At 50.1% G+C, this 57,671-nt stretch carries 50 protein-coding genes and 2 pseudogenes (2 of these 52 only partly in view); 31 read left to right on the top strand and 21 right to left on the bottom strand.

Going from position 1 to position 57,671, the window contains the following annotated elements:
* Together CWM66_RS16960 and CWM66_RS16955 are read right to left on the bottom strand one after the other, a co-directional pair.
* On the bottom strand, positions 1-280 hold the beginning of the coding sequence (locus tag CWM66_RS16960; RefSeq protein ID WP_007372872.1) for a transporter substrate-binding domain-containing protein. Its footprint begins 557 nt before the window's first position; 280 of the gene's 837 nt are visible here — the first part of the coding sequence; it begins with the start codon at positions 278-280; its stop codon lies beyond the left edge, outside the window.
* A 199-nt stretch (positions 281-479) separates the two neighbouring features.
* Positions 480-872: a RidA family protein gene (locus CWM66_RS16955; RefSeq protein WP_007372873.1), complete on the bottom strand. Its 393-nt coding sequence runs from the start codon at positions 870-872 to the stop codon at positions 480-482.
* Between the two features lie 404 nt (positions 873-1,276).
* On the opposite strand from CWM66_RS16955, the gene CWM66_RS16950 reads away from it, so the two are divergent.
* From CWM66_RS16950 to CWM66_RS16900, 12 genes and pseudogenes are all read left to right on the top strand, one after another.
* Positions 1,277-2,029, top strand: coding sequence for an IclR family transcriptional regulator (locus CWM66_RS16950; RefSeq protein ID WP_007372875.1), 753 nt, complete (start codon positions 1,277-1,279; stop codon positions 2,027-2,029).
* 21 nt (positions 2,030-2,050) lie between these two features.
* Positions 2,051-2,229, top strand: a pseudogene (locus CWM66_RS29545) (IS110 family transposase); the annotation flags it as partial.
* Between the two features lie 386 nt (positions 2,230-2,615).
* Positions 2,616-4,580, top strand: a complete 1,965-nt coding sequence (locus CWM66_RS16945; RefSeq protein ID WP_233218396.1) for a transcription antiterminator — start codon at positions 2,616-2,618, stop codon at positions 4,578-4,580.
* A 105-nt stretch (positions 4,581-4,685) separates the two neighbouring features.
* Positions 4,686-5,009 carry a PTS lactose/cellobiose transporter subunit IIA gene (locus CWM66_RS16940; RefSeq protein WP_090398103.1) on the top strand — a complete coding sequence of 108 codons (324 nt, stop codon included), beginning with the start codon at positions 4,686-4,688 and terminating at the stop codon, positions 5,007-5,009.
* A 15-nt stretch (positions 5,010-5,024) separates the two neighbouring features.
* Entirely contained in the window at positions 5,025-5,330 is a 306-nt protein-coding gene (locus CWM66_RS16935; RefSeq protein WP_035889908.1) for a PTS sugar transporter subunit IIB, read from the top strand.
* 57 nt (positions 5,331-5,387) lie between these two features.
* Positions 5,388-6,665: a PTS sugar transporter subunit IIC gene (locus CWM66_RS16930; RefSeq protein ID WP_007372881.1), complete on the top strand. Its 1,278-nt coding sequence runs from the start codon at positions 5,388-5,390 to the stop codon at positions 6,663-6,665.
* 152 nt (positions 6,666-6,817) lie between these two features.
* Complete coding sequence (gene uidC, locus CWM66_RS16925) at positions 6,818-8,092, top strand: glucuronide uptake porin UidC (protein WP_007372882.1); 1,275 nt, start codon at positions 6,818-6,820, stop codon at positions 8,090-8,092.
* 47 nt (positions 8,093-8,139) lie between these two features.
* Positions 8,140-9,909 (top strand): beta-glucuronidase, encoded by a 1,770-nt coding sequence (gene uidA, locus CWM66_RS16920; protein WP_007372883.1) that lies wholly within the window; start codon positions 8,140-8,142, stop codon positions 9,907-9,909.
* Between the two features lie 292 nt (positions 9,910-10,201).
* Entirely contained in the window at positions 10,202-11,602 is a 1,401-nt protein-coding gene (gene mmuP, locus CWM66_RS16915; protein WP_007372884.1) for an S-methylmethionine permease, read from the top strand.
* Complete coding sequence (mmuM, locus tag CWM66_RS16910) at positions 11,589-12,521, top strand: homocysteine S-methyltransferase (protein ID WP_035889912.1); 933 nt, start codon at positions 11,589-11,591, stop codon at positions 12,519-12,521. The genes mmuP and mmuM overlap by 14 nt, the downstream gene beginning before the upstream one ends.
* A 223-nt stretch (positions 12,522-12,744) precedes the next feature.
* The gene (locus tag CWM66_RS16905) at positions 12,745-13,314 is read left to right on the top strand and encodes a TetR/AcrR family transcriptional regulator (protein ID WP_071920119.1); all 570 of its coding nucleotides are present in this window, start codon (positions 12,745-12,747) and stop codon (positions 13,312-13,314) included.
* Between the two features lie 58 nt (positions 13,315-13,372).
* Positions 13,373-13,849: a DUF1348 family protein gene (locus tag CWM66_RS16900; protein WP_007372887.1), complete on the top strand. Its 477-nt coding sequence runs from the start codon at positions 13,373-13,375 to the stop codon at positions 13,847-13,849.
* Between the two features lie 61 nt (positions 13,850-13,910).
* Here the strand turns inward: CWM66_RS16900 and CWM66_RS16895 are convergent, their stop codons facing one another.
* Complete coding sequence (locus tag CWM66_RS16895) at positions 13,911-14,855, bottom strand: AraC family transcriptional regulator (protein ID WP_035889916.1); 945 nt, start codon at positions 14,853-14,855, stop codon at positions 13,911-13,913.
* Between the two features lie 94 nt (positions 14,856-14,949).
* Here CWM66_RS16895 and CWM66_RS16890 point away from each other — a divergent pair, with 94 nt between their 5' ends.
* On the top strand, positions 14,950-15,720 hold the full coding sequence (locus CWM66_RS16890; RefSeq protein WP_107146946.1) for an SDR family oxidoreductase: 771 nt from the start codon (positions 14,950-14,952) through the stop codon (positions 15,718-15,720).
* 74 nt (positions 15,721-15,794) lie between these two features.
* On the opposite strand, the gene CWM66_RS16885 is transcribed toward CWM66_RS16890, so the two are convergent.
* The 3 genes from CWM66_RS16885 to CWM66_RS16875 are packed head-to-tail and all read right to left on the bottom strand — an operon-like array spanning position 15,795 to position 17,514.
* The gene (locus tag CWM66_RS16885; protein WP_107146945.1) at positions 15,795-16,625 is read right to left on the bottom strand and encodes an MBL fold metallo-hydrolase; all 831 of its coding nucleotides are present in this window, start codon (positions 16,623-16,625) and stop codon (positions 15,795-15,797) included.
* Positions 16,626-16,638: 13 nt separating this feature from the next.
* Entirely contained in the window at positions 16,639-16,965 is a 327-nt protein-coding gene (locus CWM66_RS16880) for a hypothetical protein (protein WP_007372891.1), read from the bottom strand.
* Between the two features lie 3 nt (positions 16,966-16,968).
* Positions 16,969-17,514, bottom strand: coding sequence for a sugar ABC transporter (locus tag CWM66_RS16875; protein ID WP_107146944.1), 546 nt, complete (start codon positions 17,512-17,514; stop codon positions 16,969-16,971).
* A 161-nt stretch (positions 17,515-17,675) separates the two neighbouring features.
* Between CWM66_RS16875 and CWM66_RS16870 the strand changes: the two genes are divergently transcribed.
* Positions 17,676-18,587 (top strand): LysR substrate-binding domain-containing protein, encoded by a 912-nt coding sequence (locus CWM66_RS16870; RefSeq protein ID WP_107146943.1) that lies wholly within the window; start codon positions 17,676-17,678, stop codon positions 18,585-18,587.
* A gap of 100 nt (positions 18,588-18,687) precedes the next feature.
* On the opposite strand, the gene CWM66_RS16865 is transcribed toward CWM66_RS16870, so the two are convergent.
* Genes CWM66_RS16865 through CWM66_RS16840 form a run of 6 tightly spaced genes read right to left on the bottom strand, consistent with a single transcriptional unit; the run spans position 18,688 to position 26,434 of the window.
* A complete protein-coding gene (locus CWM66_RS16865) occupies positions 18,688-19,869 on the bottom strand; it encodes a type III PLP-dependent enzyme (protein WP_007372895.1) in 1,182 nt (393 codons plus the stop codon).
* Complete coding sequence (locus CWM66_RS16860) at positions 19,866-21,623, bottom strand: IucA/IucC family siderophore biosynthesis protein (protein ID WP_107146942.1); 1,758 nt, start codon at positions 21,621-21,623, stop codon at positions 19,866-19,868. Before CWM66_RS16860 ends, CWM66_RS16865 begins: the two co-directional genes overlap by 4 nt.
* Complete coding sequence (locus CWM66_RS16855; protein ID WP_107146941.1) at positions 21,598-22,755, bottom strand: MFS transporter; 1,158 nt, start codon at positions 22,753-22,755, stop codon at positions 21,598-21,600. Before CWM66_RS16855 ends, CWM66_RS16860 begins: the two co-directional genes overlap by 26 nt.
* Positions 22,755-24,467, bottom strand: coding sequence for an IucA/IucC family protein (locus CWM66_RS16850; protein WP_107146940.1), 1,713 nt, complete (start codon positions 24,465-24,467; stop codon positions 22,755-22,757). Before CWM66_RS16850 ends, CWM66_RS16855 begins: the two co-directional genes overlap by 1 nt.
* Complete coding sequence (locus tag CWM66_RS16845) at positions 24,467-25,633, bottom strand: siderophore biosynthesis protein PvsA (RefSeq protein ID WP_107146939.1); 1,167 nt, start codon at positions 25,631-25,633, stop codon at positions 24,467-24,469. Before CWM66_RS16845 ends, CWM66_RS16850 begins: the two co-directional genes overlap by 1 nt.
* A 33-nt stretch (positions 25,634-25,666) precedes the next feature.
* Positions 25,667-26,434 (bottom strand): HpcH/HpaI aldolase/citrate lyase family protein, encoded by a 768-nt coding sequence (locus CWM66_RS16840; RefSeq protein ID WP_035889929.1) that lies wholly within the window; start codon positions 26,432-26,434, stop codon positions 25,667-25,669.
* A gap of 271 nt (positions 26,435-26,705) precedes the next feature.
* Between CWM66_RS16840 and CWM66_RS16835 the strand changes: the two genes are divergently transcribed.
* A complete protein-coding gene (locus tag CWM66_RS16835) occupies positions 26,706-27,824 on the top strand; it encodes an ABC transporter substrate-binding protein (RefSeq protein WP_369878906.1) in 1,119 nt (372 codons plus the stop codon).
* 40 nt (positions 27,825-27,864) lie between these two features.
* On the opposite strand, the gene CWM66_RS16830 is transcribed toward CWM66_RS16835, so the two are convergent.
* On the bottom strand, positions 27,865-29,931 hold the full coding sequence (locus CWM66_RS16830) for a TonB-dependent siderophore receptor (RefSeq protein ID WP_035889932.1): 2,067 nt from the start codon (positions 29,929-29,931) through the stop codon (positions 27,865-27,867).
* Between the two features lie 420 nt (positions 29,932-30,351).
* On the bottom strand, positions 30,352-31,242 hold the full coding sequence (locus CWM66_RS16825) for a LysR substrate-binding domain-containing protein (protein ID WP_107146937.1): 891 nt from the start codon (positions 31,240-31,242) through the stop codon (positions 30,352-30,354).
* 301 nt (positions 31,243-31,543) lie between these two features.
* Between CWM66_RS16825 and CWM66_RS16820 the strand changes: the two genes are divergently transcribed.
* Positions 31,544-32,149: a glutathione S-transferase family protein gene (locus CWM66_RS16820; RefSeq protein WP_007372905.1), complete on the top strand. Its 606-nt coding sequence runs from the start codon at positions 31,544-31,546 to the stop codon at positions 32,147-32,149.
* Positions 32,150-32,238: 89 nt separating this feature from the next.
* Here the strand turns inward: CWM66_RS16820 and CWM66_RS16815 are convergent, their stop codons facing one another.
* Both CWM66_RS16815 and CWM66_RS16810 read right to left on the bottom strand, forming a co-directional pair.
* Entirely contained in the window at positions 32,239-33,018 is a 780-nt protein-coding gene (locus tag CWM66_RS16815; protein WP_107146936.1) for an SDR family oxidoreductase, read from the bottom strand.
* Positions 33,018-33,344, bottom strand: a complete 327-nt coding sequence (locus tag CWM66_RS16810) for a nuclear transport factor 2 family protein (protein ID WP_035889937.1) — start codon at positions 33,342-33,344, stop codon at positions 33,018-33,020. Before CWM66_RS16810 ends, CWM66_RS16815 begins: the two co-directional genes overlap by 1 nt.
* 90 nt (positions 33,345-33,434) lie before the next feature.
* Here CWM66_RS16810 and CWM66_RS16805 point away from each other — a divergent pair, with 90 nt between their 5' ends.
* Both CWM66_RS16805 and CWM66_RS16800 read left to right on the top strand, forming a co-directional pair.
* Positions 33,435-33,761, top strand: coding sequence for a helix-turn-helix domain-containing protein (locus tag CWM66_RS16805; RefSeq protein ID WP_071921819.1), 327 nt, complete (start codon positions 33,435-33,437; stop codon positions 33,759-33,761).
* 557 nt (positions 33,762-34,318) lie between these two features.
* A complete protein-coding gene (locus CWM66_RS16800; RefSeq protein WP_107146935.1) occupies positions 34,319-36,232 on the top strand; it encodes a methyl-accepting chemotaxis protein in 1,914 nt (637 codons plus the stop codon).
* Positions 36,233-36,393: 161 nt separating this feature from the next.
* On the opposite strand, the gene CWM66_RS16795 is transcribed toward CWM66_RS16800, so the two are convergent.
* The 5 genes from CWM66_RS16795 to CWM66_RS16775 form a co-directional block, all read right to left on the bottom strand.
* Entirely contained in the window at positions 36,394-37,101 is a 708-nt protein-coding gene (locus CWM66_RS16795) for a molecular chaperone (RefSeq protein ID WP_072440713.1), read from the bottom strand.
* Complete coding sequence (locus CWM66_RS16790; protein ID WP_007372912.1) at positions 37,098-38,438, bottom strand: fimbrial protein; 1,341 nt, start codon at positions 38,436-38,438, stop codon at positions 37,098-37,100. Before CWM66_RS16790 ends, CWM66_RS16795 begins: the two co-directional genes overlap by 4 nt.
* A 14-nt stretch (positions 38,439-38,452) precedes the next feature.
* Positions 38,453-40,975: a fimbria/pilus outer membrane usher protein gene (locus tag CWM66_RS16785; protein WP_035889945.1), complete on the bottom strand. Its 2,523-nt coding sequence runs from the start codon at positions 40,973-40,975 to the stop codon at positions 38,453-38,455.
* A 48-nt stretch (positions 40,976-41,023) separates the two neighbouring features.
* Positions 41,024-41,737, bottom strand: a complete 714-nt coding sequence (locus tag CWM66_RS16780; protein WP_072440709.1) for a molecular chaperone — start codon at positions 41,735-41,737, stop codon at positions 41,024-41,026.
* Positions 41,738-41,820: 83 nt separating this feature from the next.
* Positions 41,821-42,387, bottom strand: coding sequence for a fimbrial protein (locus CWM66_RS16775; RefSeq protein WP_007372916.1), 567 nt, complete (start codon positions 42,385-42,387; stop codon positions 41,821-41,823).
* A gap of 855 nt (positions 42,388-43,242) precedes the next feature.
* Between CWM66_RS16775 and CWM66_RS16770 the strand changes: the two are divergent.
* The 13 genes and pseudogenes from CWM66_RS16770 to CWM66_RS16710 form a co-directional block, all read left to right on the top strand.
* Positions 43,243-45,885: pseudogene (locus CWM66_RS16770) on the top strand (filamentous hemagglutinin N-terminal domain-containing protein); the annotation flags it as partial.
* A 94-nt stretch (positions 45,886-45,979) separates the two neighbouring features.
* Positions 45,980-47,599, top strand: coding sequence for a ShlB/FhaC/HecB family hemolysin secretion/activation protein (locus tag CWM66_RS16765; RefSeq protein WP_035943089.1), 1,620 nt, complete (start codon positions 45,980-45,982; stop codon positions 47,597-47,599).
* 18 nt (positions 47,600-47,617) lie between these two features.
* Positions 47,618-47,986 carry a holo-ACP synthase gene (acpS, locus tag CWM66_RS16760; RefSeq protein ID WP_035886654.1) on the top strand — a complete coding sequence of 123 codons (369 nt, stop codon included), beginning with the start codon at positions 47,618-47,620 and terminating at the stop codon, positions 47,984-47,986.
* A gap of 14 nt (positions 47,987-48,000) precedes the next feature.
* Positions 48,001-48,762, top strand: coding sequence for an SDR family NAD(P)-dependent oxidoreductase (locus CWM66_RS16755; protein ID WP_146159935.1), 762 nt, complete (start codon positions 48,001-48,003; stop codon positions 48,760-48,762).
* Positions 48,763-48,765: 3 nt separating this feature from the next.
* Positions 48,766-49,314 (top strand): 3-hydroxyacyl-ACP dehydratase FabZ family protein, encoded by a 549-nt coding sequence (locus CWM66_RS16750; protein WP_072440701.1) that lies wholly within the window; start codon positions 48,766-48,768, stop codon positions 49,312-49,314.
* Positions 49,315-49,333: 19 nt separating this feature from the next.
* Positions 49,334-49,615 carry an acyl carrier protein gene (locus CWM66_RS16745; protein ID WP_007372925.1) on the top strand — a complete coding sequence of 94 codons (282 nt, stop codon included), beginning with the start codon at positions 49,334-49,336 and terminating at the stop codon, positions 49,613-49,615.
* Between the two features lie 35 nt (positions 49,616-49,650).
* Positions 49,651-50,811 (top strand): aminomethyltransferase family protein, encoded by a 1,161-nt coding sequence (locus CWM66_RS16740; protein ID WP_107146933.1) that lies wholly within the window; start codon positions 49,651-49,653, stop codon positions 50,809-50,811.
* Between the two features lie 99 nt (positions 50,812-50,910).
* Positions 50,911-53,469, top strand: coding sequence for a beta-ketoacyl-[acyl-carrier-protein] synthase family protein (locus CWM66_RS16735; protein ID WP_107146932.1), 2,559 nt, complete (start codon positions 50,911-50,913; stop codon positions 53,467-53,469).
* A gap of 4 nt (positions 53,470-53,473) precedes the next feature.
* Complete coding sequence (locus tag CWM66_RS16730; protein WP_035886650.1) at positions 53,474-54,688, top strand: beta-ketoacyl synthase; 1,215 nt, start codon at positions 53,474-53,476, stop codon at positions 54,686-54,688.
* A 21-nt stretch (positions 54,689-54,709) separates the two neighbouring features.
* A complete protein-coding gene (locus tag CWM66_RS16725) occupies positions 54,710-55,666 on the top strand; it encodes an ATP-binding protein (protein ID WP_187775370.1) in 957 nt (318 codons plus the stop codon).
* A 10-nt stretch (positions 55,667-55,676) separates the two neighbouring features.
* The gene (locus tag CWM66_RS16720) at positions 55,677-56,384 is read left to right on the top strand and encodes an ABC transporter ATP-binding protein (protein ID WP_107146930.1); all 708 of its coding nucleotides are present in this window, start codon (positions 55,677-55,679) and stop codon (positions 56,382-56,384) included.
* Positions 56,368-57,024, top strand: a complete 657-nt coding sequence (locus tag CWM66_RS16715; RefSeq protein WP_035886646.1) for a hypothetical protein — start codon at positions 56,368-56,370, stop codon at positions 57,022-57,024. Before CWM66_RS16720 ends, CWM66_RS16715 begins: the two co-directional genes overlap by 17 nt.
* Positions 57,025-57,671 carry the beginning of an ABC transporter permease gene (locus tag CWM66_RS16710; protein WP_035886645.1) on the top strand. It continues 658 nt past the right edge of the window, so the window shows 647 of its 1,305 coding nt (coding positions 1-647); the start codon lies at positions 57,025-57,027; its stop codon lies off the right edge, out of view. It begins immediately after the preceding gene.

The raw sequence follows: 57,671 nt of genomic DNA, 5'->3' as shown, positions 1-57,671 counted from the left end.
TGACCATTTCCAGTTTGACGCCCATCTCTTTCGCCAGCGCTTTAGCCAGATCGACATCATAACCATCCGGATTGCCGTCTTTATCGTAAAAACCAAACGGGGCAAAGCTCAGGCAGTCACCCACGCGCAGCGTGCCGCGCTGCAGCACGGTTTGCAGCGCAGACTGTGGCGCAGCACCCGCCTCTTTTTTCTCTTCGGTCGGCGTACAGCCCGCAACAGCCAGCAATACCAGCGCGCCCGCCAGTGCCTTGGCACTTAATTTCAGCGATGTTGCATTCATTTTTATGCTCTCTTTTAATGTTTAACGAGACGGTGTAATACCGTGTCATCCGTTATAAGTCAGACGATCACCGGCGCAGCGGCAGCGCTGATTATTTCGGGATATTTTAATGAACAAGCAAAAGCATCAATTAATAACAGGCTGTCCTGGTGTTGGCGAAGAAGAAATAGAAACGCTCAGCCTGTTTTAACGGTTTTAATTATTTGCGGTCGGCGCGGAAACATTTCATATCCACTTCCACTTTGCAGTCGACCACTAAATCCTGCACGCTACAAATACGCGCGGGCGGATTATCACTAAATATCTCTCTGAATACTTTATTAAATGAACTGAAATAGCGTGCGTCGGTTAATACCGCCGTCACGTGCACCACATCCTCCACGCGGTAACCTGCTTCCCGCATGATGGTCAGACAGTTGTCGAACGCCAGTTGCGTCTGTTCGATGATACCGCCTTCCACAACTTCGCCCTCACGCATCGGTGTCTGGCCCGAGATATAGAGCCAGCCATCGGCCTCAACGGCCCGCGCGAACGGCAGTTTCTGCCCACCTGTACCGGTGCCGCCTTCAATGCCATAACGCTTAATCGTCATGCAATGCTGCTCCTTTTTGTTCTGAGAATACCCGTTAGTACCGGGTGATAGTTGTCTGGTATATCGGACTGCTATCTGCAATACCGGATAGGGCAAGATTTGCACAGGTTTTTTATTTTTGCAATATATCGCGAGGAATTTAATTTCTCGTGATGTCGTTGCGATCGCAAAATAAAAAAGGAATGCCGAAATTTTCTGCCTGAAAATGTTATCGCTGTCGTGGTTTAAAAAAATAACCTGCATGCAATGCGCTAAAATGAGGCCCCAAAATAGAACAAAGAAATATAAACTCTGGCAATGAAATTTTAATTAACGGGGATGGGTTAACGGCGATGCTCGGTGTATGATGCTTTTCTTTTTTACTGTCTGGCGCGACCGCCCGACTGCATCAGGAGAATTTGCTTATGCCGGACGAGAAGCCATCGCGGGCGCGCGGTGTTGACCGTGTTATCGACATTTTTCGCCAGTTGCATATCGCTCGTCAGCCTATGGCGATGCGCGATTTGATCGACGCTACCGGTGCACCGCGTTCCAGCGTATATGAACTCGTTAACCTGCTGAGTGAGGCAGGGTTGCTTGAACTGGATGCCGACGGCGCGGTGTTTTTTGGCCGTGAAATGCACTATTACGGTGCGGACTACATGGCGCATAACGACCTTATCCGCCGCTCGCATCAGTTAATGGTTGAGATCGTGGCCCGTCATGGCGAGACGGTGCAGCTCTGTATGCTGGAAGGGAATAAGTACACCGTTGTGCTGTCGGAAAGTAATGCTCACCCGTTCAAAATCACTTCTGATATCGGGGTGCGGGTGCCGATTACCTGGACGGCCACTGGTCGTCTGCTGCTCAGTAATTGGTCGGACAGCGCCATTCTCGATCTTATCCCCGAAGAGGATTACCGACTGGCGAACGGGCAAGTCCTCGACAAGCAGGCATTCCTCGAAGATATTCATCGTGCCGGGCAGCAGGGATATTGCCTGACCGAAGGTTTGTCAGAGAGTTTTACCTGCTGTATGGCGGCGCCGATTCGTTCCCGTAGCGGGCAGGCAGTCGCCGCTATTTGCTTTATGGTAAGTCGCGATACGCCGGAGGAGCGCCGTCAGATGCTGCTGAAAGAGTTGATCGTTTCCGGGCAAAAATTATCTGACTTCACCTGAGCCTCTATTCCCTGTGATTGACAGGCATCTGAAATCTGGCTCACCGGGTTACACCAGCAGGTGAAAGGGCGTGTCGCTATCGCCGTTGAGCTGGAAAAGCCCGGTGAGGGACGCGAGCCAGAAGTCCCTATTTATCACCGTTTTTCCTGTGCATGCGTTGACTCGCTTTTTTGCCCGGTGGCGCAAAGGATGATCCGCAGAGAGTGAAGTCTTCAGGTGATTAATGATTATTCCACAATCTTAAATATAATAAGGTATATCCTATCTGACCAGAAAATATTCTGGCAGATTTGAATATCACCTGTGCATTATTCTGACATAAACTGTTTAATGGTTTTTTAATTCAGTGTGCTTACATACATTCGAATTTTTCTTTGTCATCAGAATAACAAGTCTTATATTTTTATTAAACGTTGCTTTTTCGAATTCTAAAATGCTTAGCGTTTTATTAATTAATTCAATGTATTTATAAAATAAAAATAAAATCATTGCTTCTTTTGTGACGGATGTCAAAAAAAAAGAATGAAAACTCAGTCCATTACCAGATCTTAATGGCGGTTGCCTGGGTGGAGTTCCTTATTCTTCGATGATAAAGTCTGATAAGGCAAAAGATGATGGTTATCATCAAGGGGATACGATGTATAGCAAATTATCAGTCCTTTTTAAGGAATTGATGGATGAAGAATATCATACCGCTCGCGAACTAGCCGCAAGGCTTAATGTTAGTGAAAAGACAGTTCGTGTCCGCTTGAAAGAACTGAATGATATCGTAATATCACATGGTGCCATGATCGCTTCGAAATCGAATATGGGGTATAGATTAACGGTTGACGATTATGATTGCTTTAACCAGTTTGCTCTTTCTGATAATAAAGAAAATAAGGTTTCCCGGCCAACGACATCGAATGAACGAATTACTTTTATTCTCGCTTTTTTATTAAATCGACACAGCTATATCAAACTAGATGATTTATGCGAGCAGTGTTATGTTTCCCGCAATACGATGACTGCAGATCTAAAAAAAGTTGAGTATATTCTGCACATACACAATCTGGTTTTAGAAAGACGGCCTAATTATGGTATTATTATCGACGGCAGCGAATTCAATAAAAGGGTATGCATAGCAAATAATCTCATCAAACGTGATGACTTTATGAATTCTGATGGAAAAAAAGAAGAAAAGCTAAAGGCGATTGGCAATATCGTTTTATCCGTTTTGCATAAAAATGAATATCGTATATCAGAGGTCTCACTGGAAAACCTTATTTCTCATATTTTCATCGCATCATATAGATCTAAACACGAACAATCCGTAGATATTGACGGTAACAGAATCGTGCAATTGGTGAAACCGGATGTTCTGGAGGCAACTAAAGAGATTGTGCTGCGTACCCAGAAAGAACTCCAGACCCTCATGCCAGAAAGCGAACAGTTCTATATAGCACTGCATATGGGAGCTAAATTATCGTCTGGCTCTTATAATCACCCCGGTGTAAATATTGTTATTTCCCGAAAAATTGATGAACTAACCTGGCGGATGCTGGAGATTGTACATAAAAGCTTTAACATCGATTTTATGGATAACCTGGAATTACGTATGTCATTAAATCAGCATATGGTTCCGCTGGATATACGGATGCAATACGGTATTCCACTCAGTAATCCATTACTGCATGAAATAAAGAAAGAATACGCTTTTGCCTATACAATGGCAGCAACGGCATGCATTGCTCTGTCAGAGCATTATGTTACCAATATTCCGGAAGATGAAATTGCTTATTTCGCTATTCTTTTTGAGCTTGCGCTGGAAAAAAAAGATAAGGAAATTGACAAAAAGAATATCATCGTTGTGTGTGTGTCAGGCAAAGGTACCACACAACTTTTTATGTACAAATATAAACAAGCATTTGGTAAATACATTGAAAATATTTATGAGTGCACTGCCTGGGAGCTGAATTCCTTTGATTTTGCTGGGCATAATATTGAATATATATTTACAACCATCCCGATCAATATTGACGTGCCGGTACCAGTGTTCGAAGTAAATTTATTCCTGGAAAATAAAGATATTATCACCTGCAGTGAAATCTTTGAAGCCAGCAGCAACGCTTTTTTGCATAGATATTATCTACCAGAGTTATTTCTAACAGATATTGTGGCAGAGAATAAAGAGGAAGCGCTCAGATTACTCTGCCAGCATACGGAAAAATACTTTCCATTGCCTGACGGTTTTTTAGATGCGGTAATGAAAAGAGAAGTGCTGGGGCAAACGGATTTTGGGAACCTGATCGCTATTCCTCATCCATTTCAGGTTATGACCAGAGAAAGTTTTGTCACGGTAGGCATATTACAGCAACCTATATGGTGGGGGCATAATGAGGTACAGGTTATTTTCCTCATTTCTATTTCTTCTGAAGAAGATACGGAGATCGGGCGCTTTTACCAGCTGACAACGAAATTGCTGTTTGATAGTGAGGCCTTACAGCAACTGCTTAAGGAACAACGATTTGAAGTGCTCATGACGTTACTGAAAGGGGGTGTCATATCGTGAGATATGGCAATTTTTACCAGATTAAAGATGGTAATTTTCCCGCTGGAGAACCTGAACACTGATGGTTAGTATCATCTGAAATAATCATAGTGAGGAGTGGTACAAGTGACGGAAATTAGCCTGGAAGATATTATCACCGAGTTGGTGGTGAATGGCGGAAGCGCAAAAAGTAAAGCAATGCAGGCAATGAAAGCCGCCAGGATGGGTGATTTCGCAACAGCAGAGGTGCGGATCTCGGAAGCAAATGCCTCTTTGCAGAAGGCACATTACTTTCAGACGGAATTGATTCAGGCAGAAGCGCGAGGAGAAAAAAAAGCCGCAGTATCACTTATTATGGTTCATGGGCAGGATCATCTAATGAATGCCATGACCACCAGAGATATTGCCCTGGAAATGATTGAAGTGTACAAACTTATTAAAAACAAATAATAATAAGGAATGCATATGATACATATTACTCTTGTTTGTGCTGCTGGTATGTCTACCTCTATGTTGATGGCTAAAATGCAGCAAAGTGCTAAAAGCAAAGGTATCGATGTCACTGTTATCGCAATGCCTGAAGAAAAATTCAAAACGTATAAAGGGCAAACAGAGGTTTTACTATTAGGTCCGCAAATTTCGTATCTTGAGGATGACCTAAAAGAAAAATATGAACCTCATGGAATAAAAGTTGCTGTCATCGACATGGTTGATTACGGCATGATGAACGGCGAAAAAGTGCTGGTTGATGCACTGGCCTTATTGAGCTAAAAATTCATAAGAAAAGCGTTGACTTGTATAGCCAATATACATTGGCAGGGGATCCCTATGTCCAAATTTGACAGAAAAACGATAGCCAATAAAATTCATCCTATAGTTAATAAAATTCAGACCAGCAAACTGGTGAATGGTATTACAGGTGGAATGATGGGGGCTATGCCTATTACTATCTTAGGAGCATTTGCTGCATTATTTCTGAACCTCCCGATTCCAGCATATAAAGAATTTATCGCCAGTGCAGGTATTGCTGCAGCGTTAAAAGTCATTATCATGTTTACTACTAATTTCCTGGCCGTTATATTCGGTGTCGCTATTGCTGGTAACTACGCAAAACAACATGATGAAGATGGCCTGTTCTGTGGGTTATTGGCATTGCTGAATTTCTTTATTGTTACGCCAGTGACGTTTTCGGAAAATGGCGCTCCGGTCATTCCCATGCAGTGGTTAGGCGGTACGGGTATTTTCACTGCAATTATTGTTAGTTTACTGTCTACATGGGTTTATATTTTTTTTAAACGGCAGGGCTTCACGATAAAAATGCCAGCAAGTGTGCCGCCTGTTGTTTCCAGTAGTTTCAGTAGTCTTATCCCTGGATTTGTCTCTATTCTGCTATTTTCTGCTATCTCTGTGCTTTTTGCGGTTACTCCGTTTAAAAGTATGCATCAATTTATCTATGCATTTTTACAATTACCTCTGCAGGGTGTCGGGGGCAACATTGCTTCCATCATAATACTTTGGACATTAGCTCAATTACTGTGGTTTATGGGCATCCATGGCACGATGGTTATTTACTCTGTTGTATTGCCGATTTTTACCGCAATGGATGCAGTGCAACTTGCGGCCTATTCTGCCGGTGAGGCACTGCCCAATATCACCGGACGCTCATTTGTCAGCACTTATACAATGTCTGCCAGCGCGATAGGTCTTACCTTACTGATGCTGTTTTTTGCAAAAAGTCAACAATATAAGACACTGGGGAAACTGACTACCATACCGGCGCTGTTTGGTATTAGTGAACCATTAGTTTTCGGTACGCCAATGGTTTTTAATTTCCGCTTTGCCATCCCTTTTATCTTTATGAATGCGATTAGCCTGAGCATCGCTTATCTCGCAACCTACATAGGACTTGTCCCCAGAGTTGCAGGGATTACACCGATAACCGGAATGCCGATTATTCTAAGCGGTATTATGGAGGGAAGTTGGAAAATCGCTGTGTTGCAGGTTTTCCTTGTGGGAATACAAATCATCGTCTGGTATCCATTCTTTAAAAAGGCAGATAAAGAATCCTATGCGCTGGAAATGAATGGCGAGGGGAATAATAAGTAAATATAAGGCGGCTTTCGATAATAAAAAGTTACTATCTGAATCAGATATCGCTAAAGTCGCCGCGCACTGAATTTTACCTATAAAAATTATAGCATCTATATATTTCTTTTTTTAAAGAACAACCTTCCCATGTACTATTATAGAGAATAACTATGATGGAAAATAAAAGAACAGTAGTTGCGCTTTTACTTCTGGCGTTTAGCGCATTAACAGCACAGGCCGCAGAAATTAACGATAATGAGGATGTATTAAGAGTTCGTCTTAAAAATGATTTTCGTCGTGCAGACAGACCCAGCGCGGGGGCATCGGCAAGAGATATTTATGGCTGGGTTCAGGGGGCCATGCTTGACGTAAATACACATTATTATTCCGATTTTATTGGCGCGGAAGCCGGGGCGTATTATGTTTATAAGCTAGGCGCAAAAGATCGCTGGAGTACGCGCGGTTATCTTGCCGATCACGATAGTTTTGGACTTGTTTCCGGCGCGGTTAAACTCAAACCCACTGATAACCTTCATTTTAAAATTGGCCGATTTGGGACAGATAATGGTTACGGTAGTCTGCCATACCGGGTCCCGCTTATTGCATCCGGCTCAACGCGAACGATGCCAACCCTTTCTGAGGGCGTGCTCAGCCGTTACGAGCCCAGCAATAATATCGATTTATGGGCTATGTACCGTACCCGCGTATTTCTTTGGCCGGATGCCGCCGTAGGCGTGCGTAATGAAGGGATCTATAACCCGACAACGGGTCATTATGATACGAAACGCGCACGTTCTTTTCTGGCTGGTAGCTGGCATGACAATAGCAGTCGCTATTCTCTGGGGGGCTCCTGGCAGGATGATGTCTCGTCTCAATATGAAGCTATTGTTGAGAAAAAAATCTTACTTGAGAATAAAGACACGATCAAAGTTGAGCTTCTGGCGTTTCACGCCCTGCTGGACGGCATTTCACGCTCCCGTAGTTTTCATAATAATACTCAGGTCTATTCAGGGCAGGTAACCTACAGTATGCCGAAAATAAGTTTTTTTGGCGCAGCCGGCATGGTGACGCATGCGATGAATAATATTGGATCGAACGTGGATACGGATATTGGCTACCCCAACTCTCTGAGTATTGATCGAAATAAAGAGGATATGTTTTCTTTGCAGGCGGGAGTGCAATATTTCTTCCAGCCAAATCTTAGCGTCATGGTCGCGCCACTAATTACCCACGGATATGAAGATCCCCAGAGAACGATTGAAATTAATGGTCAAGGTATCCTCACCGGTGTTTTCTACAACGTAACTGACGGGGCGCTTGCAGGAATGAAAATGTATGTAGCATCGGATATTGCAAAAGAAAAAAGAAATGGCAGCACGCTTGGTAATGAGTTGCACTACTGGGATGTTAAAGCGGGAATACAATATGACTTCATGTTGAAATAAATGTTGTTTTTTTTCCCATATATAGATGCAGATAGAAGGATTTTGTGATGTTAAAACCAATTGAAACCGAATCCCGGGAATGTAAATTACTTGATGGTCTGTGGGATTTTAAAATAGATACGGACCGCTGCGGATTTTCGCAAGCGTGGTGGAAAGACCGCCTTGATGGCGCGCGTAAAATAGCTGTCCCTGCCAGTTTTAATGATCAATTCGCCGATGAGACCGTACGTACACATGTTGGCGATGTATGGTATCAAACTGACGTTCGTATTCCCAAACGCTGGGATGGTCAGCGAATTGTGCTTCGTTTTGATGCCGTGACGCACCGCGGAACGGTATGGCTGGATGATGAACAAATCATGTTTCATCAGGGGGGATATACACCGTTTGAGGTAGATATCAGCGCGTTGGTCGGTGAGAAACGCGTGGTACGTGTCACAGTATGTGTTAATAACGAATTGTCCTGGCATACCATTCCGCCTGGCGTTATCGCGGAAGAGAATGGCGTACGCAAACAGCATTATTTTCATGATTTTTTTAATTATTCAGGCATTCATCGTCATGTGTGGCTTTATACGACCCCGCACCAATTTATTCGTGATATTGATATTGACACTCATTTTTTGGAGGATCTCAGTACAGGCTATGTGCAATATCGCATCAATGCTCCCGGTGAGGTGAAATGTCAGCTCATCGGGCGCGGAGGGAATATTGTTGCACAAAGTTCGGGCCGGGAGGGGGTACTTGAGGTCACGCAACCAACACTCTGGCAACCTGGTAACGCTTTCCTCTATCAATTGCTCATCACTGCTGGTACAGACTGTTATACGCTGCCTGTGGGTATTCGTACGGTCAAAGTCGACGGGGATTGCTTCCTGATAAACAACCAACCGTTTTATTTTAAAGGATTTGGCCGGCATGAGGATGCCGATTTACGGGGTAAAGGCTTTGATAATGTTCTGCTGGTGCACGATCATGCATTGATGTCCTGGATTGGAGCAAACTCCTATCGGACTGCTCATTATCCTTATGCCGAAGAGATGCTGGATTGGGCAGATGAGCACGGTATTGTCGTCATTAATGAAACTCCGGCTGTAGGGTTTAACGTTTCGTTGCCGATGATCCGCAATTTTACCCGACCAGAGAAACTTTTTTGCCCGGAAGCCATAAACGATGTGACTCAGCAGGCGCATCTTGATGCAATATGCGAATTGATTGCGCGGGATAAAAATCATCCCTCGGTGGTCATGTGGAGCATTGCCAACGAGCCGGACGCTCGTGAGCCAGCCAGCCGGGATTATTTCTTACCTCTCGTTAAGGCGACGAGGGAGCTGGATCCTCACCGTCCTGTTTGTTGTGTCAACATTACCAAGTCATCGCTGAATGAAGACAAGATAAGCGATCTTTTTGATGTCCTGTGCCTGAATCGCTATTACGGCTGGTATGAAAACCCTGCGGATCTGGTTGCTGCCGAGAAAACATTAGAAAATGAGCTGGTTGCCTGGCATGAGCGGCATCAAAAGCCCATCATTATTACGGAATACGGTACTGATACGTTGGCCGGACTGCATTCGGTTTATAACGAAATGTGGTCTGAAGAATACCAGTGCGCGTTTCTTGACATGTACCATAAAGTATTTGATCGGTTATCGTTTGTTGTGGGCGAGCATGTCTGGAACTTTGCCGATTTTGCGACCTCGCAGGGAATCATACGCGTTGGCGGGAATAAAAAAGGCGTTTTTACTCGGGACCGGAAACCAAAAGCCGCTGCCTTTCTGCTGAAGAAGCGATGGCTGGATAAACCATCACAAGCATAAAATTCTTTAATTGTTTATTGAGCAAGAAATTATACGTACCAGGCAGACGAGCTGAGTCCTGTATTAAACCGGACTCAGCTTTTTTATCGCCGCATGAAATGTTTGATATGTAATCATGGGTCTTGATTCGCCATTGACCGTAGCCACAGATATTGCCGGCTCTTTGCGTATTTCTTGCTCATTCCCAGCCCAACCCAGCCAGATGTCAGCCTAATGCTGGCCTTTTGTTAACAATAAAGATATAAATAACCCGGACATGGACATTTAGACATCTATACGTTTAGAAGGTGATATGCACGCACAACAAGAGAATGGAGAGCTTAAGCGCACCATGAAAACGCGCCATTTGATCATGCTTTCATTAGGCGGCGTCATTGGCACAGGGTTATTTTTTAATACCGGATACATCATCTCTACCACCGGCGCGGCAGGTACTCTGCTGGCATATTTGATTGGGGCGCTGGTCGTCTGGCTGGTTATGCAGTGTCTTGGTGAGCTTTCCGTGGCGATGCCGGTCACGGGCGCTTTTCATGTTTACGCGGCGCGCTATATTGGCCCGGCGACAGGGTATACCGTGGCATGGTTGTACTGGCTTACCTGGACAGTCGCTCTGGGGTCGAGCTTTACCGCCGCCGGGTTTTGTATGCAGTACTGGTTCCCGCATGTTCCGGTCTGGATATGGAGCGCCCTGTTTTGTGTGGTGATTTTTTGTCTTAACGCGATTTCAACGCGCTTCTTTGCTGAAGGGGAGTTCTGGTTCTCGCTCGTTAAAGTCGCGACCATCGTCGTCTTTATCATTCTCGGCTGCGGGGTGATTTTCGGGTTTATCCCGATGAAGGATGGTTCACCGTCGCCGGGGCTTTCTAACCTCACCAGCGAAGGCTGGTTCCCGCACGGCGGTTTGCCGATTCTGATGACCATGGTGGCGGTCAATTTTGCTTTTTCCGGGACGGAGCTTATCGGTATTGCGGCGGGCGAAACGGAAAATCCGCACCACGCTATCCCGGTCGCGATCCGCGCCACTATTGCCCGGTTAATCCTGTTTTTTATCGGCACCGTTTTTGTCCTTGCCGCGCTGATTCCGGCAAATGTGGCGGGGGTTGAGAAGAGCCCGTTTGTACTGGTTTTTGAAAAAATAGGCATTCCGTATGCGGCGGATATTTTTAACTTCGTCATTCTGACCGCTATCCTTTCAGCGGCGAATTCCGGGCTTTATGCTTCGGGTCGCATGCTCTGGTCACTGGCAAACGAAAAAACGTTGCCGGGCTGTTTTGCCCGCGTCAATAAGCATGGCGTGCCGTTGATAGCCCTTTCTGTCTCGATGATCGGCGGCCTGCTGGCGCTGTTATCCAGCGTGATTGCCCCTGATACGGTGTTCGTTGCGCTTAGCGCCATTTCTGGTTTTGCCGTCGTGGCTGTCTGGCTCAGCATCTGTGCGGCCCACTTTGTCTTTCGCCGCCGCCACTTACAGTCGGGCAAGCCGTCTGCGGCGTTACAATACCGCGCACCCTGGTATCCGCTGGTTCCCGTACTTGGATTCGTGCTGTGTCTGATGGCCTGCATTGGGCTGGCGTTCGATCCGGAGCAGCGCATTGCGCTCTATTGCGGTCTGCCGTTTGTCGCCCTTTGCTACGGTGCCTATTTTCTTACCCACAAAACCAAATTGAAGGAGGCGGACTATGCCGCAGATTAACTCCCTTGCCGCGCTGCTTGAACGTCATCCCTTTGTCGTGCTTGATGGTGCACTGGCTACCGAGCTTGAAGCGCGCGGATGCAACCTTGCCGATAATCTCTGGTCCGCCAAAGTATTAATGGAAAATCCACAAATCATTCGGGATGTGCATCTGGATTACTTCCGCGCGGGCGCACAGATAGCCATTACCGCCAGTTACCAGGCTACGCCCGCAGGCTTTGCGGCACGCGGTCTGACGGAGGCGCAGTCGAAAGCGCTGATTGAACAGAGTGTGAAGCTGGCAAAAGAAGCGAGTGAAATTTATCGCGCAGAAAACCCCAACGCCGGTCCGCTGCTGGTGGCGGGTTCTGTTGGGCCATACGGCGCTTATCTGGCCGATGGCTCTGAGTATCGCGGCGACTATGTGCGTAGCCACGAGGCGTTTCAGGTATTTCATCGCCCGCGGATTGAAGCGTTGCTCAATGCCGGTGCCGATCTGCTGGCCTGCGAAACGTTACCTTCCTTCGCTGAAATAAAAGCACTGGCTGACCTGCTGTCTGAATATCCCGATGCGCAGGCGTGGTTCTCATTTACCTTACGTGACGACAAGCACTTAAGCGATGGTACGCCGCTGGCTGAAGTGGTGAACGCGCTGTCTGCTTATCCGCAAATCGTCGCGCTGGGGATTAATTGTATTGCGCTGAGCAAAACAACCGCCGCGCTCAAACATCTGCAAAGCCTCAGTGCGCTGCCGCTGGTGGTCTACCCTAACTCCGGGGAAACTTACGACGCAGTCACCAAGGCGTGGCATGCGCACGGCGATACCTGCGGATCCTTAGCGGCACATTTGCCCCAGTGGTTAGAGGCTGGCGCAAGACTGATTGGCGGATGCTGCCGGACTACCCCACAGGATATTTCCGCCCTGAGTGAACACCGGTAACGGCGAAGAGGAATAAGCAGGGGCTGGAACTTATAGCCCCTGCGCCTTTTATCCTGCGCGGTATCGATAACATGATGAACCGTTTTCTGCGTTTTATCGCAACGCGATACGTTCCATTCATAAAAATGCAGTCCGTTAATACATACGGACTGCATTTTTCATTTTGACCATTCTCTTTAAGATAATTGTTGACCAGGGAGAACGATCGTTCTACCATCATCGCATGAACAAGAAAACGACCGATACCCGAGAAAAAATCCTGACCACTGCTGAGCAATTGATCTATCGGAATGGAATTCATGCCACCGGCATGGACCTTCTGGTCAAAACCTCAGGCGTGGCAAGGAAAAGTATTTATCGCTATTTCGCGACCAAAGATGACGTGGCAGCCGCCGCGTTGAATGAACGTGATGAACGCTGGATGCAGTGGTTCAGAACGGAATCTGATAAAGGCGCGACTCCCCAGCAACGCATTTTGAATATGTTCACGGTGCTCAGGGGCTGGTTTGAGTCAGAAGACTTTCGGGGCTGCGCATTTATCAACACCGCCGGAGAAGTGGGGGACCCGGCAGACCCCGTTCGCCAGATAGCAAAACTGCATAAACAAAAATTGCTCGATTACACGCTGGAACTCACTGAGCAATTAAACATTGAGCAACCGGCCGTTCTGGCCAGACAGCTGCTGATTCTGATCGAGGGCGCTATCACCATGTCCTATGTGATGGGCGATTGTAGCGCCGCCGACAGTGCAAGGGACGTTGCGAAACTATTGCTGGAACAGGCCTCTTCTTAAGGCCTGAGTATCAAAAACTGTTTCTACTGATATATCCATTTTTACAGGAGGCTTCACCATGCCCGCTACACAAACTCGCCCACCACTTCCGCCTTTCACTCGCGAGTCGGCGATTGAGAAAGTCCGGCTCGCCGAAGATGGCTGGAACAGCCGCGATGCCGAAAAAGTATCCCTGGCGTACTCACTGGATACCAAATGGCGTAACCGCGCCGAGTTCGCCAATAATCGTGAAGAAGCTAAAGCATTCCTTGAGCGTAAGTGGAAAAAAGAGCTGGAGTACCGTCTCATCAAGGAGTTGTGGGCGTTTGACGGTGACCGTATCGCTGTCCGGTACGCTTATGAGTGGCGCGATGACTCCGGTAACTGGTTCCGTTCTTACGGCAACGAAAACTGGGAATTTGGTGAAGATGGGCTGATGCATCACCGCTACGCGTGTGTCAATGATATGCCGATTAAAGAAAGTGAACGCAAATTCCACTGGCCGCTGGGGCGTCGTCCGGATGATCATCCGGGTCTGTCGGAGCTGGGTCTGTAAATTTGTCGGTTATCTCGCGAGAAGCCCCCGACTACTGTCCTGGCTTACGTGCGGCGCAGGCTTATGGAAAAGCCCGATCCTCATTCAACGCAGGCTCATGCGTTTGAGCGGCCCCATTCTGACGCCTGAAAACGCCCGGCGGAACGCCCACATATTGCGTGAAAGCCACGTTAAAGGCGCTCGCTGACTGATAGCCGATGTGAAAAGCAATCTGTTCGATTTTCTCTTTGCTGCTCACCAGCGCTTTTTTTGCTAACGACATGCGCCAGAAGAGAAGATATTGCCCTGGCGGCATGCCGACTGTCTCATTGAAAGCCGCGAAAAAAGCGGAGCGGGACATTGCGGCGTGGCGGGCGAGCTGCGCGATTTGCCACTCATCCCCCGGTTTTTCATGCATGAGATGCAGCGCGACGGCGATCTTTTCATGCTGCAGCCCCTTCAGGATGCCCGCCGCTTGCGGCAGTTCAGGATTACTGCGTAACGATTCCACTAACAGCAGTTGTAAAAGATGCATTAATACCACGTCACGGCCGGGGCGCCTGGCCCGGCTTTCCTCACGGAGAAGTTCAAGCAAGGTGACGAAACGTCGCTGTCCTTTAATCAGGATCTCGTTTGGCAGTAAAGAGACAATGAGTTGTTTATCCGGGGTATCGAATTCACAATGGCCGACATGCATGACCAGATCGGCTGGCCCGCTTGCTGCGCCAATTCTCACGTGCCCTTCGCTGATTATTGTTGGCATCGTGATTTCCGTGGGGCTGCATCTGCCCGCATTGGTGTTCTCGAAAGAGTAAGCGGCGGGTATCAGAATAAAATCACCGGCAACAAGTAACTTTGGTCCTTGCCCGTTCACATTAATCAGGCATTCGCCTTCCAGCACGGCGCAGTAAAAAGCCTCTCCGCCAGACTCCCGAACAATACGCCACTCTCCGCGCCCCTCAACGAGTTTTGAATGCGAAGGTTTGGGATTGAGCAGGGCAACGATATCGGTCAACGGATCTGACATTGGACGATCTCTAAAGTTTGCGGGACTTTTGATTATATATTGTCTGGATAGCGGCGGCTATGATCACTGTTCTTGCCATGAAAGAGGATCAAATATGCCTACTGTACTGATTACCGGTTGTTCTTCAGGCTTTGGCCTTGCCGCCGCAAAACTTTTTTTACACCAGGGCTGGGAAGTGATTGCCACGATGAGAACGCCTGACCCGAGTTGTTTGCCGGAAAGCGACAAGCTGACGATTTTGCCGCTCGATATTACTTCCGCGCAGAGCATTAGCCATGTGGTGAAAGAAGCGGGCGCGATTGATGTACTGGTGAATAATGCAGGTTTTGGCGCGCCTGTACCGGTCGAACTCACCTCTTTTGCCACCGCGCAGCAATTAATGAACACCAATGTCCTGGGAACATTGTCATTAACGCAGGCGTTTCTGCCGCTGATGAGAGAGGCAAAATCAGGCGTCATCATCAATGTCTCTTCGTCCGTGACGACTAAAGCGATGCCGATGATTGGGCTTTATCGCGCCAGTAAAGCGGCGTTGAATGCATGGAGCGAGTCTTTGTCCATTGAGGTCAGGCCTTTTGGTATTCGTGTTCATGTCGTATTACCGGGGCGCTCTCCGGAAACGAAGTTTGGCGAGAATGCGCGCGCGCATTTTGCCGGGATGGACGATCCCGCCTACGGACAAATGGTGAAGGAATTTATCCAGATGGTGGGCGAGAGCAACTCACCCGTGACGCATGCTGATGATGTCGCGAAGGCCATTTTCGCCATTGCTCACGATGCAAATGCGCCGCTATACACCGCAGCGGGTGAAGATGCCGGGCTTTGGCTGAAAGAGGCACAGCAGCATTCCCCCTTCTCTTACTGATGACGCCTGGTGCAGGACATTGCGCCTGCGCCAGGCGATTAAAGAGCAGGGCGCTGAGGAACGGAATCCTCACATCAGGAAAGGCGGTATCCCGTATCGGCCCTGGAAACGGTCGCAAACCCAGCCTGGCCCAGGTGCATGCCCGCAATAAGCAGTTTTTCCCGGACGGCTTGCGCCAGAACTTTTTTGCGGGTTGCTTCGGCCAACGCGGGATCGGCATCAAACAGAATGCTCACCGCCGGTTGTGCCGTCTGAATATGCGGGTAATGGACGATATCTCCCCAGATAAGTAAGCTTTTTTCCTCCGAGTCAATGCGAAACCCGGTATGCCCTGGCGTGTGACCCGGTAGCCATACCGCAGAAATGCCCTCTGTTATGGTGCCCTCGCTAAAAAAGCGGACGTTCCGTGCATAAGCCTCTAACGTCTGGCGCGCCAGCATGAAATTACGTTGGCCGCGTTCGCTGGCTATTTTTCGTTTTTCATCATCCCGCCAGTAGTCCGCTTCGCGATGATGCAGCAGAAGTTCCGCATGTTGAAAGACCGGTTGTTTTTCCGCATCAAGCAGGCCGCCAATATGGTCAGGATGACAGTGCGTTAATAACACGGTGTCCACGTCGTTGTGGCTGATTCCGATGGCTGCGAGGTTGGCTTTAAGCTGCCCGCCAGCGTTGTTCAGCCCTCCGGTACCGGCATCAACCAGGATGGTTCGCCCCCGCCCGCGAATGAGATAACCGTTGATATGGATATTACCGGGTTCAGCAATTCCGGCGCGATGCTGAATGAATGCGGCATCCTCTGTGGCAATACCTGACAGTAACTCCAGGCCGGCGGACATATTGCCATCACTCACCGCCGTGACCTGAAAATCGCCAATCTGGCGTGATGGAAAGGTAAGTGGGTTCATACATACCTCAGGATTAGTTTTTGGCGTACGGGTACGGAGCAGGGGAGCCAAAGCAGCGAATACGCGCCATTAGCCCCCAGGCCTGCTGCGTGGCGAGATCCAGTTCACGCATAAAGTTTTCCATCACTTCCTGCGTGCGCCTGGGTGTCAGCCGATAAAAGAGCTCGGCATAGACCGGATGCCCGCATCCCGGCTTTACCGTGACAAATATGATATGCACGTTGTCCGGCTCTGCGGCGAGAATGTCAGTGCAAAGGGCGCTACAGGTGCGGGTAAAATCGGGAAGATCGGTATACCTGTCAGCGTGTTCTTCCGAAAGGTAAAACGTCAGATTAGGCATGATTTAATGGCTCCCCTGCTGGTGGCGCTCAACAGGACATTGCAGCTGCGATGTCAGCGGTTCGTAAAGATATACGCCGGGCACCTCCGCCAGCGGCAAGGCGCTTTCACGTGGCAGAACCCAGGCAACGCGATGTTCCGGGGATCGTTCCAGCCCTGCCGCGTGCATTTCCATCGCCGGGTTCCCCAGCGCTGTGGCTAAAGCGCTTATCGGCTGCGCGCTGAGAAGCAGAATTTCATCTGACGAGACGGCCGGAGCCAGCGCTGCGCATGCATACAGATTACGATGCCAGTCAGTGATATATGCCTGCCAACGGGAGAAATTACCGCCCCCTTTGCGCCGATAATCATCACTGCTGAGTACCTCTGCATCTTTTACGGTGTGAAGGGCGAGATAAGCCGGGCAGCCGGGGTTTACGGCGCGAAAGCGCTGGGAAGTACGGAACCCATTCACAGAGACCAGCGCTGGTAATTTTTCCAGGCTGTAAAATGCATTCCATTCTCCCTCGCTTTGGGGATCGGTATATGAGCATTCCACGATATACAACATTGTCCTGCCTCCGCATGATAAACAGCGGACAACGAATAATCCGCTTAATGACTTTTGATCATGCTATAAGGTGTATTCCGGCCTGAAAATCGACAATATTTCATTGTTCAGTGACATTAACTCACTTGATGGCGTTATCAGCACAGAGGAAAGGCTCTTTTATGCGCAGAAAAATACCCAGCAGCACTTCTCTGCAGGCTTTTGATGCCGCCGCAAGGCACGGCAGTTTTGCCCGCGCCGCAGAAGAACTCTCCCTGACGGAAGGGGCTATTAGCCGTCAGATTGCACGCCTTGAATCGTTGCTGAACTGCAGGCTGTTTGATCGTACGGGAAGCCGCGTAAAGCTTAATCCTGCAGGCGCACGCTATGCGCGTCATATCCACGAAACGCTGGCGCGGCTCGAAAGGGATACCCAATACATCATGGGCTTGCCAGAGGGGAATAAGAGTCTGGATATTGCCGTCCTGCCGACCTTTTCCAGCCGATGGCTGATCCCGCGCCTGGGCAGCTTCAGATCATTGCACCCGGACATAACGTTAAATATTGCGGCCAGTACCGACCCTTTTATTCTGAGCGGAAGTGGCTTTGACGCCGTGATCCATTTTGAACATCCCGCATGGACCGGCATGCGCATGCAGTTTCTGTTTCAGGAAAAGCTGGTTCCGGTGTGCCACCCTGCGCTGCTGGTGCAAGGTGACGTTGAGGAACAGTTAAACGCGCTGCCACGGATTCACCGACGGCAGAATCCGGACGCGTGGCATCTCTATGCCCGCGAAAGTCAGATAAACCTGGATAATCCAGGGCTGGGAGTGCGCTACGACCTGCATGAAATGGCCATCGCTGCCGTTATGGCGGGGCAAGGCGTGGCACTGGTGCCGCGTATGTATATCGAAAATGAATTGAGGCGCGGTCTGCTTGTTTCACCCTGGCCAGAATCCGCCAGCCTGAGCAAAACATTCTGTTTGATCAAGCCGACGGAAACCGGAATGAATGAAGCGGCATTAGCGGATTTTGAACGCTGGCTGCTTGCTGAAATCACTCCCGTCGCAGGAGCATTGCAGCAAGAGGCTTAACGTTCATCATCGCCCTCTCAACACTGCCATCGCTAAAATAAGGGCGGCCTGACTCTTTTTCAGCGGGCCGCCTGTCGTGTCAGAAGGTAAACCGTTTTCTTCAGTTTTCGAGCCAAATAAACTCAGGTGGGGAATGCATCAGGAAGTTCTGGTGCGATATGTTCCAGGCGTAAGCGCCCGCCAGGCTGAACACCAGCCAGTCACCCGGTGCCAGCGCGGCAACGGGCTGCTGGCGCGCCAGTACATCTTTTGGCGTACAGAGTTGCCCGACCAGCGTCACACGCTCATCTTTTATCCATTCAGCATTTTGTTCGCGTCGCAATATGCTGAACGGGTGGTTATGGCTTTGCGCCGCCGGGGTGCGAAAATGGTGCGTTCCCCCGTGACCAATCGCAAACCATTCGCCGAGATTCTTTTTGACGTCCAGCACTTCCATGACGTAATAACCGCAGGCAGCGGCAATGAAACGACCACACTCAAAGCGCAGCGTCCAGCCTTGCGCCTGGCTGAATTGCGTCACGTCTGGCAGGCGCTGGCAAAAAGATGTCCAGTCAAAGTGATGCTGCGGTTCAAGGTAGTTAATACCGATACCACCACCGACGTTAATCAAGTCAATGTTCAGCGACCAGCGATCGCACCAGCTGCGAACCTTGTCCAGATACAGACGGATCAACGCCAGATGGTTATCCACATCCAGTTGGTGAGACATCAGATGGAAGTGAAAACCGCGCAGATTGATTTGCGGAGAGCTGGCGATTTCGCGTAATGCCGCGGGCAGATCATGCTCATCGAGACCAAAAGGCGTCGGTTTGCCTCCCATCATCAGACGCGTACCGCCGATCCCCTCCAGCGCAATGTTCATCCGCAACAGTACGGAGACCGTTCGATTCTCATCAAGCGCGATAGCCTGTAAACGACGCAGCTCGGTTAAACTCTCCACGTGTAAAACGTCCACGCCGAGCTGCACCGCCTGGCGCAGTTCACTCTGCAGCTTGCCGGGGCCGCCGAAAATCAGCGGCTTGCCAGCCACCTGCTCACGTAACCAGTTGAGTTCGCCACCGGATGCCGCTTCAAAGCCATCAACGTATTCGCATAATGTACGAAGTATGGGGGCTTCAGGATTCGCCTTTGCGGCGTAAAACAGTTCACAACCTGCTGGCAATGCATGACACATGCTGCGGATATGCTGGCGTAGTGCAACGAGATCATACACATAAGCGCAAAACGGCTCTGAGCGCTGTTGCTGCAACTGTTGCAGCGCCTCTCTGACTTTCGGCGTCATTGCGCGCTCCTCATTGGGTGTTGCAGCAGGGTGTAATCCGCGTGTTTATCCGCTTTGCGCAGCAGGCGGGTTTTCAGATTGTTTTTTGACGGGATAGCGCCGCCTTCGAGGATCGCAGCGATTTCCGGCTGATGCCGCCAACGGCCAAGTTGCGCCGCCAGTAAATCCCACAATTGCTGTTCCATTACCTGATCGTCATCGGCGAGGCGGAACAGCACTTCCGACAGGTGATTGATCAGCAGGCAATAGGCGACGCGACGCCAGCCCTGTTCACGGCTGTACCAGACGGACTCTCTGGCACGCCCGGACATCATCGCCAAATCGGAGGCTGACCAGCGCTCGGTGGTGAGTTTTGTGCCTTCCAGATCGCGTACCCACAGTTGCGTCGGCAGATGATTTTCAATGGAAACCAGAACGTTTTGCAGGTGTGGCTCAAACACCATTCCTTCCGTGAAGAACGCCTCCAGCACACCAGGGAGTAGCACCGAAAGATACCTGTCGAGCCACAATAAATTCGCCTGCTGTAGAGAAAGCCCCTGCGCGGCGCTCAACTGCTGAATTTGCAGGTGAAGAGGGCTGTGGCCCAGGTGGTCGAGTGCAAACAGCGATGCCGCCAGCCAGGGCTGTTGATCGGTGAGATTCTCACGATAAAGAATGCCGAAACACTCTTGTAAATGGCGCACTTCTTCCGCTTCGTCTGCTTGCGCCAGCGCGGAGAAATCAAGGCTGCTGGCGGCTGGCTCGCGCATGATATGAAAGCCAGGCACCGTGCTTTCCAGGCGCGCAAAACGTTCCTCAAGTAGCGTATTCAGCGCAACTGCGCTTTCCAGTTCATACCAGGCATTCTTGCGGACACAGTTGGTGAGCCGCACATGAATGGAGCATTTAAGGTAATAGGGCAGATCGGCGCGATACAACGTACGCACCGATGATGTCGCCGCGAATTCTGCACCCGTAAGCCCAAGCGGCGTGATGAGCCCACGGCTAACGGCACGCGCATAAAGCGGCGACTGCATGATGTGGCGAACCTCCCATGGATGGCAAGGATAGCAGTGCTCGCCATGGAGCTTATCCAGCATTGCCTTAACTGGCGCACTGCCCCGAACCTGTAACAGCGAGGGATGAATGCGGAACCAGAACAGCGGGAAGCGCGCTGCGACTTCGGGCGAGCAAGCCAGTAGCGCCTCTGGCGTCACACCCTGACGGCTTTTCGGGCTCGGATGCATCGGATGACCCCAAAGCAGACGCTCTTCGCTGTGGATGTAGCTATGCTCGCTGGCCTGCTTTGGCAGATGCTGCAGGAAAGAGGCAGTCACCTGGATGCTGTTTTCAATCTGATCCAGCAGTTCTACATCGGGTAATTGTCCGGTCTGCCGCACCATATCATTGACCAGCAGCGCCATTGCTTCACTACAACGGACGGCCCGCCACGGGCGACCAAACTCTTTCACAAACGAAGTACCGATAAAGTCGCCGCGATCCAATAAACTCCAGCGGGTAGCCCGGATGGCGAGTAACGTGCTGCCATCCTCTCCCATTTGCAGCAAAATCACTTTGCCCGAAACCATACGGCTGGCTAACGACAACGGAATATTGCCCTGGCGCACCTGTTTAACGCGTCCCGCCGGGCGGGCGAATTCGCGAATATAGCAGTTCAGCAGTGCTGTCAGTCCGGCAAATTCCGCCTGCTCCCTTTCCGGGGTGACTTTTACTGTCAGCAGTGGGTTTTCACGAACGGCGAGTGATACGGACATAACCTGATCCTCGTAAAGGGGAAATAACAAAGAGTAAGACGGCGCCAGAAGCCGCCGCCGCTGAAGCCAGGAAAGGCGCCTGTAATGACACATGCGAAACCAACCAGCCCGCACCAATACCGGCAGCCACTCCAGCCCACTTGCCAGCGGCATCGATCTGCCCGAACTGTTTTCCGGCGCTGTGTTGGCGAATGGTGTCGCTTAGCATCTGATTGGCGCCGCTGTAAGCCAGCAGCATGCCGCAACCAAACAGCGTGCGAGCCGCCAGCAGCGATGACGCTCCGGTTAATTGGCTGTGCCACCATGCCGCTATCGCAATCAGCGCCATGCCGGGTACAAAATAAAAGCTGCGTCCCGCCAGGCGGTGCCAGAGTGGCAAAAGCAGCAGATAGATCAGATGCGGCCAGCTATAGAACGTACCGATCAGCACTTCCGTAGGTAGCCAATGTGCGGCAAAGGGCAGAAAGTAGGGGAACGTCACCACCATGGCGAAGTTGAACAGGAACTGCATCGCCCACAGATAATGAAACGTGGATTGGATGCCGTTGTTCTGCACTGCACGGTGTGTCGGCTCAATGGTCGGATCGGCGGGCAGCCGCAGGCTAAGCAGCAAGCCGCACAGCGATAACATTGCCAGCCCCAGCCACAGACGCTGCCCAATATCGGGTAGCCACATCAGGATCCCGCCTATTAGTGGCGGTGCGCTCAGCAGCGCCAACCGGGCGGATGATTGCGTCCAGTTAAGGGCTTTCGCCAGTTGTTCACCGCGCAGATGCGTGGAAAGATAGCCATTCGCCGCAGCCAGGGTTCCTCCCGCTATGCCCTGCAACGCGAGTGCGACGATCAACCAGGGTAACGAGGGCGATACGCCGGCCAGTAAAAATGCGCATGTCAGCCCGAACAAGGCCCGCTGCAGCGACAACCGCCGCCCGTAGCGATCGGCAAACCGTCCCCACCATGCGGCAGAAATTGCCGTCATCACTGAAGGCAGGCTGAACAGCACGCCTGCCCACAGGCTGCGTTCAGCGATGCCAAATGAAACCAGCAGCCGTGGCAGATAGAGCGGTACGCCAAGTACGGTAAACGCGGCCAGGAAGTGGCAGGCCAGAACCACCTGCAACGTACTGCGCATTAGCGTTTTTCCCGCAGCAGGAAATTCGGCCCACTCTGGCCGTAGAATTTGTTGATATCTGCAGCGCCGGACGCCTGTTTGCTTAACAGACTGCCGCTCAGCAACAGGTATTTCACTGGCTGCGTGGGGGAGACAAACAACTGCTGTCGTGCAAAGGCGGTGTCGACGCCTTCACTCTCCAGACGCGCCAGACTCTGCTCAAGCGCATGTCGTAACGTTTGATAACCCGCTTCACGATCGAGCAGTGCGTCTGCGGTCAGACTTTCCAGCACCGCTGCCAGGCAGAGTTGCAGGGTGATGGTGATAAACATCTGTGCCAGCGCGGCTTCATCAGACACACAAATGCGCGGATCGCGCAGTGTGATGAGGCGCTCTGCCAGGTGCGGGCAGGCGGCTTTAAAACGCTCAGGCAGAATGCGCGCCGCATCGTTGTCTTTCATCACCAGTGTCAGGGCTTCATTTGGCGTAAGGCTCAGCACGGCATTCTGCTGATTGGATTCGAGGGCAATGCCGTAGCGTAACCACAGCGTCAGGTGAACATCCGCCATCAACTGGCAGTAATCACGCCACCACTCCGCGACGTCTGGCATACCGGGTTGTTCAAGCAGAGAAGAGAGATAATAACGACCGTCCGGCAGTTTGCTGCCAAGTGCCGCAACCGGTAATAGCGTTTCACCGGTGCGGGGCGCTGCGTAGCGCCGCAACAGAAAGGCTAACTGTTTATTCTCCGCAACATGGCCACAAAAACGCTCATCGACATGGCGATATTTGCCGCGCAGCAGGTTGTCCTGTTCACCCAGCATGGTCAGCACTTCAGCGAACCACTGGCCGTCATACAGTGTTGAGGGTTTGATCAGGCGGATATTTTTCTGCCCCAGTGTGCGCATGCTGAGCGGCACTTTGAGATGTTGATCCGGGTAGTCCGCTAACTGCACGGTACGTACTGATAAGGTGGGGTAGACATCGAGCCAGGCATCAGGCGCGATTACCGCTCCCTCGGGAAGGTCATGCAATTGGCTCAACGTAAGAGGATGCACAGGGATCAATGCATGCCGGGCGAAGTGCTGTGGATCCAGGCCTACCTGTGACGGCAATGGCCACCAGTCCGGTCTGGCTTCCGGTACCGTAAGGGTTAATTGCTGGTGGGGTAAAGCCAGCCAGCGCAGACGAAACGGCTGGCAAAACTCTGGCGCGTACTGGCGCAGGTCGGCTTCGCTAAAACCAAATTTAGCGCGCGCCGTAGGGTAGTAAGGATGATCAAGGAAGCTTGCCAGTTGATCGGCATGACGCAGGCGCTCACCCCAGTTCATCTCATGCGGTGAACGTAACAGTGATGCGCGCTGTTGTGTAAAAGCGAGGGCACAGAGTTCGCCTTGTGCCACGGCACTGTCGGCTTCCTCTTTATAGGTAGCAAAGAGCTCTCGCGTTTCTGGTTGCTGATCCGGCATTAACGCCGCCAGCCAGTTAGCATAGCCAGACTGCGAGTGCCATCCTTGCGCGGTTTTTATCTGCCATTCAGGGGATACCGCCCGCCATGGCTGCATGTAATCACAGGCATCCACCTGCAGGCGCAATGTCTGACTGGCCGACTGCCAGGTAAGCCACTGATGCTGAGAATCCTGTGTAATCTGCCCCTGGCTTATCAAACCACTGACGTTTTCGCGCAGGCAGGCGTTTATGATACGCAGCGTAATGTAGTCATGCTGATTCATCAGACAATCTCCCACTTTAGCGCGGCGAGAGTGCGGTTCGTGAGCTGTTTTAGCTGCGTGTCATCGCTGGCTTCAAGGTACAGCACGCCGAGGTAATCTTTATTCGAGTGGGTGAGTTCGATGCGATCGCCAGTGGATTTCAGTGGACGGTAGTGCAGACCCGGCGCGCTGAGCGGTTGAGGTGCGCTCTGCAAAGTGCCACTGCGATCGGCGACGAGATAGTGGATGAGTGCTTCACCCTGTTCCGTTTTTATCGGCGGCAGCGGTTCGCCAAGATGCAGGCGCAGGATCGGCGTGAACCACCCCTTCGGCAGCAGGCGGTCCAGCAGAAATTCGCGGCCATCGCCAATACTGCGGTAATTGATTTCAACTAAGACGGGGCCATTATCGGTAACGATAAATTCGCTGTGGCAAGCGCCAAACCCCACGCCAAACTCACGCAACTGCGCCAGCGCCTGCTGCTTCCAGCGTGTGCTATGTTCACCGGCCCAACGCGCACTCATCTCCACAAAGTGCGGCGGCGCGGAGAGTTCGACATCGAAACCGCCAATTGCCACCAGCTCATTGCCATCGCCGAGAGTTTCCAGCGTAAACAGCGGTCCTTGCATAAACGCTTCAACCAGCAATGTCTGGCGGACAGGCAGGGAGTCAAGGTAGTGCTGGCAACGCGTGAGATCCTCAATAAGCCGTACATCCATAGACGCCACGCCCTGGCCTGGCTTGATCACGACTGGCCACGGCCAGTCAGCGGCCGGTGATGTATCAGGAAGGAGTTGAGCAGACCAGACTGAAGGTTGCCCGAGTGCTTTCAGGCGCTGGCGCATGCGCCATTTCTCTTTCGCGGCGTAGCAAATTTGCCAGTTCTTGGCGGGCAGACCAAGTGCAGTGGCGGCAATAGCGGTAGCCGTTTGCAAGTGATCGCTATTGGAGAACAGCGCAGCAGGCGTGATCCCCCATTCGGTGAGCGTGTCGAGAATGGACAGTGGGTTAAATACTTCGCATTCGATAACCGTAACGCTGTCATCCACCTTGCTGTTATGCGCCATCGCGTGATCGGTAAGCAGGATCACCGAATAGCCCAGGCGTTGCGCTGCGGGAATAAAACCTTCTGTCACGGCCGCGTTAACAACGTGACTGATGATCACATAGGGTTTTTGGTTGAACATGTGTATACCTGTTTGGGTGTTGAGTAGGAAAGGTTAAAGAGACTGAACGTCAGTAAGCCGTTGCTTTAGCGCCCGAAACAAAAAACCGCGATCTTCGCCGCACAGCCAGCTGTCCACGCCCTGGCGTTGCCAGTATTGCTGCTGTTCTGCGGTGCGGGGGTTGGCGCAAAAAGATTTCCCTGCGGCTGCGCAACGTGTAGCCAGTTGGCGAATAAGCGCTTCAACCTCAGGATGCGTAGGCTGCGGGCCAAGTTGCATGCTCATTGCCAGGTCAAGCGCACCTTCCATAACCATCGTGACCTGAGGGATAAGCAATATGGCGTCAATAGCCTCAATGCCGGGCGGCGTTTCAATCATGGGTACCAGCCATAACTTCTCATTGACCTGGCGGATATAATCCTCAAGGGGCAAAGTACCAAAGCCGGTTACGCTGCCGCCGGTGATACCTCGTGTTCCAATGGGGGGAAAGAACATCGCATTTTTCAGGGCGTTAACCTGTTCCGCACTTTCCGCCCGTGATAGTACAATCCCGCCAGCTCCCATATCGAGCAGGCGTCCGGCACGCGGAATATCGTCACAGGTGAGGCGTATCAATGGGGTGCAGTGGTTGAGTTGTGCCAGTTGAATACAGTGGCTAAGAAGCGTTTCGTTATGGGGAAGATGTTCCAGATCGAGTATCACGAAGTCATACCCGGCAATGGCAATCATCTCAACAAGAGTTGGGTGGGGAACGGAGTTCAGAATGCCAAATAGCCCATTGCTGGACCTGCGGCGTTCCCCTGGTAGTGCAAGCGAGATCATATAACTAGTCCATGTTGGTAATGCTTATCATTTACATTATCATTACTAATGAACTAGCGCTTTTCAAAAGATTTAAACAAGATCATTAAATAAATTCACTAAGTGATAGTTGCTGAATCGAAGTAGTCTGATTGCGGTTTTGTTGTAACTTTTTGATATATATCTAATCTTTGATAAAAGGCTGTTTGGGGTTGCCATATTGATGGCAGCAAAAATTAAAAACACTTATGTGTGGTTTAGTCAGCGCAAGCTCAGTAAGGAAATCGCCAGAATGAAAGGCCAGTGGCTTATTATTATATTTACCGCTTTAGTGTGGCCGTGGGCGGCACAGGCACAATCGGTTACGGTGACCGATCTTGCCGGTCGCCAGGTCACGCTTAACGCACCCGCAACGCGCATCATTCTCGCTGACAGCCGGATGTTGTTACCGATGAGCCTGCTGCATCCTGGCGATGCGCTTAAAGGGATTGTCGGATGGGATGATTCGCTGCAAACCCGGGCGCCGGATATGGGGCGTTTTTTTACCCGGCATTATCCAGCGCTGCCTTCCATACCGGTATTTATTAACCCTTACCGTAGCAGCTTTAACGTTGAGCAAGCCGCGATGCTAAAACCGGATCTGATTGTTTTCGATACGGGGATCCTGAAGAAGCTCGAAAGTGAAGGGACGCTGGCATTACTGGAGAAAAGCGGAATTCCGGTGGTGTTTATCGATTTTCGCCAGCAACCCTTAACCCATACACCGGAGAGTATGCGGTTATTGGGGGAGGTGACCGCCGAACAGCAAAATGCCGGGCGTTTCATTCAGCGTTGGAATCAATTGTTGGATCGTACCCGCCAGCGAGTGGCAACAATCCCCCGCGAAGCGTGGCCTGGCGTTGTGTTTGAAAACCATGCCGGTATGACGGGCATGAACTGTTGTACCGTATTTGGTCGCAACAGTTTTGGCCAGTTCATTCCTGAAGCTGGTGGCCGCAATCTGATGGCGGACAAAGTTCCCCCTCAGGGAGCCGATATTAGCGCTGAATTGCTGATTGCGGTGCGCCCCGACGTATATTTAATGAGTGGCGCTGACTGGAGCCAGCGCGGGAGTTCTTCGCTGGCAGTACCGCTGGGATATGAAGCCAGCCGCGCCAGTACCTTACCGAAGCTGCAGAAATTGATGCAGCGAGAAGGGGTGAGTGTATTGCCCGTGGCGAAGGGCAAGCAGGTAATGGCCATCTATCACCAATTCTACGACAGCCCTTTCAACGTAGTAGCACTGGAAGCCATGGCTAAACTTTTCCATCCCCAGCAGTTTGACGATGTCGATCCGCAGGCCGATTTAGCATCGTTATACCGCGACTTTGTCGGCATTCCTTACAGCGGGTTGTTTTACGTCCAGCCTTGATGAAAGAAGCCCGTTCAACGTGACGGGCTTCTTTTGGCTATCAGAACTTCAGACTAACGCCCGCAGTGACTGAACGTCCCGGCGCTGGCTGACGTCCCCACGGGCTGGTATCAATACCGCGGAACCAGTAGTCGCGATTAAAGATATTGTTAATTCCGACATAGCCGTTCAGCACGGTACTGCCTGACTTAAACAGATCGCGGCTCACTTGAGCATTCCATACCCAGTAAGACGGCATTTGACCAACGGAACCGGTGCTGTTCTCCGAAACGGTATTCGCTGCATCCGAATAGGATTTACTAAAGTAGTAGCCTGCCAGTGAGAAGGTGGTTTCACGCCAGTCATAGCTTCCATCCAACGTCAGCTGCGTGCGCGAGGCATACGGCACTTCCTTACCACGGTTCACGCCGTTACGCTGTTCCGCCTGCAGGTAAGCATATCCTGCATGCAATTTGAGGCCTTCAATGGCTTGCGGGCTCCAGAACCCTTCCAGCTCAACGCCCTGATGGCGGGTGCGTCCGATGTTGAGATAGCTATCGGATACGCTGTCGTAGGAGATCTGGTCTTTATAATCAATGCGATACAGACCGGCATGAAGACTGACATTCTCGGTTGGTTTGTAACGTACGCCACTCTCGTAGTTCCACGCCAGTTCAGAGCTGACGTCGCCGCCTTTGACGATTTGCGTAGCCTGTGCCGGACGCAGGCTTTTCTGCATGTCTGCATACAGGAACCACTGCGAGGTAAGCTGGTAACCTACCGTCAGGCCGGGTAGCCACTGCGTGTCCGGCGTGGAGGTGCGCTGGCCCGTTTTTTTATCGGTGTATTTTTCGCTGATGTTCTCATAGCGCATACCCGGCGTAATGGTCAGCGTGTCATTGAACAGTTTGACGGCATTGCTGATATAACCTGCCCAGGCATTATTATCAAAGTCCCAGTCACGCGTTACCGCTGTCACGCCTGTAGCCAGCGTGCGCTGACGTACCTGGTAATCGATTTTTTCACTGACAAAGCGCCCACCCACAATCCATTGCTGGTTCACATTATCGCCGTTGATATCCATGCTGATACGCGGTTCAGTCCCCCAGACCCTGAAACTACGCGGCGAGTTTTGCACGATATCGGCAGGTAAGGCCGGGTTGAAGTTTTGACCGGCGACTTTACTCATGCCGACGTGGAAATCACGATCCGACTCATGACCAAAGAACATCCAGTTAAATTCTGCGTTATCAATAAAACCCAGTGAACCGAGTTGCTGGTTATAAACTGCGCTATAACGCTTGGTGTGACCGTCGTAATCATCCCATGGACGGGTGCTTTGACGGCGATCGCGATTATAGTCTGCGGTCGAAAGGGCACCCGCCAGATCGGCGTGTGCATCGTAGTATTGGTAGGAGAGATTTAAGGTTGTGTCTTCGTTGATATTCCACAGGCCGCGTACGCGGAAGTTCTGAACTTTGCTGTCGCTATGCTCGCGGAACGAGCTACCTTTTACTTGGTTAGCTTCGACCTGCAGCCCGAAGTCATCATTCAGCATGCCGCCGGTGCGAAGGTAGGTATCCCAAAGATTGTGTCCCTTACCGTAAAACGTGGCGCGCTCGGCAATCTCATTTTCCCATTTCAGCGGAATGGGTTTACTGATCAGATTGATGACGCCGCCAACGTTATTCGGGCCATATTGTACTGCCGCGCCACCGCGAACCACGTCAATGCGATCAATGGTCGAAAATGTTACAGGAAACAGCGACATACCTTCCTGGCCGTAAGGTGCCAGTACCAGTGGAATTCCGTCCTCAAGGATTTGTGCGCGGCCGCTGCGGCTGTCGTACAAGCCACGTACCGCAATTTGCGGAAGCACGCCTGTACCGGTTTCATCCTGAATCTTGACCCCAGGCACACGCTGTAACGCATCATCAAGAGTGCGATTGGCCCCTTTTTCCAATTGATCGTTGCTGATAACGGTGCGGCTACCGGCCCAGGTTTTCACTTCTTCTGCGCGTGAATCGCCAAGAATATTCCCTGACACCGTGATGGTTTGTTCTGCTGCATAACTGCATTTACCGGCCATGAGCATGGCCACTGCTGCGGCAATTTTTGTGCGTCTCATCGTCAACCCTGAATATTGGTAATTTATGGTAATGATTCTGATAAACATTATCATTATCAAACAAAACTTAATATTCCTGAATTGAACGTAAACCTATGTCAAGACAATAATATGGGTATTTTTCCGGGATAAAACATGAAAAAGCATGAGCAAAGGAATGCGGAAACCCAGAGAAGGCGCTGGCTGCAAGAGGGAAAAAGTAACCGGAATTGATGTCTGGCGTTAAAGTTCGAATTTTATGACGTTCATGTTTAATATTTTTGAATTAGTTACTGTGCCAACGTGACGTTTATTACCACTGCCACGATAAAAGAGGGGAGTTATCCTGTTGTCGGTAGGGTTTTGCCATTTCCAGAAGTACAGGGTGCCCGCAATAACGCGGTTATTTATGCTTCTCGCGCACAACCACCAGTGAGATCATTACTGCCGCTGTTTATTCCCGACTATTATTTCTTCCTCCAGCCAGGCAATAAAAAGAGCGACTTCCGGCTTTTTTTCTGCCAGTGGGGATGTCACAAGCCAGTAGTGCCAGGGATAAGGTGCGGTGACCGGAGTTATTTGTACCAGCTCTCCCCGTGAAATAGCGTCTTCAACCAGAGAGCGACGCTCCAGAGCAATGCCGGTTCCCCGTCGTACGGCTTCGATGACCAGGTTTGAATCATTAATGCGTAACCCGGCAGGCAGGATCTCTTTCTCCAGCCCTGCATTGAGGCACCAGCTTTTCCACGACTCCATCGAAAAAATAATGCTGCTCTTTGCCACCTCTTCTGGCGTAACAGGTAGCTTGCCATTGTTATAACCGGGTGCGGCGACGACAATAAGCTCATCAGAAAAAAGAAAGCGGCTTTCCATTCCTTCCCAGTCACCCTGACCCATACGAATCGCAATATCGATGCCTTCCTGTTGCAGGTTGGTCACCGTCAGACTGGCCTGCAGACGTAATGAGATATGGGGATATTTCTCGCGGAATCGCGAAAGGCGCGGCAATAACCAGTGACAGCCAAAAGAAGGCAATGTCGCCAGCGTCAGTTCTATTGCGCGCGGTTTCACCTGCACCAGCCTGGTGGCATCCGAGATCCGGTTCAATGCTTCGCGTATTTGCAAAGCATAAAGCCTCCCTTCTTCATTAATCTGTACCCCGCGCCCGTGACGGATAAATAGCTTTATGCCTACCATGCCCTCCAGCGTTTTAATGTGTTGGCTAATAGCTGAATGCGTCATGTTCATCTCGTTCGCGGCCAACGTGACGCTGCCAAGGCGCGCAACCGCCTCGAAACTTCGCAGAGCGGAGATAGGTGGGTAATCCGACATAGGGCATTTTTCTTAACGTTGTTTAATACGTTAACGTTACTACCATATAAACCTTTTTTAAATCTGGATTTAATGGCGGGATAAATTAACTTAATGATTTAAAATGGATTAATTTTCATCGTTGCCTTTTCATCCTGCGAAAGTGGAATAACAGGTTAGAAATACTAACACCTGAGGTAAGGAATCCATGATATTCGCCCCTGCAGATTTACGATAATGTGTGCCTGCCTGCTTTGCCGAATCACCTGATGCTGACAGGTAATCGATTAACGACAGTTGTGTAGCACGAACAGGAATAACGATGAAACTCATTGGTATGATGGATTCGCCTTACGTAAGGCGTGTTGCGGTATCCCTGGAACTCTATGGCATCGAATTCAACAGTATGCCGCTCTCGGTATTTAGCACATTTGAAGAGTTTTCCCGCATTAACCCGGTAGTCAAAGCCCCGACGGTCATTCTGGATAGCGGTTTGCAGTTGATGGATTCAACGCTCATTCTTTATTATTTTGAAGCCCTGTCCGGAGCAAATCACAAACTTTTACCCGCCAATACCGACGCGCTGGCAAAAGATCTGCAGATTTTGGGCATTATTCTCGCAGCCTGCGAAAAAGCGGTGCAAAATATTTATGAGCACAAGCTCAGACCAGAAGAAAAACAACATCAGCCGTGGGTTGAGCGAATTACCCGGCAACTGCTCGCAGCATGCCGTGAATGGGATACTCTGCTTGAAGGTCGCGCTATAGCACCCCGCCCTGACCAGGTCGCGGTAACCAGTACGGTGGTGTGGTCGTTTATTCAGTTCATGATCCCAGGGGTGGTAGCGGCAGACAATTTTAAAAACATTCAGTCGCTTGCTGAAGCATGTGAAGCCCTGCCAGCGTTTAAAAAATATCCCCTGGGTTAAAAGCGATGCTAATGAGCGGAGATTACGGTTATCCGATTTCCACAAGCGATCGCAATCGGCGCAAATGATGCGCCGATTGTGATACAGCGTTACACCGTCGGGATGGTGCCGCCATCGATGACATATTCGGTACCGGTGATGGCGGCTGCATGAGATGAGGCGAGGAAGGCAATGAGATTCGCCACCTCAATCGGCTTTGACGGACGCCCCAGCGGAATACCACCGAGTGCATTCATGATGATCTGTTTACCGCCTTCATAATCCGTTCCCGCCTGCTGCGCCAGCCGCTCCGCCAGTGCCACCGCCGCTTCGGTTTCGATCCAGCCGGGCGCAACGCGCACAACCCGAATTCCCTTTGGCGAAACCTCTTTCGACAGGCTTTTGCTGTATGCCGAGAGCGCCGCTTTGGCCGCTGCATAGCCGGTGGTCGATTCCGGCAACGGCAATTCGCGCTGGATAGAGGTGACGTGAATGATCACTCCGCTACCCTGTGCCAGCATTCCTGGCAACAGCGCACGATCTAAGCGTACCGCTGGCAACAGATTAAGGTTGAGTTCTTGCTGCCATTCCTCTTCGCCCAGCGCCGCAAAACCACCGGCGGGAGCGGTAGAACCGCCCACCACATGAATGATGGTATCGACACCGCCTAGGTGCGTCTGAACGGCTTGCGCTACTGAGGCGCACCCGTCGGCAGTGGTCAGGTCTGCCGCGACGAAGACATCGGCGAGACATTCCGCAGGAGCGTGGCGCGCCGTCGTTAACACCTTGGCGCCCAGCTGTTTTAATAACCCGACGACCGCTTTACCAACGCCTTTAGTGCCCGCCGTCACCACCACGCGCGTGCCCTGGAAATCAAGATCCCACGACATCAGACAATCTCCAGTGTGTTGATCTTGTCGCCGGCCAGGCCGAAAGTATGTTTCAGCACTACCGGGCTGCCGGGAAAATTACCGGCGACGTTCGACGTGACGGTCACCCGGTCGCCGTCGGTGAGAATCTGAACCGGCTCAACGCTGTAGTCAAACGCGGCCTGCGCGGCACGTTGCCATGCCTCGATCGCCGCATGTCCCTGATGGGTTTTACCTTCATCTTTCACGACGGCATCTGCGGTAAAGCAGTGCTTAACGTTGGCGATATCGCCACCATTGCTGATCGCGAAATAGGTAGAAATAGCGTGCGGTAGTGATAATGACATGGCTTTATACTCCCGTAATTTACAGTACGGGAATTTTCAACATAGACTGTGAAATTGACAAGTACGCACGAAAAAGTGAGTGACTATATTATGAGTAAGTTATATAGCCCGGAATCTGCTGCAAGCGGCGTGGAGCAAGTCCTGCGACTGCTGGAAGGGCGCTGGAAATTAATTATTCTTTTTCATCTCTTCGACGGAAAGGTGCAGCGCTATTCCGATTTCGAAAAACTGATCCCCGCTATTTCGCAGAAGATGCTGGCGCAGCAATTGCGACAGCTTGAAGCCGACGGAATCGTGTCGCGGACGGTATATCCCCAGGTGCCGCCGAAAGTGGAATATCGGCTCACTGAGTGGGGACAGGCGCTGTGCCCTGCTCTCGATGCAATGCTGAAGTGGGCAGAAAAACGCGAGGCTTAAGTATTAGCAGAACTTTTTTGTTGCTGAGCGAAAATCACGGATGCCTGCTTTTCGCTCTTTGCTGGCACGATGAAGGTTGTCGATGGTGAGTGCTGAAAAACAAGCCTGGGGCATATCCCGGCAGGGTAAATAGTGAAGCAGCTCAGCATATTATCGTAAACAGGCTTCACGGACAGTGCGAAACGATAATTAATAACACGCTATCAGCCACTCCAAAATATCCTTCGGATAGTGAAAACTCATTAATAGGTTTACGCCAGGCTATGGCATCAGAGAATAAATAACTTTGCGGGATCATCATTACCACGATAACCGCATAGTAATATGTAGACTTGCCCACATTATTTTTTGCAACGTTATTCATTTGTCTGGGATATATTTTCAGTGGATCTCTTTTCCCATTATTTTATTAAAAGAAATTGCGTAATTGACGATAAGTAAGTAGATGGCCAACTTCTCCTGAGTCCTCAAAAACAAGTGAATAAACCTGTGATCAGATAAGAAGTAAAAATGAAACCATCTTTCGAAAATTAAGAAAGATTACTGAGGATACCTCTATGTCTAAGCTGTTACCGTCAATAAAAAATCTGCCTGTGGCTGCCAAGCTGTTTGGCGGGTTCGCAGTTTTAATCGTTATTATTGTGCTGTCATCACTCATCAGCATACAGCAGTCTGCCAATATCCGTGACCATGCCTTAAAGGGCAAATTAATCAATGAAATCAGCACGGAGCTTAATACTGCGCGACGTAGCCGCTTGAATTATCAATTAAACCATGATGAAACATCACTTCAGGCGAATAAAGTCGCCATTGAAAAGATGGATCAAAAAGCAATCACTGGTCTGGACTTTACCTGGGACAGCGATGCCCGCGTTTTGTTTGAAGAATTGCGCAGTACTATTCCTGACTATGCCAGCCACCGCGACACGTTCGTTAAACTGGAACAAGTGACTGTCGGGAAAGCGCAGGGGTTGACCTCTCCCGAGCTGAAAACCTTGCTGGATAAATTCAGTACCCGCATAGAGCAGCAAGAAAATACGTCTAAAGATGAAATAACGTTACTCAATCGCCTCAATAATATCTGGGGTGCCGCTTATGCAATCCAGTCATCGGCAGGTAAGCAGGGGGTAGATGTTTTCAAGGCACAATCCGATGCCGCGTCGAAGATCGTCCATTCAGAAAACCTGAGCCTCAATGCGGAAGACAAAGCGATGGCACAGGCATTTCTTAACGGGATGCAGGATAACGTTGTCTCCTATGTTAATGCTCTGAAGGAGTCGCAGAAAGCCGCTACAGATCTCACTGGCGTCGCAGAAAAAATCAATACTATCACTGCCGATTTGGGGACCGGCCAGACCCAGAAAAATATCGATATTATTCAGCGGGTAATGATAATTATGGGTATCGTTGCCATTTGCGCCGTGCTGACGGGGTTACTGGTCGCCTGGCTGCTTACCCGGCAGATGACACGCCAGATAAAACATAATTTGACGCTGGCTGAACGTATTGCCGGTGGTGACCTGACCGCCATCATTGAGCCGCAGTCAACCGATGAACTGGGCCGCCTGACGCAGGCAATGGGCATGATGAATGACAGACTTCGCGACATGATCACCCAAATTAAAGAGTCGGTAATTCATGTGGCGAATGCTTCGTCGGACATTTCGGCAGGCAATATTGACCTGGCTTCCCGCACGGAAGAGCAGTCTGCTGCAGTGGTTGAAACTGCGGCAAGTATGGAAGAGTTGACCTCAACGGTTAAGCGCAACGCAGACAATGCGCGTGAAGCCAGTCAGCTCGCAGGGGTGGCGGCAGAGCATGCGCGTTCCGGTGGGAAAATTGTCTGGGACGTCGTCAGCACGATGGAAACTATCACTGAAAGCTCAAACAAGATCACGGATATTATCAGCGTAATAAATGGCATTTCTTTCCAGACCAATATCCTTGCACTTAACGCTGCTGTAGAGGCGGCACGCGCAGGTGAACAAGGGCGCGGATTTGCGGTGGTGGCGGGCGAAGTAAGAAGCCTGGCCCAACGCAGCGCTAATGCCGCTAAGGAGATCGAAGGGCTGATAAAAGAGTCCGTGCAACGCGTGATGACCGGTTCAGAAATGGCGAATAAAGCCGGTTCGACCATGGAGCAGATTGTATCCTCAGTCACCAACGTGAGCGGGATTATGAATGAAATTTCAAGTGCCTCAGAAGAGCAGAGCAGAGGTATTGATCAGATTGGTAAAGCAGTGACGGAGCTGGATTCAACGACCCAGCAGAATGCTGCGCTGGTTCAGGAGTCGTCTGCGGCGTCATTATCACTGGAACAACAGGCTGAACAGCTCACTCAACTGGTTTCCGTGTTCAAGCTGAGCTCAGAGACCGCGAAGCCGAAACACGCACCCGCAGCGGCTCGCAGCAAGGTTAGCCTGAGGCCCGCAACGTCAACAAGCAATGGGGCTGACTGGGAGTCTTTCTGACACTCACCCAATCAAAAAAGTGCCCTCCTGATGAGTGAGGGCACTGCTATTACAATTTACGCCGCGCTAAATAACCCCGTGAATAACTTGAATTTATATTTTAAACAGTCAGGTGATTGCGCTGAATTTTAACCCTCCCATTGCAGTAAAATGCAAATGGTTTATTTCATAAACCGATGTTTCAATATTTCCCCGCTATCGTTTATCCAGCCCGCTTCCACGTTTATTGCTTCGCTGCCGACATTGCGCTCCAGCAAGTAACGCCGCTGGCTGAAGGGTCTAATCATCATATCGTCCTGCTGGTGCGCTTTCGTCTGCCCGGTGTGGCCTGTCACGCTGATTGTGGTAAACGAAATGCCCAGCGGCGTTGGGTTGTTGAATTCGAGCCAGGACTTTTCACCCTCCGCATACAGGCGAAAGGTCAGTTTGCTGATCGCTTCCTCGGGTGTCAGGGTGAGGGTTTGTGGGCGGTAAAAGATCTTTAGCTGGGTATTCATTGCCAGCTTCAGAAACGGCTTGTCCAGGCCTGCGTTGTCCGGCGGCACTTCATACAGATTGAGCCAGAAAACCGATTCCCGATCCGTCGGCAGCGGATCGCGGTTATAAATGATGCGCAACCCCTGCGTGCTTCCGGGGGCCAGGCGAAAAACCGGCGGCAGAATGACAAAGGGCGCAGCGCCGTTATCCGGCGAGCCTTCGCCGTTATCTGCCCAGGTTTGTACTATCACCGGCCAGGCATTGGTGTTCACCAGCATCAGCGTTTTTTCACGCGCATTCGGTGGATAAATCACCCGTGTCATGGCCGGCATTACGCCAGCCAACGTCGCCGGTACGAACAGGACGAACAGCAGCATGAAAAACCGGCTCATTGCATTTTCACAATCACGTACGCGGTGGCATGAACGCGGCCTGCGGTAACCGTCATTCCAGGCAGTTTTTGCAGGCTGGCGATAAAGGAGAGGCTGTAATTGCTGAAGCCGGGGTATGAACTGCCGTTCGGCGTTGCGCCAGTGAGCACCGGATACCAGCCTGCGTTATTGCCTGCGGGCGTGGGCGAAAGCGGCACATTCGTGGACTGGCCGAGAAACGTCATTGGCTGGCCCGGGTTGACGCTGTTGGCAATGGTTATGCCCACGCCTTTCGCCATCTCCGGCGCATTATAGTTATCAGAAACCAGCGCCCTGACGCCGCCGCTGGCGTTGACCAGATTCAGACTCTGCGCCGCGCGGTAAGCGCCTTCGGAAACCTGAAAACCCAGCGCAACCTGGGTATCGTTCAGGCCGGAAACGACCGTGTTGTTGCATTCCAGTTGCACGTTGAAATTCGCGCTGCTTGCCATGCCAGCGTCCAGATCTCTCACGCTGATGGTGGGTAACAGCACCAGCGGCGTTGCGTTACGTACCGTGCAGGTGGGATTGTTATAAAGTTTGTTCGCCATGCGCATGCCGTAACCAAAACCATTGTCAGCAAGCCAAAAGTCTGAGTTTGTGGCGCTGTCCTCACCAGCTTCATCATGACCAAAAGGTACGATAGCGCCGGGGCCGGAAAGCTGGATATAGGCATTCGGTTGCGTGCAGGTATACAGCTCACCCGAGGGGGTGGCAAAGACAATGCCCGAACCGTTGTTATTGTTGTTGCCGCAATAGCTGGTTATTGCGCCCAAACCGGGTAACGTACTGACCCGGTAAAGCTCAGACTGCAACGGTGGAATATCCTGTAAGCGGATCTGAATTTTTGAGCCGACGGTGGCGTAAGTCGTCACGGGGATTTTTTGCCAGTTGCGCGTCAACGTTATGCCCGACATTGACTGCTTGATGCCAACATAGGCAAACCATGTGGCGTAGACATTCGTCAAATTGTCGTTTGCGCCGATGTTGTAATAGCCGCCCACTCGATCGTCACCATTGATCGCCACCAAAAAATGGATACTGGCCAGGTCGGCCTGATCGCACTCCCACAATACCGATGCGCCCGAAGCGCCGCCGGCAGTGTAGTTGGTTGGTGGCGTTACCGTGGTGGCAATTAATGTTCCGACGGGCGCGAAGTAGGTATCGATCAGGTTAATCTTGCCGAACTTGATCTGCGCGGAGTTGAAATCATCGGTCTGGCTAACATTGGTTTTGGTACATATGGCCCACGCCGACGCGTGCAGCAGTGCCAACAACGCGAGCAGGAGTTTCAGGAACAAAATAGCGTGCTTTGTCATGCCGGTTTCTCCCTTTACTGGCAGATTGCATTCAGGCGGATTAAAGGGCTCGCGGTATCTTTTCCGGAGAAGTCGTACGAGAGATAGCAACGATCCTGGGGGGCATCTCCCCAACGCAGCGTTAATCGCCCTTTGGGTCGATCGGTGCGCAAGTAAATTTGCCCGTTTTGCCCGGCGATGCCGATCAGGGTGTTGTTCTCATCAAGTACATCCGCGCCTGCTGGCGGCTCAGAGCCATCCGGCAGCGTCGATTTGATCAATAATGCTTTCCCGTTGCGGGTACGGAAGACGACTTTGGCCGACGCCCCGGCAATCGGCGCTATCTGTTTTTCGTTGTCGACCAGCTCGGCATCGCCCTCCATATCTTGCGGATCGAGTGTGATGCGATTGTAACGGTAGGGGGTAATGGCCGGGAGCAGCGCATAACCGCTGTCGTTGATCGCAAGATTTTCGGAATTGAACACTTTCGCCCCGGCAGCACCTTTGGCTTCGACCAGCGCAAAGGTGTCGCCGAGATATGGGCCAAATGTGATGCCGCCGGAATGCGCCACCACCGCGCCCTGGACATTAGCGGAAGCCTGCCAGTAGTCATTCCCGCGCGAGGCGTTCACGCCGACGGTGGTTTGAGAGAACCGTTTTTGCACACCGCCACTGAGCGTCGTCTGGTGATATTGCTGGTCGCGCATGACATCCAGGTTGTAGCTTGCGGTCTGCCCGGTATCGAGCATGCCGGAAAGCGAGCTTTGATATTGATCGCTGCCGTCCGTTGAGTGCATCCATGAATTACTCAGGCTGGGTACGCGCGGGCTGCTCCCGCCGAGCGGGAAAGAGAGGGAAAACGCGGTGAACGTCTGCATATCCCCGGCATTCTGATAGCCGCCGGTGTGCTGTCGGCCAACGGAAAGGTTTATTGAAATCCCGTAGCGGAAACTGTTGCTGTAACCAAGCTGAAGTTGCGTGTCGCGGCTTTTTCCGCCGCGATAATTCTGCATGGAGCCGGAGATAAAAACGTTGCCGAAATCTGCCAGGCTCTGGTTCATGGTCAGGTCAAAGCGCGATTGTTGGCGCCAGCTATCTGATTCCCACAACTGATTATTGCGCTGCGCTTCCCGCGCTCCCAGCACGTCCATCAGGTCGCGATAGCCGCGGGTGGAATAGCGATATCCCGCCATAGAAACCGTGGTGTTGGTCGGCTGGAAGGTTTTACTCCAGCGAAGCTGCGACATCCAGCCGTCGGTATAGCCGGTATCAGGTAGCCGTGCGTGTGACCAGGTTAGATCCGCGCCGATAGCGCCGAAAGCGCTGGCATAAACTCCGCCGAGCATCAGCGCCTGGTAACCGTCGGCAACGCGCGTCGCAGTGTTGAAGGTGACGGCATTGGTGAGGCCGTGCTGCCAGGTCATATCGCTGAAAAACGAATCATCGCCGTTGTCCTGGGTTTTGCCCATTTCGAGATTGAAGCGGGAAATGTCCGGCCGCATCGATTCCGGAACGGCGGAGAAGGGCACGCTGAAGCGGCTCACGGAGCCGTTGGCTTCAGTTACCGAGACATCAAGATCGCCACTAAAGCTGGTGGGATAGAGATCGGTTATTTCAAACGGCCCCGGCGCGACGGTAGTCTGATAAATTTCATTGCCATTCTGCATGACGGAGACGCGGGCATTGGTCGTCGCCACGCCGCGAATAACAGGCGCATAGCCGCGCATCGAATCCGGCAACATTCGTTCGTCGGTGGCGATGCTGGCGCCACGGTAGTTCAGTCCGGAGAAAAAACGCCCTTTGGTGATGAGCTGGCCGAACATCAGTTGGCTATTCAGGCCTGGGAGCGGGTGCTGGACGTAACTACGGATATTTTTCCAGCGGTTACCGTTTTGGTTATTCCATGTGAAATTAGATAATTGCCGGTATTGCCAGGAACCAAAATTCATACCGCCGCTTAACGACATCCACAACGAATGCTGATTCGGGGTAGTTGGCTCTGAATAGGAGACGTTGTAGTAATTCGCGAGGTAATTGATAAACGCCATCGATGCGCCATTATCGAGTTCATTCGGGTCAACGTATCCGCGCGGTTGAATGCGTATCTGGTTCTGCGGCACGGAAAGATCCAGACGCAGTTGCGGTAAATTTGTCCGGCTGGTGCCGCCCGGTGCGGCCTCCTGAATTAATACGCAATTATCTTCAGGCGAGGCGGAAGCGGGACTTTTGGCGTTTTTAATGTGCGTGGACTCAAGGATCTCCGGGCTCAGACAAGGCTGGCTTGTGCCGTCGGCAAAGCCTTTAAAATAGACATCATAGGTACCCGTCAATTTGTTATTGGTGTACACATCCATCTTGTAATTGCCCGGAACAATCGACTGCGGCGTGGCAAGCCGCGTTAATGAATCCTGGCTGAAACGGCTGCCACGAAAGAGTTGTGGATCAAAGGTGTAACGGTCTTCGCTGGCAGCCAGAGTTGCGGCTATTTCTTTACCCCAGGCGGGCAATAAAATAAAAAAAAAGGCGGTAGCCGAAAGTAAAACAGCGAATTTATTCATCGAAGATTGCCCATACCGAAAAGAGTCCTGCCTTAGCACAAGCAAACGTTATAAGGGGTGTCTGGAATCCACATTTACGCCGTAATCATTCACCGTCACCAGCGCGATAGATGCATTCCGGGTGTTTACCGTATTGGCGCGTAAAGGCCATTCGACTTTGCTTTTAGGGGGAACCATGACCGCATCGGCAAGTGGATATTTTGTGCCGTTAGCAATAAGCTCGGCGCGGCGAATAACGGAGTAATAACCGGTAGGATTTGTTACCTCAATGCCATGCGGCTTTAGCTGGAATGACAGCTTTTCTGCGGTTTCATACGAATTTCCGGGAATCGTATGCGGACGATAGAAAATTTTGAGGCGATTAGTTAGCGCCAGTACTAATTGATTGCGATCCTTATCTTTATTCTCCAGATAAGGTAATTGACTAAAACTGAAGTAAAAAATCGATTCACGATCCTGAGGCAAATTGTCCCCCGTGAAGATCAGTTTCACGGATTGCCCACTCTCTGGTTCCATTCTGAATATTTGCGGGGTGGTAATAAAAGGTGCTTCAGGATGTTTTGCTTTTTCAATACCGGAACCATCATCAACCTGAATACTGACGATAAAAGGCTGTGAACTGGTGTTTCTTAATTGAATTGTTTTTTCTTTGATATCATCAGGGTAGATGATTCGCGTCCCGGTCATGATCACGTTTGCGGCTGCGTTCACAGAAATGGTGATGGAAAATAAAAATACAGTAAAAGACATTAACCTATTCATTTTCACATTATCCCTGCGCTGGTTATTTATTGCGTAATATTGAATGGATTTCTGGCTGACGTCGTCACGCAGCCAGTTTTGATTTAGAGATAGCTCAGCGAATATTCAGCAATGGCGGTAATTTTACCGGCGGCGGCAGTGGTACTATTGAGGACATAATAGCGTGCGCCGTAATCATAACTGGCTTCAGTCTGGTTGGCCGGAAGGCTCAGCCCAGGCACGGAGGTGACACCGGAAAGCCGGATCTCGGTGCCCCCGGAACCTGCGTCCATCAACTGAATGCCGAAGCCTGTCGCCGCATCCCCACCCGAATAGCTGTTGCCAAGTACACCCGTAGGATCAACGTTATAACCAAGGAAATTGGTGTTGATATTGGTCACGCTGGATGTTGACTGGCAGCCACTAATTGAAACAGTAAAAGGAGTCTGGCCGTAAAATTGGCCCTGGGTTAACGGCGTGCCAGGAGGGCTGAAGTCGGTCAGAGACACGGTAGGTAATAAGACGACGGAATCTGTGCGGCCATTGATGAGTACGTCGCAGGTCTGGCCTGAGATTTCGCCCTGAAAGGTCACTGTCGGCGCGGCAAAAAGTGGTAACGGTAATGTCATAACGCCCAGTAACGGTAACGTTTTTTTAATTCCGGTTCGCATATATATATCCTTATGTTTTAAAACCCATTTAGAAATAATGATATGGCAAATAATATTTGCCGATGGCAGCTTTTGTCATTCCATCATTAATATCACCGCTTAGGGATTTTATTACATATTATTTAAAGTAAAGACTATAGGCAATATGTTGACTTTAATTATGGGATTATTCAGAAATGGCAATTATATTATTTGTTTTATCTTATTTTTCTATTAATTAATACGCGAAGCCAATAAAAAAGATGACCGCAAAAGGGGGAAAAATGTGATCTGTTTATCAACGGTGTGCTTGTGAAATAAGTGATTCGGGAGCGACATGTTGAAAAATCCTGGTTGGGGTACGAAATGGAAGTGGCGAGGGTTATGAAATGTGATGATGAGGAGGCAGGCGGTAGTCTAAAGGCTGTATTGTGACAGACAGTGTTTTTTTCACTATTTTCTGTTTTAAATCCTGGGAATCATTTTTGAATTTTATTTCAAGTTATTTGGTGTCATCTTTATCAATATAACTTTGTCTTTTATTTTTGCATTTTTAATTAATCTGAAAAATCCTATTTGGGTTCTGATATATTGTTTTGCCTTTCTTTTCCTGTTAGGTTTTCTCTGCCTTAAATAAGGTTTACTGCATCTGATTGTTACATCACTCAATAATATGAGACGCTTATTTTTAATAAGTCATGGTATTAATGTGGCTTGCGATAAGCCGCTTTTCTATTCATTGAAACTTCTTCGATATAACTGAATTATCAAATTAAATGTTACTTCGGGAAGATGTGTTGCGATATTCATTTAAAAGAATACAGCAAAAAAATATATATATTAAATTTTTAAACCAGGTAAAAGGAATTCAATAACATGAGTGCATTGGATAAAAAAGTTCAACGGTTTGTCAGGTCAAAACTCGGGCCGCTAACAGTTGCGATGATTTGCGCATTGCCGGCAGTGGCAAATTCAGCCGGATTAGTAATGAAAAATGGTACCGTTTATAACACCAATGGGGTGCCGGTCGTTGATATTAACACGCCAAATTCCAGTGGGTTGTCTCATAACTTCTGGGATGATTTGAACGTTGATAAAAACGGCCTCATTTTCAATAACGGTACTTCGGCCTCGGATACCGTGCTGGCTGGCCAGATTGCAGGGAACAGTAATCTGGTTGGCGGCCCGGCCAAAGTAATATTGAACGAAGTGGTTTCGAGAAATGCGTCCGTCATCAATGGCATGATGGAAGTCGCGGGCAATAAGGCAGATTTAATCGTCGCCAACCCGAATGGCATTACGGTGAATGGCGGTGGCTCTATCAACACCGGCAAATTAACGCTGACCACCGGGAAAGCGCAGCTGACTGATGGCGAACTGGCGGGATACAACGTCAATGGCGGCACCATTACCGTCGGTAAACTGAGCAGTGCCAGCCCGACAGAGATCCTGTCACGCAATGTTGTCATCAATGGAAAAGTAACCGCTGATGAACTGAACATCGTAGCGGGAAATAACTATGTTAATGCGCGCGGTGAGGTTGCGGGTACGGTTGCGGCATCCGGGCTGCGCAACTATTACAGCGTCGACGTTTCTGCGCTTGGCGGGATGTATGCCAACAAGATTAACCTGGTAAGTACCGAAGCCGGTGTCGGCGTTCGCAACCAGGGCACAATTGCTGGCGGCGTAAATGGCATCAAAATTGATACCAAAGGCATCCTGCTAAACAGTAATGCGAAAATCCAGTCTGCCGGGCTTATTGATATCAAAACCAATGGCAGGATTGATAATACGACCGGCGAAATCTCTTCAATTGATACTATTTCCATCAATACTAACAAGGGCGAGATTGTAAACAGCCGCGCAGGTCGCATTGCCACTAACGGTAATATCAATATTAACAGCGGCGCGCTGACTAACAGTAATGGCAAAATCGCTGCCGCCGGTATGCTGGCTGTCGATACCAACAAAGCTACGCTGACCAACACGGGTAAAGGTAAAACCGTGGGTATTGAAGCGGGTATCGTGGCGTTAAAAACCGGCAATCTGAACAGCCGCAATGGGCAGATTAGCGGTGGTTATGTCGGTATTGACGCGGCGTCAATCGATAACTCTGGCGGTAACTTGCAGTCCGCTGGTGATATCGACATCTTAAGCGCAGGCAATATCAATAATAACAAAGGGTTGATTCGCGCAGCTAACGGCCATCTCACGCTCGGTTCTGGCGGTACGATCAGCAATGAAACGACCAAAACGGCAGATACCAACAGTTCTGACTCTCTGGGGATCATTTCGCAGAAAGAGCTTTATATTGGCGCCAAAAGGATCGTTAACCGTGGCGGTCAGATCGCGTCGAACGACGTTGTCACTGTTAAGAGCACCGGTGATATCGATAACTACACCGGCAAGATCGTCTCCAGCGTTAAAGTATTGGCCCGTGGCACCTCTTTGAATAATGACCGGGGCGGCCTGAGCGCAGATCGTGGCGTAGATATTGCTGTTAGCGGTACGGTGAGCAACAACATCGGTGTTATCAGCTCGAACAAAAGTGATGTGGAGCTGAATGCTGGCGATATCGATAATGTTGGTGGTTTGATGCTGGGGGAAAATATCACCCTGAATGCTAAAAACAACGTCAACAATGATACTGCGCTGATTGTGGCCAGAAAATTACTGAACGTGAATGTATTAGGTACTATTTCTAATAACAACGGTAACGATTTTGGTGCCCGATATGGTGAATATTTCGGTATTCCTCAGCAAATCGGCGGCATGATTGGTAAAGAAGGCGTCTCTTTTTCTGCCCGAAATATCAATAGCACCAATAGTCGTATTATTTCCGACTTCGGCAATATGAAACTTGAAGCTGCCAGCACGCTGAATAATACGCGTGGTTTGCTGTACAGTGCGGGTGATATGGCGATTGACGTTGGTTATATGTTCTACAATAACTATGCGACAACTGCCAGCGCTGGCAACATGAATATCAGCACCGTTTCTCTGCAAAACTACAGTAACGGTTCCATTATTGATAATAATGCGACCGGGATTATTTCTTCTGATAAGAATCTGAATCTGAACGTGAATAATAGTTTCACGAACTACGGTTTTATTAATGCAGAAGGCGATCTGAAATTCAACGTTAGTAAAGGTATTCTGTATAACTCGAATACCATTGCCGCGGGTAAAGACCTGGCTATTGATGCGCTGAATGGTATTGATAATAACGGTGATATTGCTGGCGGTGAAATTCTGACGCTGAAAACGAAAGGCAGTGTGACAAACCGTACCAATCGCAATATTGTTGGTAAGCAGGTTATCATTTCTGCTGGTCAAAATATTACGAACCATGGCAATATCGTCAGTGATAATTATATGGATGTCACCGCTAACGGTACCGTCTACAACTATCTCAATATGCTGAGCTATGGTTCGGCAAAAATAACGGCCAATACTGTCACTAACAGCGGCAGAGATGCATTGTTAGGTGCGTATGAAGATTTCTCTCAGGATGTGAAGAAATTGAATAACACCGGCACTGTTCTTGGTATGTAAGGTGTAAAAAAAGGCAGTGGCAAACTGCTGCTGCCTTTACTTCTTTCAGAGTGAATTCATGGAATTGCGATTTATAGCTTTTTGTATGCTCATGATTGTGGGCACTCAGGTATCAGCAAAGGATAATGTTGATAACCTGATAAAACAGCAAAAGAATGCAGATGCCAGCGTGCTGCATGAACAACAGTTTGAGAAAAAAGATGTTTTCTCAAATACTGATCGGAAAGTATTTACTCTGCAAGATCTTCCCAGGGAAGAAAATTGTTTTACTGTCAAGAATGTTCTTCTTGAAAATGATTTTCTAAAAGCTAAAATTACGCAATCTATTAATGAGAACATTGCCGGGCGCTGTATCGGTGTTGCAGGTATTAATACAGTCGCATCAGCTTTGCAGGATTATTATATTGATGCGGGCTATGTAACTACGCGGGTTATCATTCCGACACAGAATATCTCTACCGGTGAACTCAAATTTACCGTCGAAGCAGGTAAGATTGAAAATGTCATTGTTGCTGGTGATGATATTCGCGCGTGGATGTTACCTTTTAAAAATGAAGATATTCTGAATATCCGTGATATTGAACAGGGGCTGGAAAACCTGCAATTTGTTCCCGGCGTGAATGTTAAAATCAATATAGAGCCGGGTAGCCAAAATGGTTACAGCAACGTCAGTATTAACACTAACCGTTTTAAAAAGTGGAGCGTCAGAGCAAGTTATAACAACTGGGGCGATGAAGCGACCGGTCAGTATTTAACCTCTGCGGTAGGCTATCTTTTTAATACGGCGAAATTAGGCGATCTCTTTTACCTGGCCGGCACCAGCAGCACCACCGGTAAGTATCAAAACATCAGTGGCTACTATTCATTCCCGGTCGGCTACTGGAATTACACATTTTTCTACAGTAAGAGTGATTCGCGACAAACGGTTCCGCTCTCTTACTTTTCGCTGGATTACGCCGGTAACAGCGAGTACCTGAGCGCGAAAGCAGCAAGGACGGTCTATCGTGATAAAAGCAGGAAGATCGCGGCAAGTGCCGAGCTTATCCGCAGAACCTCCGGATATACTCTCGACGGCGAAGAGCTGGTATTACAGAGCCGCGATATGGGGAACGTGAAGTTCGGGCTTAATTATAAGCAGCAGTTTGCCGATGCTTCTCTGGACGCCACCCTCTCGTGGCAGCGTTTCTTAACATGGTTTGGCGGCGAACAAACGCCGGATATGCAGTATGGTGAAGTCAGCCCAATAAGTCAGTTGTTTAACTTTCAGGGAAATTATACTCAGCTGTTTGCCAATGGTTACTACAACGGGAGCTTCTATGCGCAATATGCGCCGCGCCAGTTGACCTTGCAGGATCAGATGACCGCGGGCGATCGGTGGAGTGTGCGTGGATTTGAAAATAGCTATGGCCTGACAGGGAACAGTGGTTTTTATCTGCAAAATACATTCTATCGGCCCATAGGTACGGCTAATGCCAGACTCTATTTCGGTATGGATTTTGGGCAGGTGAAAGAAGATGGTTACTATGGCGATGAAACTATTGCTGGCGGCGCCATGGGTATCGAAGGGAATATAAAGAGCCTGGGATATGATTTCTCCATCACTACGCCGCTGAAATATCCTGGTGATTTGGTAGTGAACAAGGCTAACTTTAATTTCAACTTCTCGTATCAGCTATAATTTTGAGTGTGTAGTACGATGCGTATTGGTACGGATATTGTAGAAGTTGCGCGCATAAGTCGGGCGATTGCCAACGGGAAAATGGATTTTATTGAGCGCGTTTATACTGAAAAGGAAATCACAAAGATTAACCCTTCCGATATAAATTATGAACGCGCTTCCGGTTTCTGGGCGGCGAAAGAAGCGGTAGTAAAAGCGGTAGGCTGTGGTTTTCGCGATGGTATTCGCTTTCATGATATCGAAATTATTCATGACGAGTATGGTTGCCCGCAATTTGTTTTTACCGGAAGACTGAAAGAGATTCTTGCAGAGAAAGGGATGGAGAATGTATCCCTGAGTATTTCGCATTGCCGGACTCACGCCGTGGCGACAGTCATTATTTATTAACTTAAATTTTTATCATGAATATGTATAAATACAACGATCTTAATGAAAACACCGTGCTGGTGACGGGCGCGAGTGGCGATATTGGGCTGGGCATTTGCGCAAAGTATTTAGAGCAAAACTGTGTTGTTTATGCGCTTTATAAATCGAATGCTACACAGCTCAACGCGCTGAAAGCGTCACATCCGGCGGGTGACAAACTGCACATTATGCAGTGCGATTTGGCCGATCCGCAGAGCGTAGCGGCGCTATGCTCCCATCTCGCTGAAGTGGCCGGAAAGATTGATGTTCTGGTCAATAACGCGGGTATTGTCAAAGACAGCCTGTTTGCCTCAATGAGTTTTGAGGATTTCAGCCAGGTGATGGACACCAATATGCTCAGCGTCTTCCGGTTAATCAAAGCCGCGTTGACGTTACTGCGTTCAGCGCAGAGCCCGGCAATTATCAATGTCGCCTCCATTGCCGCCATTATCCCGAGCGTCGGGCAATCCAATTACAGCGCCTCCAAGGGGGCCATGCTGGGCTTTACCCGCACGCTGGCGGCCGAACTGGCCGCTTATGGCATCCGCGTCAACGCGGTCGCACCGGGTATGATTGAATCGCGTATGGTGAAAAAAGTCTCGCGCACCGTTGTGCGCAGCGTGGTTGGCTCCATTCCCTTAAAACGGCTCGGTACGTGCGAAGAAGTGGCAAACGCCATTGCTTTCTTAAGTTCCTCTGCTTCCAGTTATATCGTCGGCCAAACTATCGTTATCGATGGTGGTCTGGTAATGCGGTGATTTATGTCTAAATACACGATTCCCGCCAGGATCTTCCTTGAGATGGGCGGCTGGCGACAGCCCCTGATAATGGTCGACAAAATTGATGACTATAAATACGGTGAAAATGGCTACGTGAAAGTCGTCAAACATGTCACCTATAACGATCCGTGGTTGTCCGGACATTTCCCTGACGATCCGATTATGCCCGGCGTCATTATTTCAGAAATATTTGGTCAGGCAAGCGAGTATTTCTCCTTCCTGACGGATATTTGCGACATTTATCGTGAGAAATATCATGTCGAACTCACTTCGTTACGTGATATCCATGCGCGGATAAATGAGCCTGAAATGTTGGAGATTATTCGTACGCGGCGTGCGCAGGTGCGTGGTGTGCTTGCTGCGCAAAACCTGAAATTTAAAGAAATAGCTTTTCCCGGTGATTCTATTGAGGTCGTAAGTAAATTATCATTTTCCGATGCCAATGGTTTTAAACACTATTCTGTTACGGCCCATGCAGGGAAACGACTGATAAGCCACGGTACGATTATTAATTTTCGTGAATCTAAGTAATTAACATGGAGAGTTAGTTATGCTTACAATTAAAGACGATATTGAAAAGCGCAAAGATGTATTGCTGACCATCAAAACTGAAATTATTCAGCGATTGAATATTCAAAGGGATGAATCTCAAATCGATGATGATACAGCACTATTTGGTAATGGTTTGAAGCTGGATTCTGTGGATGCCACCGAGATTGTTGTTCTGCTGGATAAAGTATTCGATATTAAAGTCACGGAAAGCGACGATCCTTCATATATGAGAAGTATCAATAGCCTGGCGACATTTATCATTCAGAAGAAAAATTCGTAATCTGCATTTAAAAGGGAATTTAACAGGATGCTTATATGACATCTCTTAATGATATTCATTTGAAAAATAATGCCATGATGGGCATTTATAACGGTTATTCCATCCCCTTCGCCTATAACGAACCGATGGTCGAATATAAGGCGATGCGCGAAAATGCGCTACTGGTCGATTACTCGCACGTAGCGATTGTCAGCGTGATGGGCGATGACGCATGGGCGCTGGTTAACCATCTGGTTTCCGCCGATGTTTCGATTATTCGTGATGAGCAGGGCATCTACTCTCTGGTGCTGAATGACGATGGCACGATCCGTGGTGATGTGTATGTTCTCTGCGCTGCTGACGGTTATTACCTGCTTTCAGAAGATATTCCGGCAGGCGAACTGATTGAGCGTCTGAATAAAAGTCTGCAAAAAGCGGATGAACTCGATATCCAGGAGATCCCGGAAATTCGCGCCATGCGTGAAGAGAACTGGGGCGCTATTCTGCTGGAAGGTCCATACGCCTGGGAAGTCATGGCTGAAATTCATGGCTTCGATATTATCGGTCTGCCGTATTATGAGTATATGAGTACCGATGATGAGCTGATGATTTTCCGCTGTGGTAAACACGGCGAATTTGCTTACATGGCAATCGGTCAACAGCCTGCGCTGGCGGAACAGTGGCAGAAACTTGTCGATATCGGCGACAAATATCGCTTGCAGACCGGCGGCCTTGATTACCAGATCATCGCGCGGGTAGAGAATCCTTGCTGGGATGGTCGCAGCCTGGCGCACAGCACGCTGAATCCCATTGAGCTGCAAATGCAATGGGCCGTGCAATACGACAAAGAAGATTTTGTCGGTAAAGCGGCTGTCGAAGCACTGTCTCATGACACTCATCAACCGAAAATGATTGGTATGATCGCCGCAGAAGCGTGTGCGGGTATTTACGCTGGCGATCGCGTCATGGTGGATGGCAATGAGGTTGGTAAAGTTGTCAAAGCCCTCTTTTCACCCGCCTTACAACGATATATTGCTCTGGCGCTTATCGATAATGAATATGCATGGTCCGATATTAGCGGCTTCCATATTCAAACCGCGAATGAAAAGGTCGCTGCGCAAACGAAAGGTATGCCGTTTATTTATAATTTGAGCATGTTGGTTAGCCCAACTGAGCACAGTTATATCGATACCAGCAAAAGAAAAAGCGCAGTTTGATTATTGAAAATAACCAGCCGGGAAATAAAACGCAGGTAGCGGATATTTCCCGTACCTGGTTATTCCATGCCTATTCGTCGTTAACTCCAGGTAATATTTATGCAGACAAGCAGGAAAAGGGTTGTCATCACCGGCATCGGGATTTTGTCGTCGCTGGCAGAAAATGTCGCGGATTTCAGAGAAGCGTTGCTGAATAAGAAGTGCGGCGTTGCTGACAGTGAGCGTTTTTCAACATGGTTTGAAAACGCCAGAGCGGCGGAAGTGCTGCATGATATCGATTACTCCGGCCTGCCAGAAGGGCTCGCGGACTCACTCGATAACGCTGCGCTGTGGGCTTATAAAGTGGGAAAAGACGCGCTCAATCAGGCAGGGTTGGCGGATAACGCGGCAAGCCTGCGCGATACCGGCTTAATCGTGGGCGTCTCATCCGCAGGGACCGAAGCGTTTTTGCCGCTCTTTGAGCAACGCCTGCAAGACTTTTCCCTGCGCAAGGCGCTCTTCTCCGGCGGCTTCTCTTCCTGCTGCTCCAGCGTTTCCACGCTGCTCGGCCTGAAAGGAGGCGTTGAACTGGTCGCCACCGCCTGTACGGCTAGCCCCAACGCAGTGGGCATGGCATATGATTTTATTCAGAACGGCAAGAGCAAAACCATGCTGGCCGTGGGGACTGAGCCTATCTACCTGCCGACATTCGCCGGTTTTTATGCGCTGAACGTTATGCATCCGGACTCCTGTACCCCTTTCTCTGGGCAGTCGGGAATGTCAATTGGCGAAGGCGCTGGCGCCGTCGTGCTTGAAGAGTATGAGCATGCGGTTGCGCGCGGGGCGACGATTTACGGCGAGATCCTCTCTTATGCCACCTCCTGCGATGCATTCCATGAAACCGGGCCGGATCCGCGCGCCAGCGGTGCCGTGCAGGTAATGCACAAGGCGCTGGAGAATGCCGGGCTGAAGCCTGAGCAGATCGACTACGTCAACGCGCATGGCACCGGCACCGAAGCCAACGACCGCATCGAAACGCTGGCGATGAAAAAGGTTTTTGCCAACCACGAAAACCTGCTGATCAGCTCAACCAAATCCTACTTCGGACACAACATCGGCGCGGCGGGCATCGTGGAATTAATCGCCTGCCTGGTGACGCTGCCAGGTCATCAGGTACTGCCGACGCTGAACTTCTCGAAAGCGCGCCCGGGGTGCGATTTGGACTATGTGCCGAATGATTTCCTTGACCGGAAAATCAATATCTTCATGAAGAATAACTATGCGTTCGGCGGCAACAACTGCTGCATGATCGTCAGCATGGAGCCGGCTTCCGTTCCTGTCAGCACCTACGACGCCAAACGCGTGGCGATTTCCGGCATTGGCGCGGTATCGGCTATCGGCCATACGCTCAATGAGATCCTCGAAAACGTCTGGCAAGGCAAGCAGAATGTTGAACTGGGCGGAGTGACTTTCCCGGACGATACGCTGGAAGAAGCGAAAGAACTGCTCAAAGTGCTGGATGAGACCGGGCAGTGCGCGGATCTGTTCGGTGACGCCTTCTCTTTCAGCAACGCCACGTTGCCAGAGAGCGAAAAGAATTTCAAAACTTTCCAGGTAAGGGGCCTGGAGCCACGCAAGCACTTACGTCGTTTTGATCCGCGTAAGGCAACGCGGGGCGGTACGTTTGCCCTTATCGCGCTCTGCGAAGCGCTGGAGCAGGGGAAACGTAAAATTAAACGCGATGGCGATGCGCTGGGCCTGATTATGGGAATGTCCCGTGGTCCGCAGGAAACAACTTATAAATATTTGCAGAGCCTGAAACCCGATCCGCGTAAGGTGAGAACTTCGGAATTTCCGGGTTCTCTGATGAACGCGATTCCCACCTTCTGCGGCATTTCAGAAGGGATCAAAGGCTATACCACGACGCTGGCAAGCGGTGAAAATGCTGCGCTCGGCGCCTTAACCTACGGCTATGAGATTGTGCGCCAGAACCTGCAACCGCAGGTGATCGTTGGCGGCGCGGATGAATATTTCCCCTCAATGTCGCTCTATATGGATGCGGTCACGCAGAAGATCCAGATGACCTCGGCGGCAAGCGATTATCAGGTCTACGGCAAAGACGCCAAAGGGTATGTGCCGGGTGAAGGCGCCTGTATGTTGCTGCTGGAAGATCCGCAGACAGCCGCAGCGCGCGGTGCGGAAGTGCTGGCGGAAGTCGTGGGTTACGGGAAGTCATGCAGCAACAGTTACTTCGATGTCGCCGAGCTGGCGGAAAAATCGTCCTCAATGGCGCTGGCGGTGACCCGTGCGCTTGCGGACGCTGGCATCAGCGCGCGCGAGATCGATCTGGTGTGCGGCACCAGCAATGGCAGCGACGAGCATTCGCGGATTGAAATTGACGCTATCCGCGAGGTGTTTGGCGAGAAACAGCCGAACGTCCCGGTCGTTAACTACAACGCCTGCTTTGGTTTTGTCGCCTCAGCGGCGGGTTTGCTCAACCTCGCAGTCATCATCGATTGCATTAAAAAACAGTCCGTTCCGGCGATTCCTAATACCGTGGCGTTCTTCGATGAACGCGTGAACTTTGTCCGTCAACCGATGAAACTGGCAATCAAGCATGTCTTGTTGGTAGGGGCAACGGAAGGTGGGAACTATTACGCACTGGTAATTAAGGAATAAGACTGTGGAAAATGCCGCCATCATTTCAGGCTACAGTGCACATTTACCCTTTGCCGGAAATAGTGTTCAGCTTATTGAGCATCTTCGTCAGGGGAAGCGGGTGGAAAGGAAACCCTGGTTTCGTTCTGATGACGAGGCAATTACCTGCGGGTTTAATGGCAATAAATATGTCGCCAGGCTGGAGCACATTAATGATGGCGCATTAGAGATTGTGTATCAGTTGATCGAGGAGGCACTTGCGCAGGCCAAACTGGATACACACTCTCTCGCAGGCAATAACGTGCGGGTTTATTTAACCGGGCTGGGCAGTCGCGTCGATGGCATCGATTATCACGCTTTTTACGATCGCAATGACGTTGAAGATATTAAGCTCACCCGCTCATTAACCCACCTGCACGTATCGAATATGTCGCAGGATACGATAGCGTGCAGACTTGCGCAGAAATACCAGTTGCAGTATTTGCCGCCAAATATGAACTGCACCAGTAATTCATCGTTGACGGCCGTTCATCTGGGATGCCAGGCGATCGAGCAGGGCGGTATCGACCTGGTTGTGGTGATTAATTGTTCGAAAATTAAAACCCAGGATATCTGGTTCCTTGATTCTCAGTCGATGCTGGACAGTGAAGTAGTCCAGCCGTTTGGTGAAAACAGCAAAGGCGTATTGTTCTCCGAAGGGTTCAGCGTTGTTGTGCTGGAGAGCCTGCGCCACCGTCGCGACAGAGATGTCACGGGCGGCGTGCGCCTGCAATCCTCCTACGCGCAAATTAGCGCCGGCAGAAGTAATGATGCTTCCTGGCTGAGTCTGAATGTCCTGAAAATCATGCGTGCGGTGACCGATAAAGCGGGCGTTAATGTGCAGGATTTATGCGCCATTATTCCTCATGGCAATGGTTCTTCCGTCAGCGATAAAGCCGAAGCCAAAGCGATTGAAATATTTGCTGATTCGCACGCGATTCCTGTGCTGGCGTATAAGGGGCAGATTGGTTACTGCGCGACCGGCTCCGGCATTATCGATTTGATTATTGCCCATCACTCATTAACCCAGCGCGAATTAATTGCTCCGGTAAGTAATGACGCCATTTTGGATGTGATGGCACCGTTTATGCTGATTGATCGCGGCGTATGCGGGCATGAAAAAAATCATTTGCTGAAGGTTGGCGTCGGTGTGGATGGCTCGGTAATTGGGATCGTGCTGTCTGCAATTAATCCCGCGTGATGGATAACCATGGAAGGTTTGATGTACTTATCATCGTTTGCTCTTATTGAGCCGGAAGACAGGTTTTATTTCTATCAACCCAGTTGGCTGAATGCCTGGGAAGCGCATTTATATAATCTGGCGCTTAAGTCTACCCGGAAGAATGGGTGGGGACTTAAACGTTTTGGTACCGATGGCTCGCTCTATGCCGGTGAGATGATCCGTAACCCGCAGTATATAAAATACCTTGAGGCGATGGAGCAGGCCGCAGATGCTGCGCTACAGGCTTTATCCACGAAAGAACGGATGAAATTGTTCAAGTCGCGAACGGCATTTATCTATGCGGATTCGTGGGGAGAAACCGGACTGCTGGAGAGTATTTCCAGCGCATTGCATATTTCGATGCTCGACACGTTACCGAAAAATCTGGTGAAGAAATTTTCTGTTAACGATCCGACCTGCAAAATGCGCGGTGAGAAATATGCATTCACTCAGGCAATGAGCATGGCGCAGGATTATCTGTGCTGGGATGTTTTCGATTATGTGGTGATTTGCTGTGCCTATCGCGCCATCCCGATCATGGTCTTTTCTGAGGAAGATATTGCTGTTGCGCGGTGGGCGAAAAGCGCTCAGCAAGCTGATGGGGTTAACCTGACGGTTGAACGCGTGGGATGTTTTATTTTCAGCCGTCACGAAAGCGCATTGAAAGTGAATAGTGGTCGCTATATGGCGGCCGGACGTGCCGATATTTCGCAGCTCAACGCTGAGGATGTCGAAATCATGGCATTTGCAGGCTTCCGGGAAAAATCATTTCCGGCAGAGCTGCAGCAAAAGGTTATTCGCCTTGCCGATATTTATGGTTACAGCGGTTGTCTGACTCCTGCACTAAGCTTTGAATATTTGCGTCAACATCCTGTTGCTGCCGGAAAAATTCGCACTATCGTGCCGGATAACTTATCTGGTTATCACTATTTTGATATTGAATATTCTGTAGGGTAACGACATTGCGATGAGTGACATAATCAGAGAACTACCAGCAATATTACTTAGTCATATTTCGAAGAGCTATGGTTCCGGCGAGGGAAAAATCGACGCGCTGAGGGATATTAATCTGGAAATCGCGAAAGGTGAATTTCTGGCATTATGCGGCCCTTCGGGCAGCGGCAAAAGTACGTTGCTAAATATCATGTCTGGTATCGATCAGCCGACATCCGGAACGGTGATGTTTTTGAATAAATTACTCAATGTATTACCGGAAGAAGAGTTATCAATGGTGCGCGGTAAACATCTGGGATTTATTTTTCAATTTTTCAATCTCATTCCTGTTCTGAATGTTTTTGATAACGTTTTTTATCCCCTGATCCTGAATGGTCATTTCGGTAAAAAAGAGGCGCGTGAAAGGACGCGTGACTTACTGAATCGTGTTGGTCTGGAAGGTTTTGCCAACCGTAAACCTGGCCAGCTCTCCGGCGGGCAGCAGCAGCGGGTGGCGATTGCCAGAGCCCTGGCGCATGACCCGGCGGTCGTTATCGCCGATGAACCGACCGGTAACCTGGATATGGCAACCGGCGAAGCCATTCTGGAACTTCTGCTGCATATCAATCAGCAGACGAAGACCACATTCATCATCTCCACGCATTCCGCGCAGTTAAAAGAGTGCGCGCGCCGGGTGGTAGAAATTAAGGATGGAGGATTGGTGTATGACTCAAGGGCGTAAATGGCGGGACGTTATCTGCGCAGGGCTGCTTAGCATTACCTGCGCGGGTGTGGCCAATGCTTCCAGCGTACCGGCGGTTGAAAGCGTTATGCGGAGCGGTTTCCCGGCACAGCCCGATCAACTTGCCATCGTAACCAGCGCACTGTTCAAAGAGTATGGCGAAACAAAAAATGTCGTCTCGTTAATCTTTTATGCCTGGGGCGTGCTGCGCCAGGCGGAAAACGCCTCAGCGGTGAACGACTTCATTAACGCGTCTGAATATGCCAAAACCGGTTTTTTCTACCTCGATGAAGCTATTGACAGCCATGAAGATAATTTACGGGTGCGCTATATGCGTGCACGCGTCGATGCCTGGCTGGCGCCGGAAATGGGACGCTGCGCGGTCACGATCAAGGATACCGAATGGATGCTGAAAGATAAGACGCTCTTTAACCCTGCACAAATTGCGCGGATCCAGCATATGCGTTATCTCGCGCTCTATAACTGCAAAAAATACCCGCAAGCCGCACAGCTTTTGGCACAAATAAAACGCCAGGACGCTGCCGCGGCAAAGGCACTGGAATTACATAACAACGTTGCGCCTGCGTGGGATGAGAATGAAGTGGCGCAGGTGCTGCTGCCGCTGGTGAAGGGTGAGTAAATGAGCATGATCTTTATTAACACTATTGTGCTACTGATTCTGCTTTTTCTGTTGTGGTGTACCGTGATGCATGCGCGGGACGTGAAATTCGCATTTCTCAACCTCTTCCGACATAAGCGCCGCTCGTTTTCGACCCTGTCGGCGATTATTTTGGGGGGCGTCGCCATTTTCCTGTATGGCGGATTTATCGATTACTCGTTCTGGATCTTAAAAGAGCAAACAGTCCGCACGAATAGTGGTCACGTGCAGATCTACCACCAGAATTATTTTGCCACGTCCAATAAAAATAAAAGCCTGATTGCGGATTACCCGTCTTTAAAACAGGCGATATTAAGCGAACCGGAACTGGCGGCAGATATTTCTACACTTGCCGGGCAACTGGAGTTTACCGGGGTTATTTCTCATTACGAAAATGAAACCTCCAGCTATTTTTCCGCGCTGGGTATCGAACCGTTACCGGCATTAAAACTGGGATCCTTTGATAAACTTATTTCTGGCAGTGACTTATCACGTATAAAAGCCGATCACATCACCTTAGGACGCGGACTGGCACAAACGCTCGGCGCTCATTACGATGACTGGCTGGATGCTATTACGGTTAATTCGCGAGGCGGACAGGGCGCATTGTCGCTGAAGATCCGTGGCAT

It is taken from the genome of Kosakonia sp. H7A (assembly GCF_003028445.1).
GTDB lineage: Bacteria > Pseudomonadota > Gammaproteobacteria > Enterobacterales > Enterobacteriaceae > Kosakonia > Kosakonia radicincitans.
The sequence above is the reverse complement of the archived record's forward strand: the minus strand, read 5'-3'. Positions and strand labels throughout refer to the sequence as shown.

What these genes read in the sequence shown, in the direction of transcription:
- CWM66_RS16955 (WP_007372873.1), bottom strand. Translation starts at nt 872, where the DNA reads ATGACGATTAAGCGTTATGGCATTGAAGGCGGCACCGGTACAGGTGGG.
- CWM66_RS16950 (WP_007372875.1), top strand. Translation starts at nt 1,277, where the DNA reads ATGCCGGACGAGAAGCCATCGCGGGCGCGCGGTGTTGACCGTGTTATC.
- CWM66_RS16945 (WP_233218396.1), top strand. Translation starts at nt 2,616, where the DNA reads ATGATAAAGTCTGATAAGGCAAAAGATGATGGTTATCATCAAGGGGAT.
- CWM66_RS16935 (WP_035889908.1), top strand. Translation starts at nt 5,025, where the DNA reads ATGATACATATTACTCTTGTTTGTGCTGCTGGTATGTCTACCTCTATG.
- CWM66_RS16930 (WP_007372881.1), top strand. Translation starts at nt 5,388, where the DNA reads ATGTCCAAATTTGACAGAAAAACGATAGCCAATAAAATTCATCCTATA.
- uidC (WP_007372882.1), top strand. Translation starts at nt 6,818, where the DNA reads ATGATGGAAAATAAAAGAACAGTAGTTGCGCTTTTACTTCTGGCGTTT.
- uidA (WP_007372883.1), top strand. Translation starts at nt 8,140, where the DNA reads ATGTTAAAACCAATTGAAACCGAATCCCGGGAATGTAAATTACTTGAT.
- mmuP (WP_007372884.1), top strand. Translation starts at nt 10,202, where the DNA reads ATGCACGCACAACAAGAGAATGGAGAGCTTAAGCGCACCATGAAAACG.
- mmuM (WP_035889912.1), top strand. Translation starts at nt 11,589, where the DNA reads ATGCCGCAGATTAACTCCCTTGCCGCGCTGCTTGAACGTCATCCCTTT.
- CWM66_RS16905 (WP_071920119.1), top strand. Translation starts at nt 12,745, where the DNA reads ATGAACAAGAAAACGACCGATACCCGAGAAAAAATCCTGACCACTGCT.
- CWM66_RS16900 (WP_007372887.1), top strand. Translation starts at nt 13,373, where the DNA reads ATGCCCGCTACACAAACTCGCCCACCACTTCCGCCTTTCACTCGCGAG.
- CWM66_RS16895 (WP_035889916.1), bottom strand. Translation starts at nt 14,855, where the DNA reads ATGTCAGATCCGTTGACCGATATCGTTGCCCTGCTCAATCCCAAACCT.
- CWM66_RS16890 (WP_107146946.1), top strand. Translation starts at nt 14,950, where the DNA reads ATGCCTACTGTACTGATTACCGGTTGTTCTTCAGGCTTTGGCCTTGCC.
- CWM66_RS16885 (WP_107146945.1), bottom strand. Translation starts at nt 16,625, where the DNA reads ATGAACCCACTTACCTTTCCATCACGCCAGATTGGCGATTTTCAGGTC.
- CWM66_RS16880 (WP_007372891.1), bottom strand. Translation starts at nt 16,965, where the DNA reads ATGCCTAATCTGACGTTTTACCTTTCGGAAGAACACGCTGACAGGTAT.
- CWM66_RS16875 (WP_107146944.1), bottom strand. Translation starts at nt 17,514, where the DNA reads ATGTTGTATATCGTGGAATGCTCATATACCGATCCCCAAAGCGAGGGA.
- CWM66_RS16870 (WP_107146943.1), top strand. Translation starts at nt 17,676, where the DNA reads ATGCGCAGAAAAATACCCAGCAGCACTTCTCTGCAGGCTTTTGATGCC.
- CWM66_RS16865 (WP_007372895.1), bottom strand. Translation starts at nt 19,869, where the DNA reads ATGACGCCGAAAGTCAGAGAGGCGCTGCAACAGTTGCAGCAACAGCGC.
- CWM66_RS16860 (WP_107146942.1), bottom strand. Translation starts at nt 21,623, where the DNA reads ATGTCCGTATCACTCGCCGTTCGTGAAAACCCACTGCTGACAGTAAAA.
- CWM66_RS16855 (WP_107146941.1), bottom strand. Translation starts at nt 22,755, where the DNA reads ATGCGCAGTACGTTGCAGGTGGTTCTGGCCTGCCACTTCCTGGCCGCG.
- CWM66_RS16850 (WP_107146940.1), bottom strand. Translation starts at nt 24,467, where the DNA reads ATGAATCAGCATGACTACATTACGCTGCGTATCATAAACGCCTGCCTG.
- CWM66_RS16845 (WP_107146939.1), bottom strand. Translation starts at nt 25,633, where the DNA reads ATGTTCAACCAAAAACCCTATGTGATCATCAGTCACGTTGTTAACGCG.
- CWM66_RS16840 (WP_035889929.1), bottom strand. Translation starts at nt 26,434, where the DNA reads ATGATCTCGCTTGCACTACCAGGGGAACGCCGCAGGTCCAGCAATGGG.
- CWM66_RS16835 (WP_369878906.1), top strand. Translation starts at nt 26,706, where the DNA reads ATGAAAGGCCAGTGGCTTATTATTATATTTACCGCTTTAGTGTGGCCG.
- CWM66_RS16830 (WP_035889932.1), bottom strand. Translation starts at nt 29,931, where the DNA reads ATGAGACGCACAAAAATTGCCGCAGCAGTGGCCATGCTCATGGCCGGT.
- CWM66_RS16825 (WP_107146937.1), bottom strand. Translation starts at nt 31,242, where the DNA reads ATGTCGGATTACCCACCTATCTCCGCTCTGCGAAGTTTCGAGGCGGTT.
- CWM66_RS16820 (WP_007372905.1), top strand. Translation starts at nt 31,544, where the DNA reads ATGAAACTCATTGGTATGATGGATTCGCCTTACGTAAGGCGTGTTGCG.
- CWM66_RS16815 (WP_107146936.1), bottom strand. Translation starts at nt 33,018, where the DNA reads ATGTCGTGGGATCTTGATTTCCAGGGCACGCGCGTGGTGGTGACGGCG.
- CWM66_RS16810 (WP_035889937.1), bottom strand. Translation starts at nt 33,344, where the DNA reads ATGTCATTATCACTACCGCACGCTATTTCTACCTATTTCGCGATCAGC.
- CWM66_RS16805 (WP_071921819.1), top strand. Translation starts at nt 33,435, where the DNA reads ATGAGTAAGTTATATAGCCCGGAATCTGCTGCAAGCGGCGTGGAGCAA.
- CWM66_RS16800 (WP_107146935.1), top strand. Translation starts at nt 34,319, where the DNA reads ATGTCTAAGCTGTTACCGTCAATAAAAAATCTGCCTGTGGCTGCCAAG.
- CWM66_RS16795 (WP_072440713.1), bottom strand. Translation starts at nt 37,101, where the DNA reads ATGAGCCGGTTTTTCATGCTGCTGTTCGTCCTGTTCGTACCGGCGACG.
- CWM66_RS16790 (WP_007372912.1), bottom strand. Translation starts at nt 38,438, where the DNA reads ATGACAAAGCACGCTATTTTGTTCCTGAAACTCCTGCTCGCGTTGTTG.
- CWM66_RS16785 (WP_035889945.1), bottom strand. Translation starts at nt 40,975, where the DNA reads ATGAATAAATTCGCTGTTTTACTTTCGGCTACCGCCTTTTTTTTTATT.
- CWM66_RS16780 (WP_072440709.1), bottom strand. Translation starts at nt 41,737, where the DNA reads ATGAATAGGTTAATGTCTTTTACTGTATTTTTATTTTCCATCACCATT.
- CWM66_RS16775 (WP_007372916.1), bottom strand. Translation starts at nt 42,387, where the DNA reads ATGCGAACCGGAATTAAAAAAACGTTACCGTTACTGGGCGTTATGACA.
- CWM66_RS16765 (WP_035943089.1), top strand. Translation starts at nt 45,980, where the DNA reads ATGGAATTGCGATTTATAGCTTTTTGTATGCTCATGATTGTGGGCACT.
- acpS (WP_035886654.1), top strand. Translation starts at nt 47,618, where the DNA reads ATGCGTATTGGTACGGATATTGTAGAAGTTGCGCGCATAAGTCGGGCG.
- CWM66_RS16755 (WP_146159935.1), top strand. Translation starts at nt 48,001, where the DNA reads ATGAATATGTATAAATACAACGATCTTAATGAAAACACCGTGCTGGTG.
- CWM66_RS16750 (WP_072440701.1), top strand. Translation starts at nt 48,766, where the DNA reads ATGTCTAAATACACGATTCCCGCCAGGATCTTCCTTGAGATGGGCGGC.
- CWM66_RS16745 (WP_007372925.1), top strand. Translation starts at nt 49,334, where the DNA reads ATGCTTACAATTAAAGACGATATTGAAAAGCGCAAAGATGTATTGCTG.
- CWM66_RS16740 (WP_107146933.1), top strand. Translation starts at nt 49,651, where the DNA reads ATGACATCTCTTAATGATATTCATTTGAAAAATAATGCCATGATGGGC.
- CWM66_RS16735 (WP_107146932.1), top strand. Translation starts at nt 50,911, where the DNA reads ATGCAGACAAGCAGGAAAAGGGTTGTCATCACCGGCATCGGGATTTTG.
- CWM66_RS16725 (WP_187775370.1), top strand. Translation starts at nt 54,710, where the DNA reads ATGTACTTATCATCGTTTGCTCTTATTGAGCCGGAAGACAGGTTTTAT.
- CWM66_RS16720 (WP_107146930.1), top strand. Translation starts at nt 55,677, where the DNA reads ATGAGTGACATAATCAGAGAACTACCAGCAATATTACTTAGTCATATT.
- CWM66_RS16715 (WP_035886646.1), top strand. Translation starts at nt 56,368, where the DNA reads ATGACTCAAGGGCGTAAATGGCGGGACGTTATCTGCGCAGGGCTGCTT.